Here is a 41,199-nt window from a genome sequence, read left to right on the forward strand (position 1 = left end):
TGCAACAGATACAGCACCTGGAGCCGTTCTTTACCTGTCGCCGTGGTTTGTGCCCTGAGTAGTTGTTTCAGTTCTTCAGCGCTTTCTTGAATCTCTAGCTTGTAAACGCCTGCCATCGTCGCTGACGGAATGCTACATCTGAGTTATATCATCTGTAGTCATATTTTGGAGATTTGGTATTACCACACCACTTCAATTACTGTTATGGAAAATGCTCCTCGCCTTTATTGTCAGTCAATCAGCTTCGCCATCTCAAAGTTTGCTCTTTGACAGGATTAATGAAGGCTCGATGTTCAGATTGCGATCGCGCAAATTCTGCCTTCAATTGGTAGTACCATCGCGCCTGAGTATCTGCATCTTTGATCAACATCAAGCCTGGATTGTGCTGTAATCCAATCTTCTGTTTGACGACCATGTCTCGATCTTGATTCAAGAATGTTCGAGTGAGCGGAAGTAAAAAGGGCTTCAACAGATTGAACCAAGGGATTGTTGAATAAAAGAGCGTAGTAACTTCTGTCTCGGTATCATTCAGCGGAGTCATCGTCGTTAGATTGCAGACTCGATGTCGCTTTGTAATCACTTGCTCAAATCGTACTCCTGGAAGTTGGAAGGAGATTTCGACTTCTGGATCACCACCTACTAAGTCGTAGAGAAGGGTCGATCGCTCTAATTTATGCCGCCGCATCGTAAATCCGAGCGGAGACGGATCAAACGTTTTTACTTCTTCTGCCAGGGTCGGATCAGCCCGCCACCACCACGCTCGATGCACAAAAGGCACATGCGCTGGATCCATTAACCCGACTACCGCATGATCTAAGTACGTTGGAAAGTTCATCACAACAGCGGCTTGATACGTCGTGTCAAAGCCAGGAACTTGAGGCGGCTCATCTTGGGGAGACTGCTCTCCGATGTAAATCCAAATATTGCCTTGTGCTTCTCGAATTGGATACGATCGCACTCGAAATTTAGAAAAATCTAGCGCTTGATCCTCAGTCAACGCTGGAATCGCAGTACATTGTCCGGCTGCGTCAAACTTCCAGCCGTGGTAAGCACATTCCACCTCAGTACCGTCAAATCGCCCGCAACTCAGCGGAACAGCCCGATGCGGACAGATATCTCTCAGTGCAAAGACTTTGCCCGCCTGAGTCCTGCCGAGTAAAATCGGTTCATTGAGCAGGGTTTTCGCGATCGTTTGTCCCGGCTTCAAACTTCCACCCGGCAGCGCATAGTACCAAAGGTCGCGCAAAAACAAAGGCTTGTCCATCATTTTGCTGCCCGTACTAATAGCCAACTCACTGCCCCCAGTCCCAACACAGTCGGCAACCAAGCTGCCAAGATCGGCGTGAAAATCTCCAACCGCCCAAACGCATCACAAACAAACGACAGCAGGTAGTAAGTAAAAATGATCAAAATACTAATCGCAAAACTTGCACCTCTGCCGCCTCGTCGGGGTTTCGTGCCCAACGTCGAACCTGCTAATCCAAAAACCAAGCACACAAATGGAAAGGCAATTTTCTGCTGAATTCTCATTCTCAATTGATTGGCGCGCTTCTCATCGCCACTTTGGTTGACCAATTGGAGATAATCCTGAACTTCGGCAATATTCATCTCTGCCGAATCAGTTTTGTGAGTGGCTAAATCCAGCGGGGTTCGGGGCAATTGAATCTGCTGCCGCTCGAATTTGAGAATATTGCGGTAAGACGCATTCGGATCAACTAGGTAAATTGTGCCACTGAAAAAGTCCCAGGTTTGATCCTCATAGTTCCAGCGAGCAGAATCTGCACTAATGATCTGATTCACCCCGTTTTGAGAGAAATCCAGCACCGTTAAGCCCTTCATTTGCTGCCCGTCGAATCGTTGAGCATAAAAAATCCGATCGAGCATTTGTACACTCTTTCCATCGGGCTGCTTCTCATCGCGATACTGCTGAAAGACAATATTCTTCTCATCAAACTTCGGCTTATCTTGCTTTAATGCTTGTGATAACGTTTGAGTCGCTTGATATTTTGCTGCCGGAACAATTGCTTCATTAAAGCCAAAAGTCATCACAGAAACGAGAAAGCTCAACACGATCGCAGGTGCAACCAGTCGATAGATGCTAATCCCGACACTTCGCAGCGCAATCAACTCACTGTCAGTCGAAAGCCGACTATAGACCATTAACGTCGAAAGCAAGGTTGCCATTGGAAAAGAAAGGCTAGCAAACTCTGGCAGTCGCAAGAGAAAAACGCGAGTTGCGATCGACAACGGCAAGCCCATTTCTGTCATCTGGCGAATCAGATCAAACACCGCTCCTACCGACACCAGAATCGATGTAAACGCTGCCACGCCAAAGATAAATGGACCCGTCAATTGTCCAGCAATATAGCGATCGAGAACCGAAATCGGTGCGCGGGTAGGAGCTAAAGACATAATCTAGGGTTGAAAATTGTCACCGAGATAATACTGGCGGACTAAGGGATTGTTGTAAAGTTCCTCAGCACTGCCCGAGGCAAGAATCTGACCATCTCGCATGATGTAAGCGCGATCGATAATGGCTAACGTCTCGCGCACATTATGATCGGTGATCAGAATCCCCATATGGCGATCGCGCAATTGCGCCACGATCGTTTGGATTTCAGCAACGGCGATCGGGTCAACGCCTGCAAACGGTTCGTCTAATAATAAAAATTTGGGTCCGTCTACCCCTGTTGCCAAAGCCCGCGCGAGTTCTGTCCGACGACGTTCTCCACCCGACACTTGAATTCCGAGCGAAGAGGCAACTTTTTCTAATCGAAATTCTTTCAGCAAACTGTTTAAGCGATCGTTCCACTGCCAGCGCGGAACCTTGGTTTGCTCCAGCACGAGTAGAATATTTTCTCGTACGGTTAAATAGCGAAAAATGCTCGCTTCTTGAGCAAGATAGCCAACTCCGAGATGAGCGCGTTTGTCGATCGAGAGATCCGTCACTTCTTTATCATTCAACCAAACCTTACCGCTGTCTGGCTTTTCTAGCCCAGTTGCAATATAAAACGTCGTCGTCTTTCCGGCTCCGTTGGGACCAAGCAGCCCGACAATCTCACCTTGACCCACAGACAAACTGACGCGATTCACCACTGGGCGATCGCCAAACGATTTGTGAATATTTTCTAGAACGATTCTCAAAACCCGCTCCTAAAACCTGAAAAAGAGGGGACGTAACTCGTTAACGACTCGACCGAAACTGAGATTGTGGGCTAAAAGGAGCAGGAGCCGCAGGTGCAGGCGAAGCAGGAGCCGCAGGTGCTTCAATCAAATAGACCGCTTCTACTTGTTTATTCGGTTGAGGGAGCGCCACAAACCGCCCTTCATCGACTAAATACGTAATCGTTTCTCCCCGCAAACTATTGCCCTGTTGCAAGACGTAGACATCCCCTTGCAGAACAATCCGGCGTTCGTTGCTGTAATAAATGGCTTGAGCAGAAGTGGCTTGAATCTGACGAGCAGGATAGTTAATCTGGACGTTACCTTTTGCAACGACAACCCCTGTTTTCGCGTTTGCCTCAGTACTATTGGCGCGCAAGGTAAGCGGAGTCGAGCCTGCGGGTGCTTGAGCGATAGAAACACGTCCATTCGCAAGCACAGCAGCGGCGATGATCGGCAGAACTAGGAGAGAACGAACGGAGAAGCGAGACATGAGTGGAGACTGGGGATGAGGGTGAACAGGACGAATCGAATATATCACTATCAGAAAGTTAAGCGTATGCGATCAATGAATTCTTTGACATCGGGCGATCGTGCGAATAAATTTCAAGACGAGCGATCACGAAGACAAGTTTCTATATACATGACTCTTCAACGATTTGCTGTGATTTTCTGGATGATTGGTGGACGGAGAAAAATTTTATCGACAGATTCAAGTGGTGGATCGTCAGTCAAAACGATTTGATCAACGCGATCTTGTCCTGCGGCTTGAATTTCACTGAGTAAGGCTGATACATCTTCTACGAGTTGCTCAACCTCAATCCCACCATATTCAGGTTGATAGTCGCTTAATCGATTTAATCCCTCCCCTATCAGAATGACGGCTCCGCGCCAGTTGTAATTGCCTAAATGGTAGAGTCCCACCGCAATCTGTAAAATGCCCTGATAGAATTTTTTATCGACGACAGGAGCTTCGATCCAAATCGCTTCTAAGGTGTCATGGCAGGCGTAGAATTCGCCCTGATTAAATTGCTCGATTCCCTGCCAAAATTCTTCTGGGATGTCTGTGTCCATGCTGTGATTTTATCGCTAAACACTATCTTGCAACTGCGCCTGCAGCGATCGCTCTTGTTCCACCCGAATTCCCAAGTTCGCTGTCGTCTGTCCCTGTCCCCACAAGACCCAGCGACTTCCACTCGGAAGTGTATTCAAACTGCTCGAATTCTGCGTCAGCCAAACGATGGTTCCTTCAGGCAACCGATCTGATTTCACATCCTGATGCGGCTGAACCTCTGCTAAGGTTTCCAAAACCAGTTGCCGTCCCCGGATTGCCCCAGATTCTGCTGTCCACACTCGAATGCTCAAGGTCTGTCGCTCTCCGTAAAAATACAGCGATGCCGCAGTCGTGACTGCCTGCTCAAATGCTTCACGATCCCAAGTTGCCGCACTATCTAAGGCAATCACAATCTCTTGCCCACTGGTTAGAATCTCTAACTCTCGCACGCGCAACTCGCCATACCGAGCACTACTGCGCCAATGAATCATCCGCATCGGATCGCCCCAACGATAGGGACGCAGCGATCGAGTGATGCCCTGCGTCGAATTCTGCGCCCGCTGCGACTGCATTTGCAAGCTCATCTCTTGCCCGATCTGATCAATCAACGGGCAGCGGCTCAACGGCAAAACCTGTGGGTAAATCACCGCGATCGCATCGGCTCGAAACGTCTTGCGATACCAAAACAAACCCAAAGGAGCTGCCGTTCGCAGTTGCACTTCATGCCAGCGGTAAATTCCCCGCTGCTCGGCTCGATGCTGGTAAACCCAGTAATAAGGAGTGGTCGGATGAATCAATTCCACAACCTTTTCAACAGGCTTGCCGAAGACAGACGGAATGAAATCGGTTGCTTGAATCAAAGTTTTTCTTTGTCGAGTCGGATTTTGAATAAACAACTCGATCGTTAAATTCTCACCGACACTCACGGGCTGAATTGGACGGCGGGTGATCGATAATCGGGACAGCGTTCGTCGGGAGAGACTAGCCGCGATCGCCAACAGCGCTAACACAACGCCGCTCATGACATATAGCCAACCGGACATCGAATTCGTCGCCGCGAGAAAGAAGAAAATGCCCATCCCCGCCAACAACCCACCGCTATAAGCCGGATTGATCCAATGAGATTCGAGCCAGTCTGTAAGGCGAGAAATACGCATGAGAGTTCTGTAAAGGCTTTGCAAAGGGACGTGATTTCAGAATGCACCAGACTGTGAACCGAGAGAACCTTTTCGATGAAGAGTTTCCCGGAATTTTTCGCTCAGCTGATCACAGCCTCAGTGCTTTATCCGTACAAAAACTTTCTGCAAACTTTTTCTCTCCGTATTTCTACGATGCCATGACATCAGGTACAGTCTGGGGAATCAGAGTATTTCTCTAGCCGCCCCCTCGTCAACTTGCCCATTCCCCTCGATCCCGGCGAAATACGGAAGCCTGAGTATATGACACAAGTAAATCCTTTTGACGAGTCGGTTAAATCTAGCTCGCGTTCTCGATCGCTGACTGAACCTGTTGCGGTTCCTCCTCCTTCCATTCCTCTCGGAGCCAAACGCAATCCAGTTCCCGCTACGCCGCGATCGATGCCACCGAGTTCAGTGCCGACGATTCGACAACTCGTTCAAGATGCGTATGCGAAACAGGCATCTGATATTCACCTGCGCGTGGGTGAACCCGTTCGCTATCGGATTCGAGGGCAAATGATCCGGCAAAATCAAGCCGCAGTCACCCCCGACATGTTCGATCGCTTTTTAGCCGAGATGCTCACTCCCGAACAGTGCGAACGGTTTCGGCAAGAGAAAGAACTTGATACCGCCATCTTCTATCCTGGTTTCGTCCGCTGCCGGGTGAACTGCTTTGAGAGTTTGACGGGCGGCGCGATCGTACTTCGTCTGATTAGTCTAGAGGTTCCCACGATCGATCGACTGGGCTTACCTTCAGTGCTCAAACATCTAGTCAGCTATCAGCAAGGCTTGATTCTCCTCACAGGACCCACTGGCTCCGGAAAATCGACCTCGATCGCGGCAATGATTCGCCACTTGAACGAGACCGATCAGCGCCATATTGTCACGATCGAAGATCCGATTGAGTATGTTCACACCTCGCAGAATTGCCTGATTAGCCAACGAGAGGTCGGACTGCATACGCATGAGTTTGAACACGCACTCAGAGCGGTTTTGCGCGAAGATCCAGACGTAATTTTGATCGGGGAAATGCGCGATCGCGTCACGGTCGATACAGCCTTAAAAGCGGCTCAAACTGGGCATTTAGTCCTTGGAACCCTGCACACAAAAAGCGCGATCGCAACTGTGAATCGTCTGCTGAATATCTATACGCCGGATGAGCAGGACGCGATGAGAGTTCAGATTTTAGAATCTCTGATTTCGGTTGTGGCTCAGCAATTGTTACCGACGACAGACGGACATCGAACTGCGGTGCATGAAATCTTGCTCAATACACCTGCAATGCAAGATTACCTGCTCAAAGGCAATGATATCGAAGCATTCCAATTGATGGAGACTGGCACCAATGAAGGAATGCAAGTGATGAACCAAGCGTTGTGTGAGTTGATCTTACTCGGCAAAATTACGCCTGAAGATGCCGTGAAAGCGTCTCCAGATTTGGGAGATCTCCGCCGTCGCGTCCGTAATGAAGGCTACGATCCAGGACGGTCTTCAAATCGGGAATTTGATCCGTCTGCACGAGATTATCATCCGGCTTAAATCCGATTTTGAAAATTGTTGAGTCTTTGCGATCGTATTTCGTGTGAAATAGCATCGTTGACGATCGCAAAATTTATGTCTTTTGACCAACCCGCTCAATTTCTCCAAATCGATCACTTCCTCGCCAATGAGGATCGTCTGAATCTCTTGGAATATGTACTCGATCGCGAAGCTGATTTTGTCCCAACCAGCACTGCAACTGGCGACCTCGACTATCGCAAATCCTGGATTCTCTATCACTTTGAAGCGTACGAAAACTGGATGATTCAGAAAATCACACCGCTCCTGCCGCGTCTGTTCCATGCCTGGAATATCGAACCCTTTGCCATCTCACAAATTGAGATTCAACTCACCGCTCACAACGACGGTCACTATTACAAAATCCATAACGATAACGGTAGCCCAGATGCAGCAACTCGAACCATGTCGTATGTCTATTATTTCAACCGAGAACCGACAAACTTCTCAGGCGGAGCATTACGGCTTTACGACATGCGAATCGAAAATGGACACTACGTTCAAGCAGAGACTTACCGAGACATCCAGCCCGTGAATAATCGGATTGTGTTCTTTCCGAGCCATTGCCTGCATGAAGTCTTACCGATTTCTTGTCGATCGCGCAATTTTGCCGACAGCCGTTTTACACTAAATGGCTGGGTTCGTCGCGAAGCGACCGAGTATGTCTAAAATTAACAAATGTTGCTAATGCTAGGAAATTTGTATGACTCCTCACGTTGAAATCTACACCTGGAGTGCCTGTCCCTTCTGTATTCGGGCAAAAGCGTTACTCGATCGCAAAGGTGTGCAGTACACCGAATATTGTCTCGATGGCGACGAACCCGGACGGGCAAAAATGGCAGAACGCTCAAACGGTCGCCGCTCTGTCCCACAGATTTTTATCAACGATCAGCACATCGGAGGGTGTGACGACATTCACGCCTTGGATCGATCCGGCAAACTCGATCCGCTGCTTGCTGCCTAGATCAATGTCTCGATCAATTTGGGAGTTGGTGACTCCAATTCCCACTCTACCCACTTTTCTCTAACGGACTGAGCTGCTGTGAAAATTGCATTTATCATCGATCCGATCGATCGCCTCGACCCGACTCACGACACCAGCGTGGCATTTATGGAAGCTGCCCAGCAACTTGGGCACGAAGTCTGGATCACACAGGCGAATCGGCTCAGTGTCGTTCAAGGCAAAGCCCATGCGACTTTAGAGCGAGTCACACTTGTCCCAGTCACCCTCGGCGAAAATCGGTGGATTGCAGTTGACCAGTGGTTTCAAACTGAAGCACCTGTGTTTCTTCCTCTCGAAACCATGGATGCAGTCTTCATGCGCACTGATCCTCCGGTCAATACAGCCTATCTCTATGCAACGTATATTCTCGACTACGTTAATCCGGCTAAAACAAAAGTGATCAACTCACCGTCAGGAATCCGCGCCGCGAATGAAAAAATGTATGCGCTGCAATTCACTGAGGCGATTCCTGAAACGATCGTCACGCAAGAAAAGCGCGTCATCCTGCAATTTTTAGAACAGCAAGGAACCGCCGTTTTAAAGCCGTTAGGCGGAAAAGCGGGCGAAGGAATTTTGTTCTTGCAAGCGGGCGATCGCAATCTCAACTCGATGATTGAAATCAGCACTCAGCAAGGCACATTACCGATCATGGTGCAAACCTATCTGCCCGAAGCCAAAGACGGCGACAAGCGGATTATTCTGCTCAATGGTGAACCGATCGGAGCCGTCAATCGCATCCCGACGGGCAATGAATTTCGAGGCAATATGGCAGTTGGGGGCAGAAGTGCCCAGACCGACATTACCGATCGCGAAAAAGCCATCTGCAAAATGCTGGCTCCCACACTGCAAAGAGATGGGCTTTTCTTTGTCGGCATCGATGTGATTGGGGGCTACTTGACCGAAGTGAATGTCACCAGCCCAACCGGAATCCGCGAAGTCGATCGACTCAATCACACCCAGTTAGCGGTACAAGTGATCGAATCGATTCAGAACCTCGAGTCGAAATGATAAAATCCTTCCAGCAATTTCAACTGGCGATTCATTAAAGAAGGTAGCCAGCCACAAGCCCCCTTGTACTGGCTACCCGCTCGCAAGGGCGACTTACCCGACCCTTGCTCGACTAAGCTAACTTAACGCTGAGGTCGGCTAGGCAAAGGCAGAATAAAGAAATTGCAGATAAATGATGAAGTTCTCAGCGCTCGTACGTACCGTCAGGCTAGTTTGTGAACTGCAATGATCAAAGAATTTGCGCCGTGGCAAGAAATTTGGAACAGAGTCAAGACAACGCTGCGCCAAACTGCCAGAGTCTGGATTCCAGCTTCTGCAATCGCAGGCAGTGTGATTGGGCTGCGAACCACTGGAATCATACAGCCCTGGGAATTAAGCTATGTTGATAGTTTCTTTCAGGCACGTCCGGCGGAGCCAATTGACGATCGCATCGTGATTGTCGGTATTCGAGAAGCAGAATTACAACAGCATGGATGGCCGCTCAACGATCGCACCTTAGCCGCATTGCTCACCCAAGTTGAGCGTGCCAAGCCGCGCGCGATCGGGCTGGATATTTACCGCGATCACGCCGTCAGAGAAGGCAATGCTGAACTCGAAAGAGCCTTTCAAACCATGCCGAATCTGATCGGCATTCAGAAAATGCCTGATCCTGAAAGTCCAGGTGTTGCAGCTTCTCCAACGCTCAAGAAGCTGGGACAAGTTGGATTTAACAATGTGATCTTCGATCCTGATCGCAAGATTCGACGGGCAGTCCTATATTGGTTTGAAAATCGTCAGAAATTTCGGAGTTTCTCGATGATGTTAGCGCTGCGCTATCTCGAAAACCAAGGCATTCGCGAAGAGGGAGCGCCTCATGATGCCAAAATTCTAAAGCTTGGACAAGCGATATTTCCCCGATTTCAACAGAATGATGGGGTTTATGTGAATGCAGATGATGGGGGATATCAGATCATCGCCAATTTTCGAGGTGGGGCAGGACATTTCCGAACGGTGATGATGCAAGATGTCTTGGATGGAAAAGTGCCAGCCGAGCAGTTGCGCGATCGCATTGTTTTGATTGGCTCGCTCGCACCGAGCTTAAAAGATTTTTCAGCCACACCCTTTAGTGGAGGTTTCACTCGTACGCCTATCGAAGTGGCAGGGGTGGAAATTCAGGCGAATTTTATTAGCGAAATTTTGAACGTGGCACTCGGGCAGCGCAGGCTTTTGAAAAGTTGGAGTGAGCCTGTCGAATACATCTGGATTTGGACATGGGCGCTAATTGGCACTAGTGTTTGTTGGCGACTGCGTTCTCCTCAGCGCAGTTTTCTGGCAGTCGTTTTGCTAGGTGGGGGACTTACCGGAATTTGCTACGGATTATTTCTGGCAGGGTGGATTGTGCCCTTTGTGCCCGCAGCGATTACTTTAGTCACTTCAGCCACGGTTGTGATTGCTGCGATCGCGCATTCTCAAGAAGAGTTAAAGCGATCGAAAGAGTTTCTTTCGCGTGTGATTAATTCCATTCCTGATCCGGTATTTGTCAAAGATGCTGAGCATCGGTGGGTAGTTCTGAATGAAGCGTATTCTAAATTACTTGGAAAACCGCTCGAAGAATTAATCGAGAAATCGGATTACGAAATTTTTCCAGAACATGAAGCAGATGTGTTTCACCAGCAGGATGAATTAGTGTTCAGATACAAGAATGAATTAGAGCACGAAGAAGAATTTACAAGTACGAATGGTGTGACTTACCACATTGCAACAAAGCGATCGCTACACAAAGATGCGGCTGGAAATCTATTTTTAGTCGGTGTCATTCGCGACATCACACAACGGAAAACGATTGAAGAAGAATTGAGACGAACAACCGAAGAGTTATATCAGTCAAATGTGGAACTACGCTTATCGCAAGACAGATTGAACTATATTGCCAATCATGATGCGTTAACTGGATTACCGAATCGGATCTTGTTGTACGAACGGATCAAACAAGCGATCGAGATGACGAAGGCAAGTAATCAAATTACCGCTTTACTGTTTCTCGATTTAGACGGATTTAAACAGATTAATGACACATTAGGACATGCAATTGGTGATTTGCTGTTACAGGCAGTTGCCAGACGGCTCAGCGGTTGTTTAAGAACGAGTGATACAGTCGCGCGTTTAGGCGGGGATGAATTTGTTGTGCTGCTACCCGCAATTCCAGACATTCTGACCGTGACGCAGATCGCTAGAAAGATTTTAAGCCGTTTATCACAAGCATTTGCCATTTCGGGACAGACCTTATTGGTGACGACGAGCATCGGGATTGCGATCTTTCCAGAACATGCAGATGATTTGGAACTACTTATCGAGAAGGCAGATGAAGCCATGTATCACGCTAAACGATCGGGTAAAAATCAATTTTCGATCGCCGATCGTATTCCCGTCGAAAACCATGACTAATTGGCAGAATCCGTCGATAGAGAGTGTTTGCCATCTCTGAAAACGCTCACACTGGGAGGCGCACTCCTCAGAAACTTAAAAGATGCAGTTTCCAGAGACGTTTCGCGCGCTCGAATCCCGAAACTACCGCCTGTTTTTCATGGGGCAAGGACTTTCTTTGATTGGAACTTGGATGAGCCAAACTGCCTTAATTTGGCTGGTTTATCACTTAACGAATTCTGCATTACTTCTGGGAGTGGTCGGATTCGCGCAGCAAATTCCGAATTTCCTCTTGAGTCCGTTTGCAGGCGTTTTAGTTGATCGTTGGAACCGTCAACATACTTTGATTGCGACTCAGGCTCTGTCCATGCTGCAATCTTTGCTGTTAGCTGTTTTAGCGTTTAGCAACGCGATCGATCTCTGGCATATTATTGCGCTCAGTGTGTTTCAAGGCTGCGTCAATGCGGTCGATATTCCTGCGCGCCAGTCGTTTGTCGTGCATTTAGTTGATCGACCAGAAAATTTAGGAAATGCGATCGCGCTCAATTCTTCGATTTTTCGTGGAGCGCGATTGATGGGTTCTGCGATCGCGGGATTATTAATCGCAGCAGTGGGCATTCCCGCCTGTTTTGCGATTGATACGGTTAGCTATGCCGCTGTGATTGCAGGGCTGTTTGCCATGCGGTTGCGAAAGCGCGAGATGCCAATCCCTTCACAAGATGAAACCGTGCCTCGGCCTATACAATCAACCTCATCCCTATCAACCTCATCCCTAATCATTGGAGGATTGCGTGTCTATTACTGCTAGCGATCGAGATCAGGTTTCATTGAAAACGTGGATCGGGGTATTTGGCACGGTCTTGGGTGCATTTATGGCAGTGTTGGATATTCAAATTACGAATTCCTCGTTAAGAGATATCCAAGCCGCTCTCGGAGCGACTCTAGAAGAAGGATCTTGGATTTCGACGTCTTACTTAGTTGCGGAAATTGTGGTGATTCCGCTGACAGGTTGGCTGTCGCAGATCTTCTCAGTTCGTCGCTATCTCCTCGTCAATGCTTCTCTGTTCATTCTTTTCTCGATCCTGTGTGCATTTGCTTGGAATTTACCCTCGATGATTGTGTTTCGAGCACTTCAGGGGTTCACGGGTGGTGTGCTGATTCCAATGGCATTTACTGTGCTGCTGACGACTTTACCACCGTCGAAACAACCGACTGGGATGGCATTGTTTGGTATTACAGCAACCTTTGCACCATCGATCGGGCCAACCTTCGGAGGTTGGTTAACTGAAAACTTTAGCTGGCACTATGTTTTTTATATCAATCTGATTCCAGGCGTGTTATTGCTCACAGCCGTTTGGTATGCAATCGATTCCCGCCCGATGCAGCTCGATCGCTTAAGGGATGGCGATTGGGGTGGCGTGATTGCGATGGCGATCGGGCTTGGATCTTTTCAAGTCGTGCTTGAAGAAGGCAGTCGAAAAGATTGGTTTAGCTCTGATTTGATCGTTCGATTAGCCGTGATTGCTGTAATCTTCTTGAGTATTTTCTTCTGGATTGAACTGACTCGGAGGCAACCGTTTATCGATCTCAGATTGATCAAAGAACGCAATTTTGGACTAGCCAGTGTCATTAACGTTGCACTTGGGTTAGGACTGTACGGCTCAGTTTATATTTTGCCGCTTTACTTAGGACAGATTCAGGGATACAACGCGCTACAAATCGGTGAAGTGCTGATGTGGGTTGGATTTCCTCAATTACTGGTGATTCCGTTTGTTCCCCGGTTGATGAAAATCGTGGATGTGCGGCTCTTGATTGGAGTTGGGGTGAGTCTGTTTGCTGTCAGTTGTTTTATGAATTCGACTTTTACGAATTTGACCGGGATGGATCAATTGCGAACTGCTTTACTGGTTCGGGCGGCAGGGCAGCCTTTGATTATGGTTCCACTTTCGACAGTCGCGACAGCGGGCTTAGCGCCTAATCAAGCGGGATCAGCGTCTGGATTGTTTAATATGATGCGAAATTTGGGTGGGTCGATTGGTATTGCCGCGATCGCAACGCTCCTCACTCAGCGCCAGCAATTTCACTCCAACCGTTTAGGAGAAAGTATTTCTAATTTCAATCCTGCCACTCAAGAGCGATTGAATCAGCTGACACAATATTTTGTCAGTCGAGGTTCGGATTTAGCCTCCGCTCAAAATCAGGCATTAGCCGCGATCGATAATGTTGTGCGTCGTGAAGCCTATATTCAAGCGTTCAATGATTGCTTTTACTTCATCGGATTCGCATTGCTCGTCAGCGGTATTGCAGTGCTATTTTTCAAGAAGGTTAAAGCCTCAGGCGTGAGTGCTGGACATTAGCAGAGTCAAGCTTGTTCGTGCATTGAGCAACCGGAGCGTCATAAAACGCTGGTTTCTGATGTTGCAACGGAAACATCTTTTCTGTTCTTTAACCAATAGGTCATCATTTCTCCGCGCCCTTTTACCTCAATCACTCCTCGTGGCTCAAAATGATGTGTCTCTACTAGCCGCAGATAAGTTGCTTCTGTGACTTGAATCCCACCTGCAACTCCGTGAGACTCCATACGACTTGCAATATTCACGGTATCGCCCCACAGGTCATAAATAAATTTCCGCAACCCAATCACGCCCGCAACGACTGCACCCGTATTCATTCCAATCCGAATGCTAAAGGCTTCGCCCGTCTCTAAATTGAATTGATTAATCGCCTTTTGCATGTCAATTGCCATGTCCGCGACTGCGATCGCATGATCGTCACTCGGATGTGGTAATCCGCCCACGACCATATACGCATCACCGATCGTTTTAATTTTCTCTAATCCATGCTGTTCTGCTAAGCGATCGAAGCGCGAAAAAATTTGATTCAATAACCCCACCAACTCCTGGGGCGAGGTTCGAGCCGACAAACTGGTAAAGCCAACAATATCCGCAAATAGAACTGTTACATCTCCAAAGCCATCGGCAATATGCGGCTGAATCTCATCGGGCGTTTCTTTGAGCCGTTGCGCGATCGGGCTTGGCAAAATATTCAACAGGAGACGTTCGGACTGGGCTTGTTCTGCTGCCAGCTGTTGAGCAGTCTCTTGCGTCATCGACAGGGAAGCTTCCAGATCATTGAGTGCCTTCTGCAACTGATCAACCGCAGGACGAAACACCAAAATTCCTTCTAATAGCAAGATCAGCATCAGCAATCCGAACAGACTCAGTTCTACCGCTCGGAGTTGTGCAATTCCTTCTTGTGCCTGCTGGTTGTAAGACAACAGCAACTGATTAATCCGCTCAGAAAATTCTTTCCCACTTTCTCGAATTTCCTTCAGATAGTATAAAGTTTGAGCAGGTCGCTTCCGACCCGATTCCAGTTGCATCAACGCTTCAACTGCTTGCCGAATCCGACGATGCGAGGGGACAAGGGCATCCGCTTGATTGCGAATCTCATTGCCAGACCTGCTAAAACTCATGGCTTCCCGAATTGCACTTTGAACTTTTTGATCGGCAACCTCCCACTCTTGGAGAATGTTTTCAATCTCTTGAATCTGTGTCGCATTACTTTGAGTCGAATCAATTTGTAGTGCCAAAGTCGCTTCTCGTAACTGCCAACTTAGCATTCTCTGTCGGCTTGCAATCTCGACGACTGTTGCATTTTGCTTTTGTTGAGACAGCATCGATTGGACGATCGCTTGACCTAAAAGCGCTAGGAATGCCACTGTACCGAGAGAAACGATATAAAGTAAAGTCAAGCGATGGGTCGAAGATCGGGGAGTTGACATGTTCAACACTTAGGAACGCAGCTAAACGCTATATTTCCCGATTGTGAAAGAGAAGTGACGATTAAACTGTCAGGATGAATGGTGTGATCGAGGAGTAAACGTGATGTTGAGTTGGGATCAAAGTTCGAGTATTGCTCTGATGCAGCGAGAGCGAGCTTGGGTTGAGATTGACCTCGCGGCACTGTCCCATAATGTGCAGCAGATTCTCAGCCTGATGTCTCCCCAGACTGAATTAATGGCAGTGGTCAAAGCAGATGCGTATGGTCATGGATCTGTGACTGTGGCGCAGACCGTTCTACAAGCAGGGGCAAGCTGGCTTGGTGTAGCGACGATCCCAGAAGGCATTGAATTGCGAGAAGCGGGGATTGAAGCGCCGATCTTGGTTTTAGGCGCGACTCATACCGCTGATCAAATTCGAGCGATCGAGCATTGGCGGCTTCAACCCACGCTCTGCACTCCCAAACAGGCTTTGGTCTACTCAGAATCGGTTCGAGGCAGCGTTCTGCCCGTTCATATCAAACTTGATACAGGCATGTCTCGATTGGGGACATCGTGGGAGCAGGCGGTTGAGTTTGTGCAGTTGGTCAAGGGTTTGCCGAATTTGTCGATCAATAGCATTTATTCCCACTTGGCAACGGCTGAAGATCTCGATCCCACGATCCGAAAACAACAGCAAAAACGTTACGAAGCAGCGATTCGAGCCTGTGGATATGACGGAGCGGGCAAGCATCCCCGCTTTCATTTAGCCAATTCAGCCGGAACGATGGTTGATCCGAGTTTGCACTATGACATGGTACGGACGGGGCTGATTTTATATGGATTGTATCCAGCAGAGCATTTGCGATCGGGTTCGCACTTACCGCCAGCGTCGCGGTTGGATCTCCGCCCCGTGATGCAAGTCAAAGCGCGAGTGACCCAGGTTAAAAGGATTCAGCCGGGGACTGGGGTAAGTTATGGGCATCGATTTGTTGCCGATCGAGACACGACGATCGCGGTGGTTGGGATTGGCTATGCCGACGGAGTGCCGCGTAATCTCTCGAACAAGATGAAGGTTTTAGTCCGAGGACAACAGGCAGCGCAAATTGGCTCGATCACGATGGATCAACTCATGCTGGATGTGAGCCATATTCCAGCGTTGCAAGAAGGAGAAGTGGTGACACTCCTTGGACAAGATGGGAACGAAAAAATCTTGGCAGATGATTGGGCAAATTTGTTAGGAACAATTTCCTGGGAGATTCTGTGTGGATTTAAGCATCGCTTGCCACGAGTTTCGGTAGGTCAGCCCTATGTGGCGAAACGAGCAGTCTTTGATCCGATCAAGAGAACGCTAGGCTAATGCAGGACGCATTGTGACTCCGATCGACGATCGAAAAATTCTGATCGTTCGAAAATTCCGTCTATAGCAATCCGGTTTGAATTGTAAGATCCAGGCACGCCCCCAAACCCCCAATTCTGGGGGCTAAGAGTCTTGTTCCCCCAAGCTTGGGGGCTAGGGGGCACGACCAATCTTGCGATTCACAACCAATTTAGGATTGCTATAGTTCGCAGATTGAGCAGTTTCAACCGCCAGCATTAGAAGTTGCACATCTATAGCAAGTTAAATCGATGCAGTTGAGACTCAATGGCTTTTGGCAATAATTTCCGCAATTGGGTCTTATCTTTAAACGTCAACCGATTCTGACTCGGCACATCAAACGGAAAATATCCCGGCATGTCCGATCGCTCCATTTGTACCATCAGAACTTGCTCGGTTCGCTTACTGCTCAGGGCATATCCCGTCTCGATACATACTTTTGGACTGGGAATGAGCAGCGGAGGCGTATCGGAAATTTCAGCGATCGAAGTTGCATCGCCAATAAATAATAAGGACTGCCGAATCGATCGCATCAGAGAACTATTGAGCCGAATTGCGCCTTCGCTCAGCCGATGGGATTCGCGTAGCGTTAGAGGTAAGCGCGATCGACGATTCAAGCTTTCTACGACAGAAATCAGTTCTTCGCGGATCAGATCGCTCGACTCATCAAACTCATTTTGATAAGAAAAGAAGATTTCAGGCTCCAAATTCGCCATGACTTCTTGTTTTGAGAAATAGATTTCATGGCTCGACAGATCAATATTAGAAATTGCGTAACCGCCGCTTCCTTCGATATAGAATTCAACAATTTCACCGAGGAGATAGCGTTGGAACCACGATGATTTTTTCACCTCATCGCTATCTTCTAAAAAATCAGCCCGCAAGCCCGACTTCAGCAAACTATTCTTGCTCAACCTCAAATCGTGGGGACGTTTTTCTAGTTCCCGAATGGGTTCATACTGTTCCAAATACCAGGCTTTGAGAGCAATAATCGCCATGCTGAAATCTGCCTTCTCTTTAAAATTACAACAACACCCAAGTCTTACTCTCTGAGTGACTTCCTCACATTAATCCATTCTAGATAGAGTTGAACAAATTGGATACTTAATTTTAAGCGCCGACTTGTTAAAGACTCTCAGCTATGCCAGAAGAGGAAATATCAAATTTCGGTCTTGGGTGTTGTTGGACGAGACAGATATAAAGTGAAACAGCAGTTGTACCTCTCTTTATTTAACTAGATTTGGCTGTTTGATCTGCCAGGGAAGTTATTCACTAACCTCAATTTCAAAGATACCACTTTGTCCCCAAAGATCTAGGGCATGAAACCAAAGTTTAGAGTCTTAGAAGCACCCAATTCAATCTATATTTCTACTTGTAAATGACTAAATTTAGAAATATAAATTGCAGCGTGTAAAGCCCTGAAATTAATTGCAATAAAAAAGCGGCTCCGGGAGAAGCCGCTGTACAAGACAAGAATTTGAAACTTTAACAATATTGACCGATATCTTCGCCGCATTCATCAGCGAGATAGCACAATGCGCGGAACCGTAATCCAACGACTTCTTCGTATAACGGATTCAGTTTGCACAGAGGCGGAATGTGAAAGAGAGTCTTGCCAAAGAGCGAAACCGTTCGCTCGAATGGACACTGGGCTGGAATCGATTTTGCGATGAAGTGAGCAAATTCTGGATTTGTAACTTGGAGGTTGTCTAACTTGCGGCGCAGGGGGGCAAGGAGATCAAAGGACTTACGACTTGGTTGAGAGTAAGGTGTAGAGGCGGTTAGGGGGTGATAAACCCATCCTGAAACTGCGATAGTGTTGTGACTGTGACGATCGCGCTCTGGCGCGGAGCCACCAGGTTTCCGAAAGCTCATGCTGAAACGTTCCTTGGACTGGTGAGAGATGTGTAGAGGTAAAGGATTCCGTCCGTGAAGTGACGACTATAGGAAATGAAGCCATTCCGGGCGAAGCTTACAATTCAGAATCCGGTTGACAGACCAGTTTCTATAGTTATGTATCAAAATAGCTTCACTGATTGTAACAATTTTTACGAGATTACTACTTTCTTTGCAAATTTCCTGCAATTCGGTAGAACTTTGTTGCCACGTTTTTATGAAGTAAATTTGACACTTTTTATTCTAGTCTTTCTTTCTAAAGATAGAAGGTCATTCTCGCCACATTTACAGGATTTATATTTAATTTCTGAATGGAATTGATGCGTTTCACGAATCGCTAAAATTCACTATTCAAAAGTTAAAAATTACAGGCAGAATTCTGTAACAGAGATAACGGAATAATTTAATGTCTCGAAGCTTAATCTGCTGTCTCTCCCCTCCTCACCTGATAGTTCTTTGTACACTCCGCCCATACTGAGTCTGTCCTGCGATGCAAAAGACGATCGCTCAATTGAGAGGAAACTCAGATGCCTAGAACGCCTAGCGAATTTTCCGTGCATATCATGATGGAGGGAGGACACCGGGAAGAGGTGCGTTTCCCAACGATTCAAGAGTTTCAGAAGTGGTACAGCGGCGAACTGATGCCGAAAGCTGCCTCTGAGGATTTTATTAGCGTTCCGATTAAAAATATCCAAGGCGAATACATGGTCGTTCGTCCGGCGCGCGTCATTAGCTTGAGAGTTGAACCGCTGTTTGCAGGCAGTGTGGATCGCTATTAACTTGCTGCTGTGGAACTTGTAGGGGTAATCTATTGTCGGTTTTGATTACCCCATGTTCAGTTCTCCCCATGAAACGATCGCTGATTCTTGCAAGTCTACTTTTTCTCAGTGTGCCTGCGATCCCCTTACTTGCACAGCCCAAACCTACGACTCAACCTGCTGCCAAACCCGCTCAAGTTCCGCTTAAACCGATCGCACCCTCTACCGTTGCGGTAGATGATCAGATTTTGCGCGATCGCCGCTCTGTGCTCGGCGCAATTGATCAGAGTTTGAGATATCTTCAGACCTCGAAAGCGATTCAGGCGTATCAGAACTATCCGGTTAAAGAAATTACGCGCGATCGTGTGATCCGAAGTCTGAGACGATTTCGCCAATTACTCCTGACTGCAAAATCTGAGGCGGCACTTTCAGCGGCGATCGCAAAAGAATTTACTGTTTATCAATCAACCGGGAAAGACAATCAGGGCACGGTTGCGTTTACGGGGTATTTCGAGCCTGTTCACACGGCAAGTCGAAAAAGAACAGCGGAATATCGATATCCGCTTTATGCGCTACCTGCCGGATTTTCGCAGTGGAAAAAGCCGCATCCGACTCGCTTGGAATTAGAAGGAGCGGATGGATTACAAGGCAAGCAGGGGAAATTGCGGGGTGCAGAATTAGTCTGGATGCGCGATCGCTTGGAGGCATTCCTGATTCAAGTGCAAGGATCGGCGCGATTGAATCTCACGGATGGAACGACGATGACGATCGGCGTTGCCGGAATTACTGATCAGCCTTACAGCGGCATCGGGCGGGAACTGATTAAAGATAACAAGCTGAAATTAGAGGATTTGAATTTGCCGAATGTTCTGAAGTATTTTCAGGAAAATCCCAAAGATTTAGATGTCTATCTGCCTCGAAATCGGCGGTTTGTATTTTTTAGAAATACGTTTGGTGCGCCTGCGTTAGGAAGTTTGGGCGTTCCGCTGACGGGCGATCGCTCCATTGCCACAGATAAGTCTTTGATGCCACCAGGGGCATTGGCATTAATTCAGACGCAATTACCGATCGCGAATTCACAGAAGCAGCTTGAACAGCGATCGGTGAGTCGATTCGTTTTAGACCAAGATACCGGAGGCGCAATTATTGGAGCAGGTCGAGTTGATATCTTTACAGGAACAGGTGTACAAGCTGGCAATGAAGCTGGCTTGATTAATGCCACTGGGCAACTCTATTACTTGCTCCTAAAGTAGGACGAAAATGCTTGGCGAATAGAATTTGTCAGGCATTACTCAAAAGCTGTTGATTCTGAATTCCAATAAAAAACTCCACTGATTTCTATCAGTGGAGGCAGTTGCAACTTCAAAAACGCAGCTTTACAGTTTGCCGTAACCGCGCCAAACACCGACTAAAACGCCTTGAACTTCAACTTCCGAAGCTGGAACTTCAGTAATCGGATAAAGTTCACGATTAGGATTACCAGGCTTCAGAATGACTTTGCTGCCTTTGCGCTCAAAATATTTCAAAGTGGCTTTACCCTGGTGATGAGCCGCAACGATCGTGTCATTTTTAATCGTTCTTGCATCATTCACAGGCTGCAAAATCACAATATCGCCATCATCGATCAGCGCATCGATCATGCTATGACCACGCACTTTTAAGGCAAAATGGCTTGGTTTTAGCAGCAAGTTCGATAAGTCGAGATATTCAACTTCCACATCGGGAAAAGTTTCTACCAGACTCGTTGCTGCGATCGCGCCACGGATCGGAATTCCTTGCGGATGTGAATTGAGAATCCGAATCGTGCGGGCTTGTCCTTCCGTCCAGCCGATGTAACCCTTGTTCCGAAGGTGCTCCAGTCGGCTCTGGACAGGAGCCGGAGACTTCAAATTCATTGCGGTCATCATCTGCCGAATTGACGGAGCATGTTGGTGGTCGCGGATATAGTCAACCAGCCAATCGTAAAGTTGTTGTTGGGCTTCGGTAAGGGGTTCCATAAACTTCCTAGGTGGACATACAAACAATTAAGGGATTTTAGAACACTTGTATCACGAATTTGAGCGTTCGTCTAGTAAATTTGTTTATCGTTCTTAGAACGTTTGTATCTTAACGAGTCAAAAAATACGCAAGTGAGTTGTTCTCCTGTTTTTTCAGGTTTCCAGCGGGTTCTGAGACGAATGATTACCATGCGGTTTCGCGATCTGGTTAAGATGATGTAGTTATCAAAAGAGGCGGTAATGAATCGCCTCTTTTTTCAGCGACTCCGATTTTTCTGACGGAGTAAGGAGAGAACTTTGATCACTGGCAATTTAAAAACCACCAAATCAGATGAGATTTTTTCTGCCGCTCAAAAGCTGATGCCCGGTGGCGTTAGCTCTCCGGTACGAGCATTCAAATCGGTAGGTGGTCAACCGATCGTCTTCGATCGCGTCAAAGGTGCTTATGCTTGGGATGTCGATGGCAATCAATACATCGATTACGTTGGCACATGGGGGCCGGCAATCTGCGGTCATGCTCATCCTGAAGTCATTCGTGCGATTCAAGAGGCTGCCGAAAAAGGAACAAGTTTCGGTGCGCCTTCCGCTCTCGAGAACGTGCTGGCAGAAATGGTCATCGATGCGGTTCCCAGCATTGAAATGGTGCGCTTCGTGAATTCTGGTACAGAAGCTTGTATGTCCGTATTGCGCCTAATGCGGGCATTCACCGGACGCGAGAAAATCATCAAGTTTGAAGGTTGCTATCACGGACATGCGGACATGTTCTTGGTGAAAGCAGGTTCTGGTGTGGCAACGCTCGGATTGCCCGATTCTCCAGGTGTGCCCAAATCAACCGCAGCGAGTACCCTCACTGCGCCTTACAACGATTTGGAAGCGGTGAAGAAGTTATTTGAAGAAAATCCAGGTGAAGTTGCTGGTGTGATGCTAGAACCGATCGTTGGAAATTCTGGCTTCATTGTGCCTGAGCCTGGTTTTCTAGCAGGTCTACGTGAATTGACTCGCGAGTATGGCGCGCTGTTGGTCTTCGACGAAGTGATGACGGGCTTCCGGATTGCTTACGGTGGAGTACAGGAGAAATTTGGCATTACTCCTGATTTGACGACCTTGGGTAAAGTCATCGGTGGTGGCTTGCCGGTCGGCGCTTACGGCGGTCGTCGGGACATTATGGAAATGGTTGCTCCTGCAGGCCCGATGTATCAAGCTGGCACGCTTTCAGGTAATCCTCTGGCGATGACGGCTGGTATTAAGACCTTGGAATTGCTACGGCAGCCGGGAACTTATGAAACTCTCGATCGCATTACGTCTCGTCTGATCGCTGGCTTGCTGAATGCGGCGAAAGAAACAGGTCATGCAGCGTGTGGTGGTTCGATCAGTGGAATGTTTGGCTTCTTCTTTACCGAAGGGCCCGTTCATAACTACGAAGACGCGAAAAAATCGGATCTCAGCAAATTCAGCAAGTTCCATCGCGGCATGTTAGAGCAAGGTGTCTATCTGGCTCCGTCGCAGTTTGAGGCTGGATTTACCTCTCTAGCTCATACCGATGAGGATATCGATCAAACGATCGCAGCCGCAAAATCGGTCATGTCAAGTCTGTAATCGCGATATTGCCTCACAGTCACTTGAAAATGAATTGTGAAAAAACCGCAGAAATTATTTCTGCGGTTTTTTCAATTAGCAGGTACAGCCTTGATGACCACAATCCCCATGTCCGTTTGGATGTCCCTCTGCACAGGCTTCGCTGCAATAGAAATGGTCATTTTTCTTGACTGCATTCTCGATCGACACGATGCACAGGCAAGCTTCACACGCACATTTCATCTGAGTTACGGTTGCCATGGTTGATTCTCCAATCTTTTCCTTATTAACCTAACATATGAACAGTTATTCAGATATTAAGAAAAATAGAAGGAGCATCAATTCGAGTAACATTCTCGATTTATGCTCCAACTCAAGAAACTTTAGACGATGAGCTTACCGATAATTGGTGAACTGCAATGCTACCGGAAAATCTTCTTGTTTCATTCGCTGCATCACGGCTTGCAAATCATCTTTTGACTTCGCTGTGACGCGAACTGCATCGCCCTGAATTGAACCTTGAACTTTCTTATATTCATCGCGAATAATTTTGGTGATTTGCTTCGCGATATCTTGGCTGATGCCTTTTTTCAACTTAATTTCTTGTCGAACGCGACTTCCGCTCGCGGATTCAACCTTGCCATAATCGAAAATTTTCAAGGACAGATTCCGTTTTGCAGCTCGCTGTTGCATCAGCGTATGCACTGCATCTAGGGTAAATTCGCTATCGGTGTTAATTACGATCGCGTCAGTATTCAACTCGATCTCCGTTTTCGTGTCTTTGAGATCGTAGCGGCTGAGAACATCGCGCTTCGTTGTGTCGATCGCATTGACGAGTTCCTGACGATCGAAGTCGCTCACAATATCAAACGAAAAAGTAGAAGCCATAAAACAAAAAAGTCTTTTAGAGCGTGCTGATCAAGCTTAGTCCGATTAACGTAAAGCTGCAAACTGAGCCAATTCCGAACATCAACGATCGCAAAATGGAGAGATTCAGAATGTAAAAAATAGGATACAGAAATCGTGCCACGATCCAAGCGATCGCTGCCCATCCTGCCCATGCGGAAGTTTGATGAGTCACATACGCCATCAAGGCTGCTGCGGCAAAAATCGGAAAGGCTTCGAGCGCATTCTGATGTGCCCAAGTAGCTCGCTTTCCATAGTCCGGCAATTGATCAAAGGTGGCGCGCGGGGCTGCCATCATTTCTTTGTTCGTGAGATACCCAATCTGAGCGCGGGCGTACGCAACAACTAAAAATGGCACATAAATCCACACGACTGCGACCGCGATCGCAATCAGCAGCAAGCTCGGGACGGACAATCCAAACAACATAAAAATTTAGTCGAAATAGAACAATGTCACAACTTTGCGCTGATCTTCAGCATCGCGGCAGGTTTGTAGCAGCGTGTGACTATCATGGAACGCAAACGAAATGAGCTGTTGACAGCGAGAAATGATTTCCTGGTTACAGAGCGCACTCGCTTCGCCAAGAGAAAGGCTATTATTCTCTGGACACTCGACTAAATGCATGACGGTTTCAAGCTGCTCACGAGACTCACGGGGTTGTCGATCGAGTCCTTGCGGCAAAATCACCGTTAACATCGACGGATCAGCCCGTAATGCTCCTCGAATTGCAGCAAAATTTGTCCCGGTCGAACCCGACGTAATAATCCGGTTCCCTTCTAAAACCAACGCATACGTCATCAGTTCAATCAGAGTTTGGTGCGTAATCGGCACGTGGCGTGAACCGAGAATCGCAATCCGTTTCGACCCTGTTTGCTGAATCGTGGCGAGTTCTTGTAGAAAATCATCTACTTTAGGTAGATCGTCGATCGATTGACTCAAAGGATGTACATCTAATTGACAACGCCGTTCATTGTATCAGACACCCTTGCCTTCCGCTTGATTTGCGAATAGTTTGAGAACTTCATCACACCATTCGATATAGTCTGTTTCATAGCGAATGCCGCGCCGCAACACAAGGTAACGGTATTTTTGGGCAATTGGCAGATGATCGGAATCTGGATAAAATTTGCGCTCGATTTGGTGATACGTCGCGAGTCGCTGCTGATGCAGTTCTCGATGTCGCTGGAATTCTTCGATTAGTTTGGCAACGGAAGCGGACTGTTCGATCGCATGAGCAACGGGGATCAATTGCGCTGCCCAAAGTTTCACGAGCAAGTCTTCTTTGATCGGCATGACTTCACAAGGTTGGAGCAGCCATTCGATTAAGAATGTTTCGCCCGCTTTGGTGATGTGATAGAGCTTTTTGTCGGGTCGTCCTGCTTGCGCGATCGTGCTGACTTCAACCAATGCCTGCTCTTCGAGCTTGCTGAGTTCGCGATAAATTTGCTGGTGCGTTGCCTTCCAGAAAAAATTCACCGACTGATCAAAATCTTTTGCCAGATCGTAGCCGCTGTAAGGGCTGTCGATTAAAAGAGCCAAAATTGCGTGACTCAATGCCATAAATTTGAACCTCAAACCATTTGAATCTTAAATGCAATTTTTTGCATACAAAACTGTTGACATATTCACTTAGTTGCATATATTCTAGCAAGTGTTATGCAACTAAGTGCATAGTAATTAGGAGTTAAAACTATGCAGCAGATTCAACCACGATCGATTGGAATTGCGGTTATTTTGACAGCGTTTGGGGCGATCGCGCTCTATCAATTTCGTCCGAAAACGGTGGCAGTTGCGATTTCTGATGCTCCTGCCATTCAAGCGATAACGGCATTGGGGAGATTAGAACCGAAAGGAGAAGTGATCCAACTGGCAGCCAATCCGCCTGGAAGTCGAATTGCTGAATTGCGGGTGAAGTTGGGAGATCGAGTCCGCAAAGGTCAAATCATTGCCGTGTTGGATACGCACGATCGCGCTTTAGCAGCTTTAACTCAAGCCCAGAAGCGAGTCGGAATTGCTCAAGCAAAATTGGCGCAGGTCGAGGCAGGAGCGAAGCGAGGCGAGATTTCAGCGCAGCAGGCAACGATTGCTCGAACTGAAGTGCAATTGCGTGAGGATGTGACCGCGAAAGATGCGGCGATCGCGAAATTAGAAGCAGAAGTAAAAAATGCCGAATTGGAATTTCAGCGATACGAATTCTTAGAAAAACAGGGTGCGATTTCCACTTCTCTCAAAGATGGGAAGCGATTAACCTTAGACGTTTCGCGTCAGCAATTAGCAGAAGCAAAAGCCAATCGAAGACAGGCAGCCGAAACGATCGCGAAACAAGTCAAAGAAGCCGAAGCCACGTTAGATCGGATTGCTGAGGTGCGTCCGGTGGATATCGAGGCAGCACAGGCAGAGGTGCAAAGTGCGATCGCTGCTGTTCAACAAGCTCAAGCAGAGCTGGATTTAACAGTCGTTCGTGCGCCGAGAGATGGGCAGATTCTCAAAGTTCATACCTGGGAAGGCGAGATCATCGATAGCAAAAATGGAATTGTCTCGATCGGGCAAACGGATGTGATGTATGCCGTTGCCGAAGTGTATGAGACCGATTTGCCAAAGATTCGAGTCGGACAGGCAGCAACGATGACGAGCGTATCGGGTGGAAAACTCGCACGATCGCTCAAAGGCAAAGTAGACGAAATTGGCTTAGAAGTTGCCAAGAAAGATGTTTTGAACACCGATCCAGCGGCATCGATCGATGCGCGAGTGGTTGAAGTCAAAGTTCGACTCGATCCAGAGGACAGTCAGAGCGTTGCAGGCTTAACGAATATGAAACTGCAAATCGCGATCGGCCTTCAATAATTACTGATCTTCACTAATTTTAGGAGTAAAACAATGCCCTTAATTTCTGTCACGCGCTTACGAGTGCGCTCTGTTCGATTTCTTCCAGCATTTCTCTGGTATTCCTTCAAAAGCAATCAACAAGCAAAACAAGCTCAAGGCAACTTAGCTTCAACCATTCGAGCAGCGGGCAAAAATGTGTTTTGGACAAAGACGGTTTGGGAAGATGAAGCATCGATGCGATCGTTTATGAGATCGGGTTCTCACCGAGAAGTCATGCCAAAACTGCAAAATTGGTGTGATGAAGCTTCGGTCGTTCATTGGCAATCAGAAAGGGCAACCTCAACAACCTGGGAAGAGGCTGAAACGGCAATGTTTACGAGCGGTCGATTTAGCTCATTGACGCATCCCTCGATCGCGCACCAAAACCATCGATTTAATTGAGGCTTTTATGCTGAAACGCAGAATTCCGTTAGCTTGGAAGCAACTGACCAAAGAACGGGGACGAATGATTGTTGCGATCGCGGGAATTGCTTTTGCCGATGTCTTGATGTTCTTGCAAATGGGATTTCGCAGTGCGTTATTTGAAGGAGCCGTTCAGCTTCATCAGGTTTTGGATGGCGAGATTTTTCTAGTCAGCGATCGCTATAAAGCCGTAATTTCTCTCGATCGATTTACAGAACGGCGATTGTATCAAGCATTAGGCTATTCAGGAGTTGAATCAGTCACGCCCGTTTATCTCAGCCCAGTTCAGTGGAAGAATCCAGAAAATCAGCAGATTTGGAATCTTTATGCAATTGGCATTAATCCAGATGATCAAACAATTCTGTTACCAGAAGTGAAATCAAATACTGAATTGCTAAAACGCCCTGATACTGTACTGTTTGATGCAGGAGCGCGGCAAGAATTTGGGAGGATTCCGCAATTATTTCAAGCTTCGGGTAATGTGACGACTGAAGTTGAGCATCGACGAGTCGATGTTGTTGGATTGTTTAAGCTCGGAACTTCGTTTGGAATTAACGGGCACATGATCACGAGCGATTTGAACTTTTTACGGATGTTTCGAGAGCGGCGGCAGAAAGGCTTGATTGATGTGGGAGTCGTGAAACTGCGATCGGATGCGAATTTGGATCAAGTGCTGCAAAATCTGCGATCGGGCTTGCCAAATGATGTCCGAATCATGTCAAAAGCGGAATTTATGGAGCAAGAAAAGAGTTTTTGGAACACGAGCACGCCCGTCGGTTATGTATTTGATTTGGGTGCAGTGATTGGTTTTATCGTGGGTGCAGTTGTGGTTTATCAGATTCTCTACAGTGACGTATCTGATCACTTACCGGAATATGCAACGCTGAAAGCAATTGGATTTCGAGATACTTATTTGCTTTCAGTTGTCTTCCAAGAAGCACTGATTCTGGCATTTATTGGATTTCTGCCTGGGTTTGCGATTTCTCTAGGCTTTTATCAAGTCACAAGACAAGCAACACTTTTACCCATGGTGATGACCATAGGACGAGCAACATTTGTGTTAATGCTAACTGCAATGATGTGTACAATCTCAGCCGCAATTTCGGTCAGAAAACTGCGATCGGCTGACCCCGCAGATATTTTCTAATCATGAACACCGCAATTTCCATTCAAAACCTCGATCATTACTACGGTCAAGGTCAACTCAAAAAACAAGTTCTGTCTGGCATCAATCTCGACATTCAAAGCGGCGAAATTGTAATCATGACCGGGCCTTCCGGCTCAGGTAAAACAACGCTTTTGAGCTTAATCGGATGTCTACGATCGACGCAATCCGGCACGCTCAATGTTCTCGGACAAAACCTCTCAAATGCCAGCAAACTTCAGCTTGTTCAAGCAAGACAGCAGTTAGGCTACATCTTTCAAGCACACAACCTTCTCGAATGTCTCACTGTACGAGAGAACGTCATGATGCCGCTAGAATTAAGCGAAACCCCTTATACAACTGCTTCGACAATGGCAGAAGAAATTCTCACTGCGGTCGGATTAGAACATCGGATGGATTACTATCCCGCAGACTTATCGGGTGGACAAAAACAAAGAGTCGCGATTGCTCGTGCGCTAGTGAGTCATCCAAAAATTGTTCTTGCCGATGAGCCGACTGCTGCACTCGATAAAAAATCCGGTCGAGATGTCGTTGAACTGATGCAAAAACTTGCCCAAGAACAAGGCTGCACGATTTTACTCGTCACTCACGACAACCGGATTTTAGATATCGCCGATCGAATTGTCGAACTCGAAGATGGCAAGCTACTAAACTAAGAAAAAAATTATGGTCACCGCTGTAAAATCACAACCTTGGACTCAATCTGTTCTTCATACTGCCAAAGGCTTTTCAGCCACGACTCTGCCAATTTTATCTGGCAAAATTCCCGAAGGCTTGAGAGGCTCACTCTACCGCAACGGCCCCGGTCGCCTAGAACGCGGAAATACGCGAGTTGGACATTGGTTTGATGGCGATGGCGCAATCTTAGCTGTGCATTTCAGAGAGGCGGGCGCAACGGGCGTTTATCGCTATGTGGAAACGCCAGAATTTCTAGATGAAGAACGGGCGGGGCGATTGATGTATAGCGGTTATGGCATGTTGCCACCCGGAGGATTGATCAATCGATTTACGAAAGGCTTGAAAAATGCGGCAAATACCTCAGTGTTGGCATTGGGCGATCGCTTACTCGCTCTCTGGGAAGGCGCACATCCGTACACGCTCAATCTAGAAACCTTAGAGACTGGAGAACCTGACCCTTTAGGAGGCTTACCCGAGTCAATTCCTTTTTCTGCTCATCCAAAACGTGACCCCAAAACCGGAGATATCTACAATTTCGGTGTGACCGTTGGGAAAGACCCGGTTCTGAATTTGTATTGTGTCGATGCAAATGGCAAACTCAAGCAGCGAAATAGCTACACCCTAGACGGCTTTCCGCTCATTCACGATTTTGTGATGGCAGGTCAGTATTTACTCTTTTTTGTTTCGCCTGTACGGTTAAATCCGTTCCTGCTGTTAGCAAGAATTAAGAGTTTTAGCGAATCGTTCGACTGGAAACCAGAACTCGGCACTCAAGTATTGGTCTTCGATCGAGAAACGCTACAACTGGTGAGCAAAGGCGAAACTGATCCTTGGTATCAATGGCATTTTGGCAATGCTTGTGTGGATGAGGATGGCAATGCGATCGTCGATATTATCCGCCTTCCCGACTTCAACACCAATGAATACCTCAGACAGGTTGCGACTGGCGAGACTCATACATTCGCAAAATCAACTCTGTGGCAAGTTCGAGTCAATCCGAAAACGGGGCAAGTATTCGAGCAGCAGGAACTTGTCGATCGACACTTAGAATTTCCGGTGGTAAACCCAGTCGATGTGGGGCAAGACTGGCGCTATACCTATTTCGCAATGCATCGTAAGGGCAGTGATTCGACGAAAGATTTCTTTGGCGCGATCGGGAGATTCGATCGGAAAACTGAAACGCTGATCGAAGCTGACTGTGGGGAGAATCGCTATCCAATGGAACCGATTTACGCACCTGATGCGATCGATGCTAATCAAGGTTGGATTATCACCGTTGTTTACGATGCGCGTACAGATAGTAGTGAAGTTTGGGTGTTCGATAGTGAGCATTTAGATGATCAGCCCGTATGTCGATTAGCATTGCCGGAAGTCATCCCTCTCGGATTTCATGGGACATGGAAACCTGCTCAATAAAAAACGCTACGGAGGTGAGAACTTCCGTAGCGCCCTATATTCATCAAAATTACTTCAACTTCTGCTTCACAAACGCTAAAAGCTGACCCATTTGCTTCTTCATTCCATCAATTTCAGCCTGCATCTTCACGATCTTCTGATTCAGTGCTGCAATTTCAGCTGCGTCTGCGCCACTTGTGGTCTCAGCAACCGGAGCAACTGGAGCAACTGGAGCCGGACGACGCTTCGCTTTTGCCATTGCCGTTTTAATGGCATCAATTAGACCCTTCTGGTCAAATGGCTTCTGCACAAACTCAAAATACTCAAACGGCTCTTGCAGCTTCTCCTCAACCTCTTCCTTACGTCCCGACATCAGTACTAAAGGAATCGTTTGTAGTTCAGGCTGGCTCTGAATTTGCTGGTACACTTCCCAACCGCTCATTCGCGGCAGCAGGAAATCTAACATAATCAGAGTTGGACGCTCCTGACGAATCAGGGTAATCCCTTGCACTCCGTCTTTTGCTTCCAAAACTTCAAAATTGCCTTTCGGCAACATGTCACGCACCATGTTCCGAATCACGGCGCTATCATCGATAACAATAACTTTGTGACTAGCCACAACTGAACTCCTCTACGGGTGATCTGGGAAACAACATCGGTCAGGATGGTCGGGAAAACGATGCGACCCGTGAATACTGCACCCCTGACCGAGAAACTCAGCAGTAGAAATGATAGCCGCGATCGTGCTAAATGATACTGACTTTTCGTGAAGGAACACTACAGCGTCGAGCCGATGAGTTTCTCACTTTATAATTGACATAGGCAACAAAACTTTATCTTCTAAGCTGTTGGCTTTTGCCAAGTTTTTATTCATCTGACCCCTAGCATTCCCCCGTTTATGTCTTCCCAAACGAATCCTTCGACAATTTCTGAACGTCGTGCCTTGGTTGCTGCGATGCCAGACTGGTTACGCCGCTCGATCGGGAATGCCAGTGATATTTCAACTGTGCAGCAGATTATTAAACAGCGCCAAATTCACACGATTTGTGAGGAAGGACGCTGTCCAAATCGGGGAGAATGCTATGCCCAGAAGACAGCAACTTTTCTGTTGATGGGGCCAACTTGTACGCGATCGTGTGCGTTCTGTCAGGTGGATAAAGGGCACGCGCCCATGCCGTTGGATGCGGAAGAACCGCAGAAAGTTGCGGAATCGGTTCAATTACTCGGCTTGAGATACGTCGTGCTAACTTCGGTGGCACGAGATGACATCCCGGATCAAGGAGCAGGTTGGTTTGCAGCAACGATGCAGCAAATTCGCAAATTGAATCCGGAGACTCAGATTGAAGTGCTGACCCCTGATTTTTGGGGCGGAAAACAAGAAGGGTTTTCCGCAGAAGAATTGCAGCGTCAGCGAATTGAGACGATCGTGAAAGCGCAACCCGCTTGCTATAACCACAATATTGAAACCGTCAAGCGGTTACAGGCTCCCGTGCGCCGAGGTGCGAAATACGATCGCACGCTTCGAGTTTTAGAAATCGTCAAAGACCTCGATTCGACGATTCCCACCAAATCAGGCTTGATGTTAGGACATGGTGAAACTGAAGAAGAAGTGATTGAGACACTTCAGGATTTGAGAGCCGTCCAGTGCGATCGCGTAACGATCGGTCAATATATGCGTCCCTCTTTAGACCATTTGCCTGTTCAGAAATATTGGCATCCGGATCAGTTCGAGCATTTCGGCAAGATTGCCAAAGCGATGGGATTTTCTCATGTGAGATCGGCTCCTCTTGTCCGTAGTTCGTATCATGCAGGCGAAGAGGAATGATTCGGGTCTTTGTGTACGGCACGCTCAAGCCTGGTGAAAGTCAGTATGTGCTCTGTGCTGATCGCGTTATTTCCAGCCAGAGCGCGATCGCTCACGCGTCTCTCTATCATTTACAGCTAGGTTATCCGGCAATAGTTCCTGGAAATGGGATCACGTATGGCTATCTTCTAACTTTCCAGAATGCCGAGATATTAGAAATTCTGGATGACTACGAACAACATGATCCAACCGAGATCGAACCGTTCGGATCAGGGAACGATTATCAGCGCCAGGAAATTGAAGTTTTCGATCTTAACCAAATCTCACTAGGGAAAGCTTGGACGTATGTGATGATGCAAGAGCAAGTCGATCGCTTAAAGGGAATTCTGACTCCCAGCGGAATTTGGCAGAAAAATCGCCCGCAGTGAAATAACCACGGGCGATTGAAATCTTCAGCAAACCTGAGATTAGTTGCGTTGACGTGAAGGCGGTTGAGAATTTGCCATCTTAATTGACACAACTGGGCGATCGAGCGCCACCATCATGTCAGAGTCAGAGGGCTGCTGCTGAGCTTCAAGAGTCGGTTGAGTTTTGGGTTGAACTTGTGCCATTTGGGGCTGACGAACACTAAAGAGCGTCACGGCACCCATAAAGGCAGCAGCAATGGCAGCCCCTCCCCAGACCAAGCGGAGTTTTGGACGGCGATCGACTTTTGCCATGACTTGTTCAACTGTTTGCTCAACAGATTGAACGGGAGCGGGGGCAGGAATCGAGCGAAATGCCTGACGAAGTTTGAGCAAGCGAGCGTGAAGCTGTTGGATCGAAGCATCGGTTGCTAACCATTCTTCGACCTGTTTGCGCTCACTGGCTGTCACTTCTCCGTCGAGATAGGCACTGAGTAACTCGAAGCGATCGCGGGCTTGTGCGTTTAACTGTGAATTGAGCGGAGATTGCATATCGTTATTCAGCGAATCAAAATTGGAGTTCATCGAGAGTCACTTCACTTATGAATGCCCAGAGATCAAACGATTTTCAGTGTACTTAACCACTCCTCGTAATCACTCACTCCTCAGAATATTAAAGCTCTTGCGGAGATACATCTGAGAGCATATTAACAAAGCCAATCTGAAGTCTTAGCAATATCACGGAGAATTTAAAATTATTGTCCATCAAGGTACTGTTGAAGTTGCGATTGGAGGCGATGGCGCGCTCTCGCAATCCGCGATTTCACAGTTCCGAGTGACACTCCAGTGAGTTCAGCAATTTCTTCATATGCCATGCCCTCAATCTCACGTAACACGATCGTGGTACGGAAGACTTCGGGGAGGTCAGCGATCGCTTCGTTGAGCTGATCGTAGAATTCCCGAGTGGTGAGATCTTCATCAGGTCCGGGTGTTGCTGCGGCGATTTCCCAATCTACCTCTCCATCATCCACGGATAAAGGTGCATCCAAAGACAGGGGTGCGGTATTGCGTTTGCGTTTGCGAAGCTCGTCGTAAAACAAATTGGTCGCAATCCGACTCAACCAACCTCGGAACTTGACAGGTTCATTCAGTCGGGTGATGTTGCGATAGACCCGAATCCAGACTTCTTGAGCCAGATCGGCACGATCTTGCCAATCCGGTGCTAAATGATAGAGAACTTTATCGACATGAGACTGATACCGCCGCATGAGTTCCGCAAACACGGCTTTCTCCGGGCGATGTCCGGTCTGACATTGCAACACTAAATCGTAATTGGAGAGTTTTTCTGCTTGCACTGGACTCTGATGAACCTTTGGCTCGATCGATGACCAGGATACAGGAAGGGACTGACTCATGGGCGGATGACGGTATTTTCTACGTTCCACCTTTGATGACCCCAACGGGTTTGAGAAAGTTCCTCACAGTTGCCTAGTTTTTGATCGAGTGATCCTATCCAGGATAGATCGGAGATGTTCTCGTTGGAGAACTCTAGCAACAGAAATACGCTTTAGGGTAGAGTTTCGAGCTGTAAACGAGCGATGTGGTCGGCGATCGCTTCAGTTTGGGTAGTATTTCGGACGCGAATTGGACTAGACCAATCATATAGACAGAGAATTGCGCTTGTGATGGCGATCGCTAGAAATAGCTTTTCTTTCATGACTCACTCCTCACTCCTCACTCAGACCGAAACGAACAGGTTGCCAGCATTGTAAATTTGGGATCACCCTTTGGATCAAGATTTACTCAATCTTTTATCTAACCTAGGTAAGATTGCGGCAGATTCGCCAATTTTCCGGGTTAGGTCAAAGGATTCCCGTATGAATTACGTTACGATCGCGACAATGGTATCCGTGTAAAAGAAAAATCTGCTTGCGTCTTAAGATTCACAATCGGGCAGATGAGTTCCGGGCAGAATGAAAAAAGTAGCAGTTTGAGAAGGAAATGGCGGCAAAGATTCAGGAGTCTCCTCTTTCTAAAGCGTTCATGATGATCTGCGTTGTCCCAGGAATCGCGATCGCGCTTTTCCAGGTGCGTCGGTTGCCTGCGTTGCCAAAATTTGACCTGCCGAATTTTCAGGCGATGGTTGCTCCCAAAGCTTCTCCTGCTCCGTCGCCTGTGATTGAGACAAAATTAGTGGTCGATTTAAGCGATCGCAAGGTGCGACTGTTTGAGAAAAAGAAATTAAAGGCAACTTATCCGATCGCAATTGGGCAAGAAGGATGGGAAACGCCCATTGGATCGTTTAAAGTGTCTCAAATGGTTGAGAATCCAACTTGGCAGCATCCGATTACGGGTGAGCATATTCCGGCAGGTGATCAGGACAATCCGTTGGGCAAACGGTGGATTGGGTTTACTTCGCAGGGAAAACTTTTGATTGGATTTCATGGAACAAAGGATTACTCGTTGCTAGGGCAAGCCGTTTCACACGGATGTTTGAGAATGAGAAATGCAGATGTAGTGGCGCTGTATCAAGCGGTGAAAGTGGGTACGCCTGTTGAGGTGAAGAAATAATTCCACCTATCAATTTCGGGTTGATTTGTTGATCGCGTGCTCCCGCACAGGGTTTAAAACCCCGTGCTAACTGTGCGAAGTCCACTGAAGGGACTGCATCGCTGTATTCTGGTAGTCCCTAAAGGGACTACGCACGGTTAGACCGCGATTTTCAATCACGGGCGGGAAAGTGCAATCAACGATCAACCGAAAATTTGGAGGTGGAAATCCTTTAAGTTGGCTAGTTGCTGATCGCATTCATTCCCCCACTCCCCACTCCCTACTCCAAATTGATTGTGGTGAACGACGTAAAATAAGCAAAACGATGCATTTCGATACGTTTCGTGGATTGAGCGAAGTCGCAGCCCGCCCCCAACCTGATCATGAACATTGAGGAACTCGAAGGCAGTATTGAATCGATCGTATTTACCTCGGCTGAAACTGGATTCACGGTGGCTCGGTTGCAGACGGTTGCCGAGGTTGTAACAATTGTCGGCAATTTTGCCAGCCTCAATTTAGGACAGTCTTTAATTCTCAGTGGAACTTGGCGCACTCATTCTCGCTACGGGTTGCAATTTCAAGTCGAAAATTATCGTGAAGCACTACCGAATACGATCGCGAGTCTCGAAGCTTATTTAAGTAGTGGTGCAATTCGGGGCATCGGCTCAGCGATGGCGAAAAGAATTGTCGATCGCTTTGGGTTAGAAACTCTGACCATTCTTGAGACTGACATCGATCGACTGATTGAAGTCAAAGGCATCGCTCAATCGAAAATTGCGATAATTCAGTCCTCTTGGCTGGAGCAGAAACAGACTCATAGCATCATGATGTTTCTACAGACTTACGGCATTGGTCGAAGTCAAGCGGTGAAAGTCTTTAAGCGCTATGGAGAAGACGCGATCGAGATTGTTTCCCAAAATCCTTACCAGCTTGCGGCGGATATTCGAGGCATTGGATTTCACTCAGCCGATGGCATTGCCACGCAACTCGGAATAAAACCGGATTCTGAAGCGCGTTATCGCAGTGCAATTTTGCATTGTTTACGAGAAGCTGGACGAGATGGACATTGTTTTTTGCCGCAATCTACTCTGGTAGAGCGAACTGCTCGATTGCTGGCTCGTCCAGATTATGCAGCGCAAACTGAACAAATCGAGGATCAAATTGTCTATCTGGTTGCGACTCAAGAACTGGTTGTCGAAGAAAGTCGTCGGTATCCGGGACGGTTGGGATACTACTTGCCTGCATTTTATTACGCGGAAATGTCGATCGCGACTCGGCTGAAATTATTGCTTCTTGAGCCATTAGAAATTGATCATCATTTTGTCGAAACTTGGATGCAGCAGTACTGCGAATCTTCAGATCTGCTGCTTTCTCAAGAACAAAGGCAAGCCGTGATTTTAGCCGCAACGCAGCGAGTGGTAATTTTGACGGGCGGGCCAGGGGTTGGAAAATCGCATACAACTCGCGCGATCGTTGAACTGTGGGAAGTAATGGGCAAACAAGTTGCTTTAGCTTCTCCCACTGGGCGAGCCGCGCGCAGACTTTCGGAATTAACGCAAAGAGACGCGTCTACTCTGCATCGGCTCTTGGAATATGACCGCAGTAGTGGCTACTTTCAGCGCGATCACACTCGACCGCTCAAAGCAGACTGCATTGTTGTGGATGAGTTTTCCATGACCGATGTGTTTCTTGCGAACGCATTGATCAAAGCGGTTTCGCTGCAATCCCAACTCTTGATCGTTGGCGATGTTGATCAGTTGCCCAGTGTTGGAGCGGGTGCAGTGTTGCGAGATTTGATTGAGTCTGAACAAGTGCCTGTAATCCGGTTAACTCAAGTTTGGCGGCAAGCTCAAAGCTCGGCGATTATCTGTCATGCTCACGCGCTGAATCGAGGTGAAGTGCCAGAGATTGAGCGCTTTTCGACGACTCCTCAATCGGATTGCTTATGGATGCCCTCACATTCTCCTCAACATGGCATTCAATGTATTCAGCAATTGATTACTGAAACGATTCCTCGGCTTGGATTTAACGCATTTAATGATGTGCAGATTCTTTGTCCGATGATCAAAGGAGACATTGGCACGAAAGCGATTAATGCCGTTGTACAAGCGTTGCTCAATCCACCGCAGGCTGATGGCTTCGAGGTTCAGGCTGAGGAGCGCAAATTTAGAATCGGCGATCGCGTGATTCAGTTGGAAAATGATTACGATCGCGAAGTTATGAACGGCGAATTAGGCATTATTGAAACCTACGATGCTCAGAGACAAATTTTAGGCGTTCAGTTTGAGGAACATTGGGTCGAATATCAGCGCACAGAATGGGATCAGATGACTCTGGCGTACAGCATTACCGGACATAAGGCGCAAGGGTCTGAATTTCCAGTCACGATCGTGCCTTTATTTATGCAAAACACTGTAATGCTCAGCCGCCCTTGGCTTTACACAACGTTGACCCGCGCGAAACAGTTAGCGATCTTAGTCGGGCAGCCGCAAGCTTTACGTCAAGCAATTTCTCAATATCGAGACAAACGCCGGTACACACTACTCAGCCAGCGTTTACAAGAAGAACAGATTGTTCCACCTTTCTCATCTAATCCTCAAAATTCTCCTCAAAATTCTCATAATTCTCCGGGTTCGGTTATCACACCTCACGATTAAATTGCCATTTCTGAATTATTTCTGTTACATTAGTTTACATAAAGAAACAGAACTTCACAGGAGGTTGCGATGGTAATCTTGATTAGCCTATTTGTTGTCGGTTGGGTCGCAGTTGCTCTATTGGGTTCGATGACTTATTTCTTGGGTGAGCAATCGAAGCCGATTCATGAGCGCAACTGGCGATCGGTTTCTTTTGAAAAGCTGGCACGCTCTTTGACTGGAAATGAAATCGATTACTCTACACGTGTTCCCGCTTTTGTCGTAGCTGATGCCTACGCCAGTGCAAGGTTGCCCGAAGCATAGTGAATAGTTTGGATGATGAAAACGAGGGTTGAGTTGGTAGACCCTCGTTTTTTCGTGAATTGATCTAACTTAGTCGTCCTTGAAAAACTCTATCGAATTTCGGCAGATTTTAAGAAGGGGCGTTAAACGCCCAATGCGAGGACGATCGAGCACGAGTTGGATCGAATGGGTATCCCTGAAATGGTTCAGCATAGTTCATCTGAGCAACTGGATTTACAGTTATTTCGGACTGAAACTGCAATTTAACTGCAATTTTTTGATTGTTTCTATCGGCTGAAACTCCTGATTTTATTGGGTGTTTGAGTTTTTCAAGGACGACTAACTTAACGATGCAGTACAGCGGCAGCAAATAATCCTAAACTAAGCACAAACGACTTTTGACTACCTGCTGCCACCGAAGATTAGGTGACAGCCAAGAGGAATCTAATTGGAAACAGAGGCTTTGGGGCTGACTGCAAACTCTAGCTGTGAACGGTAGAAGCAAACATCAAACTCCATGAAAAAATTTACCTGTCCTAAAATAAGCGGCACATTGGTAGCCTGTGTCCACGCAAATACCAGTTGCACAGGCTCAAATTGCCCAATGATTGCTTGAGCAATTACAACACGCGCTTCATATTGAGCTAAATTGCCTGTCAAACTCAGGGCTGTGGTTTGCCGTTCCCACTCATAACCAAGCTCGATCCCCGCTGAATAGGGCAATACGTTGACACTTGCTCCAGTATCCAGCAAACCTGATGCAGCAGCAGAAACTTGTTGGTGAAACAAGGTGAATGATAAATACGGACGAAAACTGGCTTCGCCTAATGTCGAATCACCAGAGGTAAAGGGATATCGTTCAACATTAGGCATGATCTTGATGCTTGGAAGCCTTTAACACCTTTAACATCGTATCTGCTGCCTCAACTGCATCATAAGGTGACCATACTGGATAAGCTTGGTCAGGTTTAATCAAATCTGCTTCTTGTTGCGCTAGCTCTGAAATCAGGAGTTGCATGATATAGAACTTGTCTGGACGGCTCAGCTCCTTCAACGTAGAGATTAGCTCTGATGAAATCATAAGAAGTACTCCGGTTTAATCGGATACACTCCTCTAATGGTAATTGCTTCTACCCACTACTGTGAAGGGTTTGATAGCAGAAAGACCGCCATTAAGATTGGGCTGCTGCATACCTCAACCAATTAACGAAGCGACCTAATGAGTCGGATTAACGGTTGCCAGGGAGGGGGGCATTCAAGCTAAGCAGCATCTGCTGCTCCCGGATTTTTAGCGGACTGGCAAATACGAGTGAATATAATAGACTTGAGCTAGAGAAAGTGTACTAATTTGAGCTTGCCTCTAACTTTGCTGAAAGTGCATTAAGGTTTATACATGGGTAAAGGAACATTTAAAGCTCTAATGAGGCGTGGTTTTGATTCAGAAACAGCGAATCGCCTCGCAAGTAATGGATATAGTCTTAACTCCCTAAAAAACCTTGATAAAAATAGGCTTCAAGAACTTGAAATTTCTGAAGAATTAATTCAAGCTCTGCTTCAAGAACCGCGACCTCCGATCCCGCTAGAAATATTAAACAAAGTTCTCTATGAGAGCCGTATGACTTGCTGTGTGTGTCGTGATAGAAGTCAAGGAATTATTGTTCACCACATTCATGAATTTAGTGATTCCCGTAGTCATGCTGAAGAAAACTTAATAGTCCTTTGTCTTAATCATCATGGAGAAGCACACACAAAAAGAGAGCTTCAATTAAATTTAACTCCAGACAGATTACGCGAATTTAAAGCCCGCTGGTTAAATGATGTCAAACAATATGATACTTGTGAAGCTCTTAGTATAAATTCAGATTACTCCTATGAAGCAATCAAGAGGATTTCTGAATTTGTACATCATTCAATTTCTTTTTATAGCAGTTCTAATACTCCAAAATTTAGTCTTAAAGCAGAAGAGATGTCTGATGGGCGAATCTCTAGGCGTTTAACAAAAGAAAATTCAAACGAAACAATATGGGAATTAATTCAATTTCCTAGAGATGGCTATCCCACGCAGACAATAGCAGCAGATGATCAGCTAATAATTAGCGACTTTGGCTCTAGCTGTCTGCAATTCTATAAATTACAAGATAGAAAATTCAACCATATAAATCTTGATAACTATGAAGCTGGAAATCTAGCTTTACTTAGTGAAAAAAAGAAGTTTGGGAAAGCACCAGTAATTCGTAGATATCCACCAGGAGATATGATTTTAGTTGACAATAAGCTATTTGTTGGTCAGATTTTTTCTGAATTTGTTCTTGTAATTGATTTAAATTCCAAAGAAGTCATCAAACGTATTCCTGTAGGTGGAGAAGGTAATTTCTCGTATTGCTCTGTAAACAAATTGTTGTATTTTGCCAGCAACAACTTAGGAGTATTTTTTATTATTAATCCAATAAACTATCAGTTTAAAGCTGTTTCTTATCCTGAGCCTTCACTTCACATAGGAAATACATTTTGCCATCCGGATTCCGGCTTATTTTATATAACTTTACACAGAACAAGTGTAAGAGACTTAGCTAGAACTAACGACGAAGAAGTTGATGAGGCAAATTGTTTTATTGTTATATATAATCCTTCAGAAAATAAGTACATCTCTCACGTTAGTCTAACGATAGATGAGGAAGACAAGTTGGAGAGGTGTTGGGCATCGAGCATAGCCTATGACCGCCACAATAAAACTCTTTATATTGGAATGCTGGGTTCACCTAAAAATATTTATATATTTGATACGGTAACAAACAAAATATTGAGCTTTATTAAAACGAGACCGAATACTAAGAATAAGAATGACCACGTTGATTCACTTTCTTTAGCTCTTTATCAGGATTACCTGATTTCAGTAAATCGTTCTAACTATGAATTGGAAATTATTGAACGACATACATTACAGCATTTGCTTTCCGTTCCATTAGGTGGTGTAGGTAATGGTCCACGGCACATTTGCATATGTAATAACCAAGCCTATATTAGTCACTCCGAATATGCTGGAGTGATCCACGCTGATCTCAATAAGCTGCTGGAGCTGATTCCTCGGCAGGGCTTTAAAATAGATTGATGAGTTCAGAAATAAACTCTAGGTTGCTGCCATAGCCTATAAACGAAGCCAGCTAACTAAACAAATCTCTTGAAAGCCCTTTTGCTATGTTGACTCTGCGTACCGGTAGTGCTTTATAGGGAAGGACGTAGAAAAGAGAGGAAGCGATAATAGAAAAGGAGATTGACTTGAGCTGACTCTTGATGATCAAGCCCTTACTAACCTGTCCGAACTGCGGTTCACACGACATCA

At 46.8% G+C, this 41,199-nt stretch carries 43 protein-coding genes; 22 read left to right on the forward strand and 21 right to left on the reverse strand.

Annotated features, from left to right (window positions below; genetic code table 11):
• Positions 1-238: 238 nt before the first annotated feature.
• The 6 genes from J0L70_RS29665 to J0L70_RS29690 all read right to left on the reverse strand — a co-directional run bounded on the left by J0L70_RS29665 (position 239) and on the right by J0L70_RS29690 (position 5,373).
• Positions 239-1,267 (reverse strand): Rieske 2Fe-2S domain-containing protein, encoded by a 1,029-nt coding sequence (locus tag J0L70_RS29665; protein ID WP_287456967.1) that lies wholly within the window; start codon positions 1,265-1,267, stop codon positions 239-241.
• The gene (locus J0L70_RS29670; protein ID WP_017291113.1) at positions 1,264-2,412 is read right to left on the reverse strand and encodes an LptF/LptG family permease; all 1,149 of its coding nucleotides are present in this window, start codon (positions 2,410-2,412) and stop codon (positions 1,264-1,266) included. The genes J0L70_RS29665 and J0L70_RS29670 overlap by 4 nt, the downstream gene beginning before the upstream one ends.
• A 3-nt stretch (positions 2,413-2,415) precedes the next feature.
• A complete protein-coding gene (lptB, locus tag J0L70_RS29675; protein ID WP_017291112.1) occupies positions 2,416-3,144 on the reverse strand; it encodes an LPS export ABC transporter ATP-binding protein in 729 nt (242 codons plus the stop codon).
• Between the two features lie 40 nt (positions 3,145-3,184).
• Positions 3,185-3,655, reverse strand: coding sequence for an LptA/OstA family protein (locus J0L70_RS29680; protein WP_017291111.1), 471 nt, complete (start codon positions 3,653-3,655; stop codon positions 3,185-3,187).
• Between the two features lie 158 nt (positions 3,656-3,813).
• Positions 3,814-4,236 carry a DUF309 domain-containing protein gene (locus tag J0L70_RS29685; protein WP_017291110.1) on the reverse strand — a complete coding sequence of 141 codons (423 nt, stop codon included), beginning with the start codon at positions 4,234-4,236 and terminating at the stop codon, positions 3,814-3,816.
• Between the two features lie 15 nt (positions 4,237-4,251).
• A complete protein-coding gene (locus J0L70_RS29690) occupies positions 4,252-5,373 on the reverse strand; it encodes a DUF58 domain-containing protein (RefSeq protein ID WP_287456968.1) in 1,122 nt (373 codons plus the stop codon).
• A gap of 282 nt (positions 5,374-5,655) precedes the next feature.
• On the opposite strand from J0L70_RS29690, the gene J0L70_RS29695 reads away from it, so the two are divergent.
• The 7 genes from J0L70_RS29695 (at position 5,656) to J0L70_RS29725 (ending at position 13,722) form a co-directional block, all read left to right on the forward strand.
• A complete protein-coding gene (locus J0L70_RS29695; protein WP_287456969.1) occupies positions 5,656-6,933 on the forward strand; it encodes a type IV pilus twitching motility protein PilT in 1,278 nt (425 codons plus the stop codon).
• A gap of 75 nt (positions 6,934-7,008) precedes the next feature.
• Positions 7,009-7,620, forward strand: a complete 612-nt coding sequence (locus J0L70_RS29700) for a 2OG-Fe(II) oxygenase (protein ID WP_017291107.1) — start codon at positions 7,009-7,011, stop codon at positions 7,618-7,620.
• Between the two features lie 34 nt (positions 7,621-7,654).
• Positions 7,655-7,915 carry a glutaredoxin 3 gene (grxC, locus tag J0L70_RS29705; protein ID WP_268179608.1) on the forward strand — a complete coding sequence of 87 codons (261 nt, stop codon included), beginning with the start codon at positions 7,655-7,657 and terminating at the stop codon, positions 7,913-7,915.
• A gap of 78 nt (positions 7,916-7,993) precedes the next feature.
• Positions 7,994-8,962 carry a glutathione synthase gene (gene gshB, locus J0L70_RS29710; protein ID WP_287456970.1) on the forward strand — a complete coding sequence of 323 codons (969 nt, stop codon included), beginning with the start codon at positions 7,994-7,996 and terminating at the stop codon, positions 8,960-8,962.
• Between the two features lie 225 nt (positions 8,963-9,187).
• Entirely contained in the window at positions 9,188-11,386 is a 2,199-nt protein-coding gene (locus J0L70_RS29715; RefSeq protein WP_287456971.1) for a CHASE2 domain-containing protein, read from the forward strand.
• An 82-nt stretch (positions 11,387-11,468) separates the two neighbouring features.
• A complete protein-coding gene (locus tag J0L70_RS29720) occupies positions 11,469-12,173 on the forward strand; it encodes an MFS transporter (RefSeq protein WP_287456972.1) in 705 nt (234 codons plus the stop codon).
• Complete coding sequence (locus J0L70_RS29725) at positions 12,157-13,722, forward strand: MDR family MFS transporter (protein WP_287456973.1); 1,566 nt, start codon at positions 12,157-12,159, stop codon at positions 13,720-13,722. Before J0L70_RS29720 ends, J0L70_RS29725 begins: the two co-directional genes overlap by 17 nt.
• A gap of 38 nt (positions 13,723-13,760) precedes the next feature.
• Here J0L70_RS29725 and J0L70_RS29730 read toward each other — a convergent pair whose 3' ends face one another.
• Positions 13,761-15,149, reverse strand: a complete 1,389-nt coding sequence (locus tag J0L70_RS29730; protein ID WP_190649671.1) for an adenylate/guanylate cyclase domain-containing protein — start codon at positions 15,147-15,149, stop codon at positions 13,761-13,763.
• 103 nt (positions 15,150-15,252) lie between these two features.
• Between J0L70_RS29730 and alr the strand changes: the two genes are divergently transcribed.
• Positions 15,253-16,485, forward strand: a complete 1,233-nt coding sequence (gene alr, locus J0L70_RS29735; protein ID WP_287456974.1) for an alanine racemase — start codon at positions 15,253-15,255, stop codon at positions 16,483-16,485.
• Positions 16,486-16,736: 251 nt separating this feature from the next.
• Here alr and J0L70_RS29740 read toward each other — a convergent pair whose 3' ends face one another.
• Both J0L70_RS29740 and J0L70_RS29745 read right to left on the reverse strand, forming a co-directional pair.
• Positions 16,737-17,501, reverse strand: coding sequence for a hypothetical protein (locus tag J0L70_RS29740; RefSeq protein ID WP_287456975.1), 765 nt, complete (start codon positions 17,499-17,501; stop codon positions 16,737-16,739).
• A gap of 487 nt (positions 17,502-17,988) precedes the next feature.
• Positions 17,989-18,378, reverse strand: a complete 390-nt coding sequence (locus J0L70_RS29745; RefSeq protein WP_190649665.1) for a Mo-dependent nitrogenase C-terminal domain-containing protein — start codon at positions 18,376-18,378, stop codon at positions 17,989-17,991.
• A gap of 548 nt (positions 18,379-18,926) precedes the next feature.
• On the opposite strand from J0L70_RS29745, the gene J0L70_RS29750 reads away from it, so the two are divergent.
• Both J0L70_RS29750 and mltA read left to right on the forward strand, forming a co-directional pair.
• A complete protein-coding gene (locus J0L70_RS29750) occupies positions 18,927-19,178 on the forward strand; it encodes a hypothetical protein (RefSeq protein ID WP_026149006.1) in 252 nt (83 codons plus the stop codon).
• Positions 19,179-19,246: 68 nt separating this feature from the next.
• Positions 19,247-20,410 (forward strand): murein transglycosylase A, encoded by a 1,164-nt coding sequence (gene mltA, locus J0L70_RS29755; protein ID WP_287456976.1) that lies wholly within the window; start codon positions 19,247-19,249, stop codon positions 20,408-20,410.
• Positions 20,411-20,533: 123 nt separating this feature from the next.
• Here the strand turns inward: mltA and lexA are convergent, their stop codons facing one another.
• Positions 20,534-21,154, reverse strand: coding sequence for a transcriptional repressor LexA (gene lexA / locus J0L70_RS29760; protein WP_017291096.1), 621 nt, complete (start codon positions 21,152-21,154; stop codon positions 20,534-20,536).
• Positions 21,155-21,451: 297 nt separating this feature from the next.
• Between lexA and hemL the strand changes: the two genes are divergently transcribed.
• Positions 21,452-22,750, forward strand: coding sequence for a glutamate-1-semialdehyde 2,1-aminomutase (gene hemL, locus J0L70_RS29765; RefSeq protein WP_017291095.1), 1,299 nt, complete (start codon positions 21,452-21,454; stop codon positions 22,748-22,750).
• A 75-nt stretch (positions 22,751-22,825) separates the two neighbouring features.
• On the opposite strand, the gene J0L70_RS29770 is transcribed toward hemL, so the two are convergent.
• The 5 genes from J0L70_RS29770 to J0L70_RS29790 all read right to left on the reverse strand — a co-directional run bounded on the left by J0L70_RS29770 (position 22,826) and on the right by J0L70_RS29790 (position 25,196).
• Complete coding sequence (locus tag J0L70_RS29770) at positions 22,826-22,990, reverse strand: metallothionein (protein WP_071596192.1); 165 nt, start codon at positions 22,988-22,990, stop codon at positions 22,826-22,828.
• Between the two features lie 135 nt (positions 22,991-23,125).
• Entirely contained in the window at positions 23,126-23,617 is a 492-nt protein-coding gene (locus tag J0L70_RS29775; RefSeq protein WP_287456978.1) for a YajQ family cyclic di-GMP-binding protein, read from the reverse strand.
• Positions 23,618-23,633: 16 nt separating this feature from the next.
• On the reverse strand, positions 23,634-24,062 hold the full coding sequence (locus J0L70_RS29780; protein ID WP_190649658.1) for an MAPEG family protein: 429 nt from the start codon (positions 24,060-24,062) through the stop codon (positions 23,634-23,636).
• 6 nt (positions 24,063-24,068) lie between these two features.
• Entirely contained in the window at positions 24,069-24,575 is a 507-nt protein-coding gene (locus J0L70_RS29785; protein ID WP_017291091.1) for a hypothetical protein, read from the reverse strand.
• A gap of 36 nt (positions 24,576-24,611) precedes the next feature.
• Positions 24,612-25,196, reverse strand: a complete 585-nt coding sequence (locus tag J0L70_RS29790) for a PadR family transcriptional regulator (RefSeq protein ID WP_017291090.1) — start codon at positions 25,194-25,196, stop codon at positions 24,612-24,614.
• Positions 25,197-25,328: 132 nt separating this feature from the next.
• On the opposite strand from J0L70_RS29790, the gene J0L70_RS29795 reads away from it, so the two are divergent.
• From J0L70_RS29795 to J0L70_RS29815, 5 genes are read left to right on the forward strand one after another with little or no spacing between them, the layout of a single operon-like run.
• Positions 25,329-26,480: an ABC exporter membrane fusion protein gene (locus J0L70_RS29795; protein WP_287456979.1), complete on the forward strand. Its 1,152-nt coding sequence runs from the start codon at positions 25,329-25,331 to the stop codon at positions 26,478-26,480.
• Positions 26,481-26,513: 33 nt separating this feature from the next.
• Positions 26,514-26,903 (forward strand): DUF3291 domain-containing protein, encoded by a 390-nt coding sequence (locus J0L70_RS29800; RefSeq protein ID WP_017291088.1) that lies wholly within the window; start codon positions 26,514-26,516, stop codon positions 26,901-26,903.
• Positions 26,904-26,910: 7 nt separating this feature from the next.
• Positions 26,911-28,071, forward strand: a complete 1,161-nt coding sequence (gene devC / locus J0L70_RS29805; RefSeq protein WP_287456980.1) for an ABC transporter permease DevC — start codon at positions 26,911-26,913, stop codon at positions 28,069-28,071.
• Positions 28,072-28,073: 2 nt separating this feature from the next.
• Complete coding sequence (locus tag J0L70_RS29810) at positions 28,074-28,745, forward strand: DevA family ABC transporter ATP-binding protein (protein WP_287456981.1); 672 nt, start codon at positions 28,074-28,076, stop codon at positions 28,743-28,745.
• A 10-nt stretch (positions 28,746-28,755) separates the two neighbouring features.
• On the forward strand, positions 28,756-30,183 hold the full coding sequence (locus tag J0L70_RS29815) for a carotenoid oxygenase family protein (protein WP_287456983.1): 1,428 nt from the start codon (positions 28,756-28,758) through the stop codon (positions 30,181-30,183).
• Between the two features lie 49 nt (positions 30,184-30,232).
• On the opposite strand, the gene J0L70_RS29820 is transcribed toward J0L70_RS29815, so the two are convergent.
• The gene (locus J0L70_RS29820) at positions 30,233-30,781 is read right to left on the reverse strand and encodes a response regulator (protein WP_017291084.1); all 549 of its coding nucleotides are present in this window, start codon (positions 30,779-30,781) and stop codon (positions 30,233-30,235) included.
• A gap of 279 nt (positions 30,782-31,060) precedes the next feature.
• Here J0L70_RS29820 and lipA point away from each other — a divergent pair, with 279 nt between their 5' ends.
• Together lipA and J0L70_RS29830 are read left to right on the forward strand one after the other, a co-directional pair.
• Positions 31,061-31,987 carry a lipoyl synthase gene (lipA, locus tag J0L70_RS29825; RefSeq protein WP_287456984.1) on the forward strand — a complete coding sequence of 309 codons (927 nt, stop codon included), beginning with the start codon at positions 31,061-31,063 and terminating at the stop codon, positions 31,985-31,987.
• Positions 31,984-32,394 carry a gamma-glutamylcyclotransferase family protein gene (locus J0L70_RS29830; RefSeq protein ID WP_287456986.1) on the forward strand — a complete coding sequence of 137 codons (411 nt, stop codon included), beginning with the start codon at positions 31,984-31,986 and terminating at the stop codon, positions 32,392-32,394. Before lipA ends, J0L70_RS29830 begins: the two co-directional genes overlap by 4 nt.
• A 39-nt stretch (positions 32,395-32,433) precedes the next feature.
• Here J0L70_RS29830 and J0L70_RS29835 read toward each other — a convergent pair whose 3' ends face one another.
• From J0L70_RS29835 to J0L70_RS29845, 3 genes are all read right to left on the reverse strand, one after another.
• Positions 32,434-32,955, reverse strand: coding sequence for an anti-sigma factor family protein (locus tag J0L70_RS29835; RefSeq protein ID WP_017291081.1), 522 nt, complete (start codon positions 32,953-32,955; stop codon positions 32,434-32,436).
• A gap of 170 nt (positions 32,956-33,125) precedes the next feature.
• Positions 33,126-33,785 (reverse strand): sigma-70 family RNA polymerase sigma factor, encoded by a 660-nt coding sequence (locus J0L70_RS29840; RefSeq protein WP_017291080.1) that lies wholly within the window; start codon positions 33,783-33,785, stop codon positions 33,126-33,128.
• A gap of 152 nt (positions 33,786-33,937) precedes the next feature.
• Positions 33,938-34,087 carry a hypothetical protein gene (locus tag J0L70_RS29845; protein WP_190649644.1) on the reverse strand — a complete coding sequence of 50 codons (150 nt, stop codon included), beginning with the start codon at positions 34,085-34,087 and terminating at the stop codon, positions 33,938-33,940.
• A 284-nt stretch (positions 34,088-34,371) separates the two neighbouring features.
• Between J0L70_RS29845 and J0L70_RS29850 the strand changes: the two genes are divergently transcribed.
• From J0L70_RS29850 to J0L70_RS29860, 3 genes are all read left to right on the forward strand, one after another.
• Complete coding sequence (locus J0L70_RS29850; RefSeq protein ID WP_190649642.1) at positions 34,372-34,941, forward strand: L,D-transpeptidase; 570 nt, start codon at positions 34,372-34,374, stop codon at positions 34,939-34,941.
• Between the two features lie 362 nt (positions 34,942-35,303).
• Positions 35,304-37,577 carry an SF1B family DNA helicase RecD2 gene (recD2, locus tag J0L70_RS29855; RefSeq protein ID WP_287456988.1) on the forward strand — a complete coding sequence of 758 codons (2,274 nt, stop codon included), beginning with the start codon at positions 35,304-35,306 and terminating at the stop codon, positions 37,575-37,577.
• 69 nt (positions 37,578-37,646) lie between these two features.
• Complete coding sequence (locus tag J0L70_RS29860) at positions 37,647-37,880, forward strand: photosystem II protein, Psb35-related (RefSeq protein WP_017291076.1); 234 nt, start codon at positions 37,647-37,649, stop codon at positions 37,878-37,880.
• Between the two features lie 423 nt (positions 37,881-38,303).
• On the opposite strand, the gene J0L70_RS29865 is transcribed toward J0L70_RS29860, so the two are convergent.
• On the reverse strand, positions 38,304-38,732 hold the full coding sequence (locus tag J0L70_RS29865; protein WP_287456989.1) for an aspartyl protease family protein: 429 nt from the start codon (positions 38,730-38,732) through the stop codon (positions 38,304-38,306).
• Positions 38,725-38,940 (reverse strand): hypothetical protein, encoded by a 216-nt coding sequence (locus tag J0L70_RS29870; protein WP_287456990.1) that lies wholly within the window; start codon positions 38,938-38,940, stop codon positions 38,725-38,727. The genes J0L70_RS29865 and J0L70_RS29870 overlap by 8 nt, the downstream gene beginning before the upstream one ends.
• A gap of 312 nt (positions 38,941-39,252) precedes the next feature.
• On the opposite strand from J0L70_RS29870, the gene J0L70_RS29875 reads away from it, so the two are divergent.
• Complete coding sequence (locus tag J0L70_RS29875; protein ID WP_287456991.1) at positions 39,253-40,968, forward strand: HNH endonuclease signature motif containing protein; 1,716 nt, start codon at positions 39,253-39,255, stop codon at positions 40,966-40,968.
• Positions 40,969-41,199: the final 231 nt, after the last annotated feature.

The sequence above is a fragment of the Leptolyngbya sp. UWPOB_LEPTO1 genome, from assembly GCF_017302695.1.
Lineage (GTDB): Bacteria > Cyanobacteriota > Cyanobacteriia > Leptolyngbyales > Leptolyngbyaceae > Leptolyngbya > Leptolyngbya boryana.

Excerpts from the sequence above, each read along its gene's own strand:
- J0L70_RS29830 (WP_287456986.1), top strand. The coding sequence starts at position 31,984 with ATGATTCGGGTCTTTGTGTACGGCACGCTCAAGCCTGGTGAAAGTCAG.
- lexA (WP_017291096.1), bottom strand. The coding sequence starts at position 21,154 with ATGGAACCCCTTACCGAAGCCCAACAACAACTTTACGATTGGCTGGTT.
- J0L70_RS29845 (WP_190649644.1), bottom strand. The coding sequence starts at position 34,087 with ATGAAAGAAAAGCTATTTCTAGCGATCGCCATCACAAGCGCAATTCTC.
- J0L70_RS29835 (WP_017291081.1), bottom strand. The coding sequence starts at position 32,955 with ATGAACTCCAATTTTGATTCGCTGAATAACGATATGCAATCTCCGCTC.
- J0L70_RS29750 (WP_026149006.1), top strand. The coding sequence starts at position 18,927 with ATGCCTAGAACGCCTAGCGAATTTTCCGTGCATATCATGATGGAGGGA.
- J0L70_RS29740 (WP_287456975.1), bottom strand. The coding sequence starts at position 17,501 with ATGGCGATTATTGCTCTCAAAGCCTGGTATTTGGAACAGTATGAACCC.
- recD2 (WP_287456988.1), top strand. The coding sequence starts at position 35,304 with ATGAACATTGAGGAACTCGAAGGCAGTATTGAATCGATCGTATTTACC.
- J0L70_RS29720 (WP_287456972.1), top strand. The coding sequence starts at position 11,469 with ATGCAGTTTCCAGAGACGTTTCGCGCGCTCGAATCCCGAAACTACCGC.
- J0L70_RS29680 (WP_017291111.1), bottom strand. The coding sequence starts at position 3,655 with ATGTCTCGCTTCTCCGTTCGTTCTCTCCTAGTTCTGCCGATCATCGCC.
- J0L70_RS29865 (WP_287456989.1), bottom strand. The coding sequence starts at position 38,732 with ATGCCTAATGTTGAACGATATCCCTTTACCTCTGGTGATTCGACATTA.
- J0L70_RS29860 (WP_017291076.1), top strand. The coding sequence starts at position 37,647 with ATGGTAATCTTGATTAGCCTATTTGTTGTCGGTTGGGTCGCAGTTGCT.
- J0L70_RS29870 (WP_287456990.1), bottom strand. The coding sequence starts at position 38,940 with ATGATTTCATCAGAGCTAATCTCTACGTTGAAGGAGCTGAGCCGTCCA.
- J0L70_RS29800 (WP_017291088.1), top strand. The coding sequence starts at position 26,514 with ATGCCCTTAATTTCTGTCACGCGCTTACGAGTGCGCTCTGTTCGATTT.
- lipA (WP_287456984.1), top strand. The coding sequence starts at position 31,061 with ATGTCTTCCCAAACGAATCCTTCGACAATTTCTGAACGTCGTGCCTTG.
- alr (WP_287456974.1), top strand. The coding sequence starts at position 15,253 with ATGTTGAGTTGGGATCAAAGTTCGAGTATTGCTCTGATGCAGCGAGAG.
- J0L70_RS29810 (WP_287456981.1), top strand. The coding sequence starts at position 28,074 with ATGAACACCGCAATTTCCATTCAAAACCTCGATCATTACTACGGTCAA.
- J0L70_RS29690 (WP_287456968.1), bottom strand. The coding sequence starts at position 5,373 with ATGCGTATTTCTCGCCTTACAGACTGGCTCGAATCTCATTGGATCAAT.
- J0L70_RS29695 (WP_287456969.1), top strand. The coding sequence starts at position 5,656 with ATGACACAAGTAAATCCTTTTGACGAGTCGGTTAAATCTAGCTCGCGT.
- J0L70_RS29700 (WP_017291107.1), top strand. The coding sequence starts at position 7,009 with ATGTCTTTTGACCAACCCGCTCAATTTCTCCAAATCGATCACTTCCTC.
- J0L70_RS29775 (WP_287456978.1), bottom strand. The coding sequence starts at position 23,617 with ATGGCTTCTACTTTTTCGTTTGATATTGTGAGCGACTTCGATCGTCAG.
- J0L70_RS29665 (WP_287456967.1), bottom strand. The coding sequence starts at position 1,267 with ATGATGGACAAGCCTTTGTTTTTGCGCGACCTTTGGTACTATGCGCTG.
- J0L70_RS29790 (WP_017291090.1), bottom strand. The coding sequence starts at position 25,196 with ATGGCATTGAGTCACGCAATTTTGGCTCTTTTAATCGACAGCCCTTAC.
- J0L70_RS29770 (WP_071596192.1), bottom strand. The coding sequence starts at position 22,990 with ATGGCAACCGTAACTCAGATGAAATGTGCGTGTGAAGCTTGCCTGTGC.
- J0L70_RS29840 (WP_017291080.1), bottom strand. The coding sequence starts at position 33,785 with ATGAGTCAGTCCCTTCCTGTATCCTGGTCATCGATCGAGCCAAAGGTT.
- J0L70_RS29795 (WP_287456979.1), top strand. The coding sequence starts at position 25,329 with ATGCAGCAGATTCAACCACGATCGATTGGAATTGCGGTTATTTTGACA.
- J0L70_RS29730 (WP_190649671.1), bottom strand. The coding sequence starts at position 15,149 with ATGTCAACTCCCCGATCTTCGACCCATCGCTTGACTTTACTTTATATC.
- J0L70_RS29670 (WP_017291113.1), bottom strand. The coding sequence starts at position 2,412 with ATGTCTTTAGCTCCTACCCGCGCACCGATTTCGGTTCTCGATCGCTAT.
- mltA (WP_287456976.1), top strand. The coding sequence starts at position 19,247 with ATGAAACGATCGCTGATTCTTGCAAGTCTACTTTTTCTCAGTGTGCCT.
- J0L70_RS29745 (WP_190649665.1), bottom strand. The coding sequence starts at position 18,378 with ATGAGCTTTCGGAAACCTGGTGGCTCCGCGCCAGAGCGCGATCGTCAC.
- J0L70_RS29850 (WP_190649642.1), top strand. The coding sequence starts at position 34,372 with ATGGCGGCAAAGATTCAGGAGTCTCCTCTTTCTAAAGCGTTCATGATG.
- J0L70_RS29815 (WP_287456983.1), top strand. The coding sequence starts at position 28,756 with ATGGTCACCGCTGTAAAATCACAACCTTGGACTCAATCTGTTCTTCAT.
- J0L70_RS29685 (WP_017291110.1), bottom strand. The coding sequence starts at position 4,236 with ATGGACACAGACATCCCAGAAGAATTTTGGCAGGGAATCGAGCAATTT.
- J0L70_RS29780 (WP_190649658.1), bottom strand. The coding sequence starts at position 24,062 with ATGTTGTTTGGATTGTCCGTCCCGAGCTTGCTGCTGATTGCGATCGCG.
- devC (WP_287456980.1), top strand. The coding sequence starts at position 26,911 with ATGCTGAAACGCAGAATTCCGTTAGCTTGGAAGCAACTGACCAAAGAA.
- J0L70_RS29715 (WP_287456971.1), top strand. The coding sequence starts at position 9,188 with ATGATCAAAGAATTTGCGCCGTGGCAAGAAATTTGGAACAGAGTCAAG.
- grxC (WP_268179608.1), top strand. The coding sequence starts at position 7,655 with ATGACTCCTCACGTTGAAATCTACACCTGGAGTGCCTGTCCCTTCTGT.
- J0L70_RS29875 (WP_287456991.1), top strand. The coding sequence starts at position 39,253 with ATGGGTAAAGGAACATTTAAAGCTCTAATGAGGCGTGGTTTTGATTCA.